This is a genomic window from Rhizobium sullae (genome assembly GCF_900169785.1).
Classification (GTDB): Bacteria; Pseudomonadota; Alphaproteobacteria; order Rhizobiales; family Rhizobiaceae; genus Rhizobium; species Rhizobium sullae.
This window is the reverse complement of sequence record NZ_FWER01000007.1, coordinates 1-55,829: the sequence shown is the minus strand read 5'-3', so window position 1 is coordinate 55,829 and position 55,829 is coordinate 1. Positions and strand designations below refer to the sequence as shown.

Genomic DNA, 55,829 nt, shown 5'->3' with positions numbered 1-55,829 from the left:
TTTTCGATATTGCCTTGAACACCAATGGCGGAGATCATGCGGTCCGCCGTGATCTGCTGGACCTTGCCGTCGGCCGTCTCGACATGGGCCGTGATGCTGCCGGCGCCCTTCTCGACCTTCGTCACCTTGGCGCTCGTGAAGATCTTCATGCCGCGCTTTTCCAGCTGCTTGCGGGCGATGGCGGTCACTTCCGCATCCTCGATCGGCATGATCGTCGGAAGGACTTCGACCACCGTCACGTCGACGCCCATCGAGCGGTAGAAGCTTGCGAATTCGATGCCGATCGCACCCGAGCCCATGACGATCAGCGATTTCGGCAGGGCATCCGGCTTCAGCGCTTCGAAATAGGTCCAGATCAGCTTGCCGTCCGGTTCGATGCCCGGCAGCGCGCGCGGGCGGGCACCAGTTGCGATGATGATGTGCTTGGCGGTGTAAGTGCCTTCTCCCTTGACGCCCTTCGGCACAGGATGCTGTGGTTCGACTGCCGGCTTGGCGGACTTGCCGACGATGATCTCGCCGGGTTTGGTGATCTTGGCTTCACCCCAGATCACGTCGATCTTGTTCTTCTTCATCAGGAAACCGACGCCAGCGTTCAGGCGGCCGGAAACCGCGCGTGAGCGGGCAACGACGGCCTTGGTATCCGGCTTGACGCTGCCTTCAAGAACAAGACCGTAATCCTTCAGATGATTGGAATGGTCGAGAATCTCGGCCGAACGCAGCAGCGCCTTGGTCGGGATGCAGCCCCAATTCAGGCAGATGCCGCCCAGGTGCTCGCGTTCGACGATCGCGGTCTTCAGACCGAGTTGGCCGGCACGTACGGCCGCGACATAGCCGCCTGGACCGGAGCCGATGATGATGACGTCGTAATTCTCAGCCATGTTTTCCTGCCTTTTTCATCCGGCGAGGCGGGTCAAAAGTACCCACTCGTGTTTCCTGCTGTTTTCGAAAAGCGGCACGGCCTCAGCGCGGGCGGCTTGCGAAAATCCATTCTTCTCATACAGCGCGAGCGCTGCCTCGTTATCACTTGCGGTGATCAGGCTGACGGCCCGCCCGTCCGCTTTCTCGATCTGGTCGACCAGCAGCCGCTTTCCGATGCCGATGCCGCGCAGATGGCGGTAGACGGCCAGCGTGCCGATGAACCAGTTTCCGGCCGCCTGCTTCTGCAGCGCGATCACCGGCCCCAGGGCAGGGCGATCCGCCGCGACCGCTCCGATCTCCCCGCCGAGCGTATAGCCCACCGCTGTTCCGGCGATCTCGCCATAGGCGTCGGCAATCACCGCACTCTGCCAGTTCCCCCAGGCGCCATCGCGGCTCATCTTCATCCGGCCCCGCTCCAGCGGCGTATCGGCGCTGCCGCCCGCCACCTCCGCGAACCAAAGCCAAGAAGCAAAGCCATGCGAGCCGATGTCCACGAGGATGGCCAGCTCCGCAGCATCCCGCCGTTCTGCCGGCCGCAGCGCGGCGAAAGAGGCCATGGTCAAAGCCCCAGCATCATCCGCACAGTCGATTCCAGCCCGCGCCCGAGGGCGCGGGTATTTTCCGCATCGAGATGGATGCCGTCGATCGGCGTCGTCTTCGCGACGGAATTGCCGTCGAAGAAGCCGCAACCGAGTTCGTCGGCAAGGTCACGGTAAAGCGTAGCGAGTTTTGCCGATTCCTCGATGCCGCCCGGGAACGAAGCGGCAAAGGGCGCATTCCCTGTGGCGCAGATCGCCGGCGGCGCGATGATCAGGATGTCCGGCCCATCGAATTCGAAGGGCCAGGCATGATTGCGGATAAGGCGCACCAAACGGGCGATGCCCTGGCAGGCGGCAAAAGCAGATCCCGCCACGACCGACTTCATGTCGTTGGTACCGAGCAATATGATGACGAGGTCGAGCGGCGCATGCGTCTGCAGGATCGTCGGCAAGACGCGCGCACCGTTGCGATCGCAATCGGCGAGATGGTCGTCGAAAGCGGTCGTCCGGCCGTTCAAGCCTTCCGGAATGACATGCGCCGCACCGCCGAGCGCTGCCTGCAAAACGCTCGGCCAGCGGTCCTCATAGGCATGCCGTGCCAGCGACATCGGATCGTAGCCCCAGGTCAGCGAGTCGCCATAGCAAAGAACGGTCTTCGTCATTTCCGTCTCCGCTCAACGATCAGACGAGCATGCCCATTGGGGTTTCGATGTAGCCCTTGAAAGCCTGCAGCAGCTCGGCGCCGAGCGCGCCGTCGACGCAGCGGTGATCGGTCGAAAGCGTGACGCTCATCACGGTCGCGATCGCCATTTCGCCCTTCTTGACGATAACGCGCTGCTCGCCTGCTCCGACCGCAAGGATCGTCGCATGCGGCGGATTGACGACGGCTGCAAAGTCCTTCACGCCCATCATGCCCATGTTCGAGACCGACGTCGTGCCGCCCTGGTATTCCTCGGGCTTCAGCTTGCGGTCCTTGGCGCGCTTGCCGAGATCCTTCATCTCGTTGGAGATGACGGAGAGCGTCTTTTCCTCAGCCTTGCGAATGATCGGGGTGATCAGCCCGCCCGGAATGGAGACAGCAACGCCGACATCGGCATGCTTGTGCTTGACCATGTTGTTTTCGGTCCAGGACACATTCGCGTCCGGAACGTCGCGCAGCGCGAGCGCCATGGCCTTGATGACCATGTCGTTGACGGAGAGCTTGTAAGCCGGGGCGCCATCCTTGCGCGGGGCAGCATCGTTGAGCTGGGCGCGAAGCGCCAAAAGCGCATCCAGCTCGCAGTCGACGGTGACGTAGAAGTGCGGGATGGTCTGCTTGGACTCCACCAGGCGGCGGGCGATCGTCTTGCGCATGCCGTCATGTGGCACCAGCTCGTAGGAGCCCGGTTCGAAGAGCTTGAGGACAGCCTCTTCCGTTGGGCCCTTGGCTGCAGCCGGAGCGGCCTGCGGCGCGACAGCGGGAGCCGCTTTGGCGCCAGCACCGGCGACAGCAGCCTCGACGTCGCTCTTGACCACACGGCCGTGCGGGCCGGAACCGGCGATTGCGTAAAGGTCGATGCCGGCTTCCCTGGCCAGACGCCGCGCGAGCGGCGAGGAGAAGGTGCGTGTGCCGCCCTCGCCCTTCGAGACCGCCTGCGGCACCTCGCTGTGAGGGCTCACATTGGCATTTGCAGCGAGTGGGGCGGCTGGCGCCGTGCCTTTTCCTGTCTCATCTTGAGGAGGTGGAGGCGCGGAAGCGCTCTCCGCTTTCGCCTCGGGGGACGCCGCAGCCGCCGCAACGTCCTCGCCTTCGCCGGCAAGAACCGCAATCAGCGCATTGACTTTGACGCCTTCCGTACCGGCCGGAATGACGATCTTGGCGACAGTGCCTTCATCGACGGCTTCGACTTCCATCGTGGCCTTGTCGGTCTCAATCTCGGCGATCACATCGCCGGACTTGACGGTGTCGCCTTCCTTGACGAGCCACTTGGCCAGATTGCCTTCTTCCATCGTCGGAGAAAGGGCTGGCATCGTGATGTTGATAGGCATCGAAATACCCTCCCCTTATTTGTAGCAGACAGTCTTCACCGCATCGACGACTTCGCCGACGTTCGGCAGAGCCAGCTTCTCAAGATTGGCGGCATAGGGCATCGGAACGTCCTTGCCGGCAATCGTCAGGATCGGCGCGTCGAGATAATCGAAGGCCTGCTGCATGACGCGGGTTGCGATTTCGGTGCCGACGGAGGACTGCGGATAGCCTTCCTCGACGGTGACCAGGCGGCCGGTCTTCTTGACCGATTCGACGACGGCCGGCAGGTCCATCGGACGGATGGTGCGCAGGTCTATCAGCTCGACGTCGATGCCGAGCTTTTCGAGTTCGGCGGCAGCCTTCGTGGCATAGGTCATGCCGATACCCCACGAAACAACGGTCGCATCCTTGCCCGGACGGTGGATACGGGCCTTACCGATCGGCAGGACGAAGTTATCGAGCTTCGGCACGTCGAAGTGCTGGCCGTAGAGAATTTCGTTTTCGAGGAAGATCACCGGGTTCGGGTCGCGGATGGCGGCCTTGAGCAGGCCCTTGGCGTCGGATGCCGTATAGGGCATGACGACCTTGAGGCCCGGGATCTGGCTGTACCAGGCAGCATAGTCCTGGCTGTGCTGGGCGGCCACGCGGGCAGCCGCGCCGTTCGGGCCGCGGAAAACCATCGGAGCACCCATCTGGCCGCCGGACATGTAGAGCGTCTTGGCGGCGGAGTTGATGATCTGGTCGATCGCCTGCATGGCGAAGTTGAAGGTCATGAACTCGACGATCGGCCGCAGGCCTGCCATCGCAGCGCCGACGCCGACGCCGGCAAAGCCGTGCTCGGTGATCGGGGTATCGACCACGCGGAGCGGGCCGAATTCCTGCAGAAGCCCCTGGGTCACCTTGTAAGCGCCCTGGTATTCGGCGACTTCCTCACCCATGACGAAGACGCTCTCGTCGGCGCGCATTTCCTCGGCCATGGCGTCGCGGAGCGCTTCGCGGACGGTCATCGACACCATTTCGGTGCCGGCCGGGATTTCCGGATCATTCGGTACGAAAGCCTTAGGTTCAGCCGGAACGGGCGCAGCGGCAGGCTTTTCTTCTGCCTGTTGGACAGGAGCAGCCGGCGCGGGCTGTGCGGCAGGCGCAGCGGACATGTCGGATTCCGACTCGCCGTCCTGCAGTAGCACCGCGATCTTGGCATTCACCTTGACGTTCTCGGTGCCGGCTGGGACCAGCAGCTTGCCGATCGTGCCTTCGTCGACGGCTTCGACTTCCATGGTCGCCTTGTCGGTTTCGATTTCGGCAATCACGTCACCGGAAGTGACCTTGTCGCCTTCCTTCTTGAGCCATTTGGACAGCGTGCCTTCTTCCATCGTCGGAGAAAGGGCGGGCATGAGGATATCAATAGGCATGGGTTCCCTCCCCGATTAGAGCAGAATGTCGGTATAGAGCTCGGATACATCCGGCTCCGGATCGGCCTGGGCGAAATCGGCGCTGTCAGCAACGATATCGCGCACGTCCTTGTCGATGGACTTCAGATCGTCTTCCGACGCCCAGCCCTTCTCGATGAGGCGCAGGCGCACCTGCTCGATCGGATCGGATTCGGAGCGCATCTTCTGCACTTCGTCCTTCGAACGATACTTCGCCGGGTCGGACATCGAATGGCCGCGATAGCGATAGGTCAGCATTTCGAGGATCATCGGACCCTTGCCGGAACGGCAGTATTCAATCGCCTCGTCGGCAGCAGCCTTGACGGCGCGCACGTCCATGCCGTCCACCTGGATGCCCGGAATGCCGAAGGACGCGCCGCGCTTGGAGAAGTCGGCCTGCGCGGTAGCGCGGGCGGTCGAAGTGCCCATGGCGTAACGGTTGTTCTCGATTACGTAGATGACGGGCAGCTTCCAGAGCTGCGCCATGTTGAAGCTTTCGTAGACCTGACCCTGGTTGGCCGCGCCGTCGCCGAAATAGGCGACGCTGACATTGTCGTTGCCGCGATACTTGTTGGCAAATGCCAGGCCGGTGCCGAGCGAAACCTGGGCGCCGACGATGCCGTGGCCGCCGTAGAAATGCTTTTCCTTGGAGAACATGTGCATGGAGCCGCCCTTCCCCTTGGAATAGCCGCCCCTGCGCCCTGTCAGTTCCGCCATCACGCCGCGGGCGTTCATGCCGGTCGCCAGCATATGGCCATGATCGCGGTAGCCAGTGATCACCTGGTCGCCTTCCTTGAGGGCGAACTGCATGCCGACGACGACCGCTTCCTGGCCGATATAAAGGTGACAGAAACCGCCTATGAAGCCCATGCCGTAAAGCTGGCCTGCCTTTTCCTCGAAACGGCGGATGAGCAGCATTTCGCGATAGGCCTTGAGCTCGGTATCGCGATCGAAATCGGCGATAGCCCCGCCATTCGATTGCTTGCTGTGAGGTTTTGCGCTGGTCTTGCGGCTGGAAACGGTCGCGGTCTTTCGCGGCGCCATTCAACCCTCCCTATGGGTTTGTCGTTTCTTGGGTGGCGCGTACCATAGGGAAGAAATTTGGCCACAGCAATGCCATAAATGCATGGCACGTATTCTGCTTTAAGCCATTGATAAACCAATAGAATTGCAGATTAACCTATTTCCGGTTAATTTGCATAAGAATTGAATATGACGATTTCGTCGCCCCGCGACATGTTCAGTTGATAGCGGGCTTTTTCGTCCAGCATGTCCTTGTCGAGCGAACCATCGCTCAACAGCGCGACCTGCTGTTCCAGATGTTCGCGTTTCACTTTCAAGACCGCAAGCTCGCGCTCGCGCGCAATCCGGCGCTTCTCAAAGCCTTCCGTGGCCCGAAGACCATAGTCGCCGTGAATGCAGTGATAACCGAAATAGGAGAGAAAAGCGACCGTCATGGCCGGAATGACGAACCGCCCAATCTTTCTCTTCTTATGATGTTTTGTCCACATACGCACACATGCTCTGAAACGCATTACCGATTGCAGCGAGCTTACGCCTGAGAGATTAACCGTCCGTTGACTATGAATTTCGCGCAATAAAAAACCCGCGCCGGTGAAGCGCGGGTTTCAAACAACTGATTCTTAAAGACTATCAGCCGCGGATGATCGAGCGGCCGGCGTAGCGGGCCTGCGGGCCGAGACCCTCTTCGATGCGGATCAGCTGGTTGTACTTTGCCAGACGGTCCGAGCGCGACAGCGAGCCCGTCTTGATCTGACCGCAATTGGTGGCGACCGCCAGATCGGCGATCGTGGAGTCTTCCGTTTCGCCGGAGCGGTGCGACATGACGGCGGTGTAGGCTGCCTTGTGCGCGGTGTTGACGGCGTCGAGCGTTTCCGTCAGCGAGCCGATCTGGTTGACCTTCACGAGGATCGAGTTGGCGACGCCCATGCGGATGCCGTCGCGCAGGCGCTCCGAGTTGGTGACGAAAAGGTCGTCGCCGACCAGCTGCACTTTCTTGCCGGCGAGGTCCGTCAGAGCCTTCCAGCCGTCCCAATCGTCTTCAGCCATGCCGTCTTCGATCGAGATGATCGGGTACTTGCCGGCGAGATCGGCGAGATATTCGGCCATGGCGCCCGATTCCAGCGTGCGGCCCTCTCCTTCGAGAACGTACTTGCCGTCCTTGAAGAATTCCGTCGAGGCGCAGTCGAGACCGAGGCAGATGTCGTCACCCGGCTTGTAGCCGGCTTTCTCGATCGACTTCATGATGAAGTCGAGCGCTTCCGGCGCGCTCTTCAGGCCCGGCGCGAAACCGCCCTCGTCGCCAACATTGGTGTTATGACCTTGGGCCGACAGTTCCTTCTTGAGGACGTGGAAGACTTCCGAGCCCACGCGAACCGCTTCGCGGATCGAATCGGCGCCAACCGGCAGGATCATGAACTCTTGGAAGTCGATCGGGTTGTCGGCATGCGCGCCGCCGTTGATGATGTTCATCATCGGAACCGGCAGGAGATGGGCACTCGCACCGCCGACATAGCGGTAGAGCGGCAAGCCGGATGCCTGGGCGGCCGCCTTGGCAACGGCGAGCGACACGCCGAGGATGGCATTGGCGCCGAGGCGCGACTTGTTCGGTGTGCCGTCCAGTTCGATCATGATGTTGTCGATCTGGATCTGGTTCTCGGCATCGATGCCGCCGATCGCGTCGAAGATTTCCGTGTTGGCAGCCTCGACGGCCTTTTCGACACCCTTGCCAAGATAGCGCTTGCCGCCATCGCGAACTTCGACGGCCTCATGCGCACCGGTCGAGGCGCCTGACGGCACGGCCGCACGGCCCATGCTGCCATCTTCGAGATAGACATCGACTTCAACGGTCGGATTGCCTCGGCTGTCGAGAATCTCGCGGGCGATAATGTCGGTAATTGCGGTCATGATCTCTTCCTGCTCGGTGGGTGATAAATCGTTCGAAGCTGTTTAATCGAAGGCACGCAAATTACAATGCCACACCGACGACACACACGGCTGGCACGGGCCTATAGCGCGAATATGTCAGGCTTTTGAAGAGACCGCTTGCCACGTCATCAATCCGCTGCCAGCGAGCTCGTTCCGGCACTTCGAAACCTCAGGTTTTGAAAACAACCTCCATCACTTTCGATCTGGTTGTAAATTTATCGGTCAGTAACCAATCAATATTATAATTAATACTCACTGAGGAAATACTGCCCCGCTCTCCGGCAAGTAGTATTGCATGATGCACTTCCTCGTGCGGTCCAAACCCGCCTGATTATGCGGACCTTCACGATTTCAGGTTCCCACGGAAATTCCAAATAATTTCAACGAACAGCATCTGTTCGCTATTCAATTCATGGGGCGCAGGATGAAACTCAATATTGCACGCAGTCTTGCAATCTTCGCGGTGGTCGTCACGGCTGGATTGATCGCTTCGATCGGCATACAGAATTACGCCTTCAACAAGCTGCGGGTGAACGGCGAGATGTACAGGCAGATCATCTACGGCAAGGACCTCGTCGCCGATATTCTGCCGCCGCCCCTCTACCTCGTCGAATCCTACATGCTTGCGCTCGAAGCGGTGCAGCGCCCCGACGTTGCGAAGAAAAACATCGACCGCATCGAAAACATCCTGAAACCCGCTTATGAGGATCGCCGCAAATATTGGCTGACGACGGCGCTCAGCGCTGACCTCAAGCAAAAGCTCCTGCACGATGTGCTCGCCAAAGGCGACGTGTTTTGGAAGGTGATGTTGGAGGAACTCGCGCCGGCCATTCTCAAGAATGACTCCGCAGTCATCCCGGCGTCCTTCGAAAAACTTGCGACGAATTTCCATATTCATGAAAGCGCCGTCAACGAGCTCGTCGATATGGCGAATGCCTTCCTGGCGGATGCCGAAAAGGAAGCCGCAGAACAGACACGCATCCTCTCGACCATCACGCTTGCAGCTGCCGCAGTCTCGCTTTGCTTGCTTCTCGGCGGCCTGTACGTCTTCCGACGCCGCGCCATCGTGCCGCTCTCGGCGATGCGCGACTATATGGCGATCCTTGCCGGCGGCGACTATTCGAAGGAAGTGCCCTTCAGCCGCCGCGGCGATGAGATCGGTGAGATGGCGCGCGCCGTTACCGTCTTCCGCGAAGCCGCCGAAGAGCGGAACAATATCCGCGAGCGCCAGGATGCCGAACGTCAGGCCCAAACGCAGCGTGATGCGGCGCTTGCCGCCACCAAGGCAGGTGAGGAAGCCGTCCGCGAGCGCGTCATCGCGAGCCTGAGCCGCGGCCTGGAACGCCTTTCCGGCGGCGACCTCACCGTCCAGCTAAGTGAGCCCTTCGAAGCGGCTTATGAAAATTTGCGCGAACAGTTCAATTCGAGCATCCACACGCTTTCCGGCGCGATGACGGAAATCGCGGCCGTCACGAATACGGTTCGGACCGGTTCCGGCGAAATCGCGTCGAGCACGGACGACCTGGCCCGGCGCACCGAGCATCAGGCCGCTTCGCTGGAGCAAGCAGCCTCGGCGCTCGACCAGATCACGGTCACCGTCAAGAACTCGTCGGAACGAGCCAATGAAGCGAACGCGATGATGATGGCGACCAAGGAAAGTGCCAGCTATTCGGCAACCGTCGTGCATGAGGCGGTCGCTGCGATGGAGAAGATCGAGGCATCATCTGTGCAGATCGGCGAGATCATCAACGTCATCGATGAAATCGCCTTCCAGACCAACCTCCTCGCGCTCAATGCCGGCGTGGAAGCCGCCCGCGCCGGTGAAGCCGGAAAGGGTTTTGCAGTCGTTGCGCAGGAAGTGCGCGACCTTGCCGGCCGCTCTGCCAATCTAGCGAAGGAAATCAAGCAGTTGATCGAGACGTCTTCCAATCAGGTGTCAGCCGGCGTTGCACTGGTCAACCGCACCGGTGAGGCGCTCAGCAATATCGATCAGCAGGTTTTCAGGGTCACGGCGCTGATCGAGGCGATCGTGCGTTCCTCTTCCGAACAAACGACCGCTCTCCTGGAAGTCAACGCCGCCGTCAACACAATGGACAGCGTCACGCAGAAGAACGCGGCGATGGTTGAGCAGACGAGTGCAGCTTGCCGCGAACTTGGTGAAGAGGCGATACACCTCAATCACCTGCTGTCCCGTTTCCGTCTCGACGACCTGACGGCCCCTACCGCAACGCGGTCGCACTCAAGCCAAAGGATGGCGCTTGCAGGCTGACGGCAGGCACCTCATGTCCGTTCAAGCCGCCTTGGCGATCGCGTCGAAGGCCAGCAGCTTTTCGAGCAGCCGGGGCATGTCCTTCAGATGGACCATGTTCGGGCCGTCGGACGGTGCGTGATCGGGATCCTCATGCGTCTCGATGAAGACGCCTGCCACGCCGACGGCGACGGCTGCGCGTGCCAGCGTCTCGACGAACTCCCTCTGCCCGCCGGTCGAGCCGCCCTGCCCGCCGGGTTGCTGCACCGAATGGGTGGCATCGAAAACGACGGGGGCGCCCATGGCCGCCATGATCGGCAACGAGCGCATGTCCGAGACCAGCGTGTTATAGCCGAAGGAGGCCCCGCGCTCGCAAAGCATGATGTTCGGATTGCCGGTGGCATTCAGCTTGCCGAGGACGTTCTTCATATCCCAGGGTGCCAGGAACTGGCCCTTCTTCACATTGATCGCCCGGCCCGTCTTGGCGGCGGCAACGAGGAGGTCCGTCTGGCGGCTGAGGAAGGCCGGGATCTGCAGGATGTCGACGACCGGCGCGACGGCAGCGCACTGCTCTTCCGTATGAATGTCCGTCAGCACCGGAAAACCGAATTCCTTCTTGAGGTCGGCAAAGACTTCTAGCGCCTTTTCAAGGCCGATGCCGCGCTGAGCGGACAGCGAGGTCCGGTTCGCCTTGTCGAAGGACGACTTGTAAACCAGGCCGATGCCGAGCATTTTGCACAGCTCGCTCAAAACGCCGGCCACCATGAACGCATGCTCGCGGCTCTCCATCTGGCAGGGCCCGGCAATCAGTGACACCCTGCCGCTGTTGGAAAAGACGACGCGGCCGGCACCTTCGCCGACTGCGACTTCGGAATTCGTATTGCTCATTGGGTCTCCTCGAAGGCGAAGATCGCACCCTGGCCGGGCGCCGGCTTCACCAGGACTCTGTTGTTCTTGCGTGTATAGGTCATCCCGTTATCAGCCAAAAGCGCTTCTGTCACGGCAAGATCGGTGGAGCGGAATACGATAGCGCTGCCTCTCAGCCCCTTATCTGCGGTTAACGGCAGCGAATCGAAATAAGCCTCCATCCCTTCCGGCGACAGCAGGCTAATCCTGGTATTCGCTGACGCGATCGCCACGCCGAACGGCGTCCGCTCGATTCCCGTCGTAGACACGGCCAACTGAAGAAACGAGCCGAAAGCTTCAGGCTCTGGCGCGCTTAGCACGATCTCCGAGATACCGGTCGCGCCATTCGCATGCTTTTCCAGCGCGCTGCGATCGGCCGGAAAGGCGTTGATACGCTGGCAGGCGAAGAGGAAGAAATCCGGCACCCGAAGATCGGCGGCAAAGGCAAGCTTGAAAGTCCCCGTCGATTGCGACCCGTCCGGCATCTTGATCAGGCGCGAAAACTCCAGCATGCCGCCGCCGCTCTTTCTCGCCCGCACGAAGTGCGCATGATCGGCGTCCGCGTCTTCCGTGGCGAACACGGCCGCAGAGAATCCGTCATTGCCGCAGCGGAAGCGAAAGGCTTGGTCGCGTGCCACAAAGACGTTTCCGTGCCGCACTGCCTCTTCACATTCCTTCGCGCTCGCAACGCCAAGCGGCTCGAGATAGGTCTTGTCGGAGAAGAAAACGCAGGCATTCACCGTGCCGAAAGGATGACGGCCCTCAGCGGCAACCGTGAACCCCAATCGTCCCAGCCGCTCCCGCGCGAGATCGATGTTGGTGACAGGCAGAACAAGATGATCCAGCGGATGCGGCATGGCGTCACGTCTCCGTTTCCTGTGCCGAAAGATGTGTGCCGGGTATCTCGGCATTGCAAGCCGGGCGCCCTATCCGGCAAACAAAAAGTTTCGAAAACGAACACAGTTGAGGGGAAATTTTACGAAAATTTAGGTACTTGCGGAACACATATGGAACATATAGTGTCTGTTCTGGCTTTGTTTCACGAAACTGGGGTTAAACTTCGATGCTGACGCGCAAACAACAGGAGCTTCTCCTCTTCATACATGAGCGCATGAAAGAATCCGGCGTGCCGCCGTCCTTTGACGAAATGAAGGATGCGCTGGATCTCGCGTCCAAATCCGGTATCCATCGGCTGATCACCGCACTGGAAGAGCGCGGTTTCATTCGCCGCCTACCGAATCGGGCTCGCGCGCTTGAGGTGATCCGGCTTCCGGAAGCCTATAGCCCGAGCATTCAGCCCCGCCGCGGCTTTTCGCCGAGCGTCATCGAGGGCAGCCTCGGCAAGCTGCAGCCTACGGCCGTCCCGCCGAAGCCGGCGAACGAAGGAAATAACAGCTCCGTTTCGGTTCCCGTCATGGGCCGGATCGCGGCAGGCGTTCCAATCTCGGCGATCCAGAACAACACACACGACATCAACGTTCCAGCCGACATGCTCGGCTCCGGCGAGCACTACGCGCTCGAGGTCAAGGGCGATTCGATGATCGAGGCTGGTATCTTCGACGGCGACACGGTCATCATCCGCAACAGCAGTACCGCAAACCCCGGCGATATCGTCGTGGCCCTGGTCGACGACGAGGAAGCGACGCTGAAACGGTTCCGTCGCAAGGGTGCTTCGATTGCGCTCGAGGCCGCAAACCCTGCCTACGAAACCCGCATCTTCGGACCAGATCGCGTCAAGGTTCAGGGCAAACTCGTCGGCCTCATCCGCCGTTATCACTGACCGGCGGCGCATCGCCGGCAAAGTACCGCTGCGCCAATCATAGGCGCGGTGGCGGCTCCAGGGACGATCGAGTTTCTCGAAGGCGGTTGTGATTTGTGCTGCTCCGCTTCCAAAGCGCAATTCAATAGCGCCGGCTTTCCGAAAGGTTTCGCCCGTGAAGGGCATCGCGCCGGATCGGCAGAGCGCAGCCTGACCGGCGCAACGACGATGTCCGCGGTATGGCAAGCAGGACCAAGACAGGACGCATTGTCAAGCACCGTCAGCACGGGCGACCAAAAGCGTCGAGACTGACACGATCGTGGTGCCAATATGCCGGAGCTTCGTGCGCAGCGGAGTAAGCAGCGGGAAGCCGGTGACTGCTACCGGAAGTACCAGCCCGGCAGCCTGCCACGCCGATGTCGCCACCCATGAGGATACCGTCCTTGCGGTCGCGATCCAGATCGAGCCCGAAACCGACCACCCTCCATTGCAGCGCGTCGAGCCCGAAGGGCATCAGTAGCATGGCAATTAAACCCGCAGGCATGATGCGGAAATGCGCAGCGTGCTCGTTTTCAACTCCGGCCTGCACCCAGCCCGGCGGCACCTCTTAATACAACCCCGAATGCAGCCAACGGGCGTTTCAGCAACAATAATCGATTGAAAAAAGCCAAAAAAATTGGATTGCCAAAAGCCGAATTAAATCATTGGCTTCCGTTATGCGCCTCCGGCATCGCAGGAGTGTCTAAAAGTTGATACTGCGATGCACAAAATGGCGCCACGGTAACTTGGCATTGGCGCCGTGATCATATAGCTATCGGAGAGGACGCTTAACCCTATGGCGCTTTTATGGCGCCGCCGCCAGTTTGGAGGATCAGCATGACGGATCAAAGCGCAACAATCAAAGTCGGCGACAAAACCGCCAATCTTTCCGTGAAAAGCGGAACGATCGGTCCGGATGTCATCGACATTGGTGCACTGTACAAAAACACCGGTTCCTTCACCTACGATCCTGGTTTCACCTCGACCGCTTCCTGTGAATCGAAGATCACATACATCGACGGCGATGAAGGCGTTCTGCTGCATCGCGGCTACCCGATCGAACAGCTTGCCGAGCACGGCGACTTCCTGGAAGTCTGCTATCTGCTGCTTTACGGTGAACTGCCGACGGCCGCGCAGAAGAAGGACTTTGACTTCCGCGTCACGCATCACACCATGGTGCACGAGCAAATGTCGCGCTTCTTCACCGGCTTCCGCCGCGACGCGCATCCGATGGCCGTCATGTGCGGCTGCGTCGGCGCTCTGTCTGCCTTCTACCACGACTCGACGGACATCACCGATCCACATCAGCGCATGGTTGCAAGCCTGCGCATGATCGCCAAGATGCCGACGATCGCGGCCATGGCCTACAAGTACTATATCGGCCAGCCCTTCGTTTACCCGAAGAACGATCTCGACTACGCCTCGAACTTTTTGCGCATGTGCTTCGCGGTTCCTTGCGAAGAATATGTCGTGAACCCGGTCCTTTCACGCGCCATGGACCGTATCTTCATCCTGCATGCCGACCACGAGCAGAACGCATCGACCTCGACGGTCCGTCTCGCCGGCTCCTCGGGCGCCAATCCGTTCGCCTGCATCGCAGCCGGCATTGCGTGCCTCTGGGGTCCGGCTCATGGCGGTGCAAACGAGGCGGCCCTCAACATGCTTTCGGAAATCGGCACGGTCGACCGCATTCCGGAATATATCGCCCGCGCCAAGGACAAGAACGATCCGTTCCGCCTGATGGGCTTCGGTCACCGCGTCTATAAGAACTACGATCCGCGCGCCAAGATCATGCAGAAGACGACGCATGAGGTTCTCGCCGAACTCGGTCACAGGGACGACCCGCTTCTCGAAGTCGCGATGGAACTGGAACGCATCGCGCTGACCGACGAATACTTCATCGAAAAGAAGCTCTATCCGAACATCGACTTCTATTCCGGCATCACGCTGAAGGCACTCGGCTTCCCCACGACGATGTTCACCGTACTCTTCGCGCTGGCACGCACCGTCGGCTGGATCGCCCAGTGGAACGAGATGATCGAAGATCCGCAGCAGCGCATCGGCCGTCCGCGCCAGCTCTATGTCGGCGAGCCGCAGCGCGACTACGTTCCGGTTTCGAAGCGTTAGGCCGCTTCCTCCCGAAACAAAACCCGGTCAGGGATCCAGTTCTTGACCAGAGTGCGGAATATCAACAGCCGCAAAAGCCGGTCGAGAACGCCGGCTTTTGCGGCTATTTTTTTGTTCAGAATTCCCCTGAGTTTTCAGGTGATCTGACTTTGTCGCGAGCCTTAAGGATCCTTGCAGCAACCCCATTTCTGCGATGGGTGGAAAGCGCCAGCCGGCTAGGGAACCCGCTTGGACGCGCGCCGATCGATAAAAGCCGCGAAAAGTGCCGCCAGTAACGCGAGCGATGCCGACATTAGCAACATGCCGAGCAGCGCATGGACCGCGCCTGGTTCCTTGAGAAACAGACCGGCGATGGAGGCTATGAGCGCTCCGCCGGCGATTGACATCGCGGCGGCCAACCCTGCGGCAGTGCCCGCGAGATCGGCACGGACGGACATCACGCCCAAGTTCGCAGCGGGCATCGTCAACCCATTGCCGATGCCGATAAACATACAAGGTCCGAAGAACGCCAGAACGTGGGTGATGCCCGACATCGACAGGCTCAGGCCGACCAGCAGCCCCATGCAAGTCAAGAGACGTGCAACAACAATGGTGGCGTTTCGTGGGTTTCGGGACCCGTAGCGGCCAGCCAAATAGCTGCCCAGGATGAAGCCAGCCGGAACCATTCCCATGTAGAATCCCAGCTTCGCGCTTGATCCGTCAATGGCCAACGGCGCGCCTCCCAGGAAGATATAAAGCGTCCCCATGGAGCAGGCCATGCACAGGGTGTAGGCCCAGAAACCGGCCGCGCCCAAGAGATGCATATATGAAGCAAGGTAGTTCCTCGTCGATTTCGCCGAGGGTGTGGCGGTTTCTCTCAACTCCCGCATGGACGGGGCCAGGATCGCCGCACCGAACATCGCAAGAACGGCGAAGATCGCCCGCCATCCGAACAGTTCGTCCAACACCCCGCCAAACGTAGGGCCGAGCATGGGCGCAATTGCCCATCCCATGGCGGCGTAACCAATTCTGCTTGCGGCCTCGCGTTCGCCCGATGTTTCCTTGATAACGACGAGAACGACGGAAAAGCAGGCAGAGATAGACGCTTGCATCGCTCGAAACAGAAGGAAAACGCCAATATTGGGCGCAAGGGCACAGCCAACGGACGCGACGACGAAGATGGAAATTGCCATCAATGCAACGGGCCTGCGTCCATAGCGATCCGACATTGCGCCTGCGATGAGGTTCGTCAGGGCGCTGACAATCGCATAACCGGCAACCGAAAGGTTGACGAGCGTGAAATCAGCTTGGAACGTGGCGGCAATGTTCGGAAGCGACGGCAAGATCATATTCACCGGCAACGCCGAAAGTGCCGTAAGTAGGATAAGAATTGTGCGCCGGGGCGTAGCCGCAGCCGAAGTCACGACCGGGTTTCCGGCGCTCTGTTTGCTGGGAACCTGAATGGGATTGTCGCTCATCATTGTTTGTCCATCTTGCCAGTGGGGATTATGGAAATCTGACGAGGCGCGGCCCCAATTTCGGGCATAAAAAAAGGCCCCGTCAGGAGCCTGCTTACCGCGCATGGGTGCTTTCGCCGGGTGGTTATACCATCCTGCCCATGCGCTCCATCACCACTACGAGAACCATTGTGATATTCATTCCATCGTAGCTAGACGCAAAGTTGCATGTCGTCAATGACTGCTCTGCTACATGTCTGTGAGCGGCCGATGCCACAATGCAGTTGGGCACCCGGTCAGAAATGGCCGTTTTTTTTCTTGTTCAGAAGGTCGAGAACGACGTCAGCCGCCCGTTCCCCCGGCGGCTTTTCCGTCTGCATGCGTTGCCAGACAAAGTCGAAACCTTCAATCATTGCGCGCCGCTGGAGTGTGTCGCTGGAAAGCCTCTCCATCCAGCGTGCCAGGCTGGCGCCGCGAACGACCTCGTTGATATATTCCGGCACGACGGCGTAGTCAGCGATCAGATTCGGGATTGCGCCAGTCCACGTTTTGATACGCCGCGTCATCATCGTGATGATCCAGTCTGTCTTGTAGACCGAGACTGTCGGCACGCCTGTAAGTGCAAGCTCAAGGATGACGGTCCCTGACGCAGCCATTGCCGCATCAGCCTCCGCGAAAGCCTGCCATTTCTGTTCATTACCAGTCAGGATCTCAGGTTTCGTTTCCCAGTCCTTCACAATGTCGCGAACCATCGATTCTCTGCGGCTGACCGTCGGCATCAGGAAACGCACGTCGCCGTTGCGCGCCACCAGTTCATTCACGGCCTCGCGAAAATAGGGAAGCAGCTTCGTGATTTCCGACGAGCGCGATCCGGGCAGCAGCATGATCGTCTTCCGGCCTTCGGCGTCAGTCTGGAGCTTTTCTGCCCGGCGACGCCGAGCGCCAATTAAATCCGCATCCGCCGTCAGCCGGTGGCCGACGTAGGTCGTTAGCGGTCCGCCAAGTTGCTCCATAACTGCGGGCTCGAACGGCAGAACGGCCAGCACATGGTCGACGTAACCCAGCATCTGCTGCGCACGATATTCCTTCCACGCCCATACGCTGGGACAGACATAATTGACGACCGGTAGCTCCGGCAGGGCTTCGCGGACACGTCTGGCAACGCGATGGGTGAAATCCGGGCTGTCGATGATGACCAGGATATCGGGCTTTGCCGCAATGATCGCGGCCGCCGTCTGCCTGATGCGGGCGACAAGCTTCGGCAATTTTCCGAGCACCTGGGTGATGCCCATGATCGAAAGCTCGGAGAAATCGAAGAGCGATTTCAGCCCCTGCGCCTCCAGCGCATCGCCGCCGACGCCGACCAGTTCGACCCCGGCATGTCTGCGCTTCAGTGCCGTCACGAGATCGGCGCCGAGAAGATCACCGGAAACCTCGCCTGCCACGATCGCGATCTTCATGAGAGCCCCCATGACGGCAGGCCGCGATCGAGGCCGCAGACGAAAAGTCCGGCCTCGTCGGCGGCCGTGATCACTGCTTTGCGGTCGAGTATGAGCGCACGCCCCGCCTCGACGGCAATGCCCGCCAAGCCCGCCGCCTTGACATTCATCACCGTGGAGACGCCGATCGACGGCAGGTCGGCGCGGACATCCTGCTGCGGCTTGCAGAGCTTGACCAGCACGCCGCGCCGGCGCGGCGATATCCGCCCGGCGGCACGCAGCGATGCGACGCGCTCAAGCATGCCGTCCGTCCCTTCCACACCTTCGAGCGCCACGATGCGTCCGCCGACAGAGACTGCGCCCTGCCCGACGTCGAGCGCGCCAAGCGCTTCGGCGGCGGCTGCCGCCTTCAGAATATCGGTCTTGTCGTCATTTCTCGGCTGCATGGCGCCGATCGGTCCGACAGCCGCCAGCAGGTCAGGGGCGATTTCCTGCGCGCCGATGACGCGGCGGCCGTCATCCTCAATGAGCTTGATGACCATCTGCAACACCGTATCGTCGCCGCCCGAGAGCAGCGTGCGCACTACGCCCGGCATCTTTGCGATCGTCCGCCAGGTCGGCCGTACTTCCCGCCATTCGGGGCGCCTGCGAACGCCGCCCGACATGACGACGCGGGTGATGTTGTTGCGCTTGAAAAGTCCGTAGAGCGCCGCGAAATCGCCAACGCCGATGACCGCGTGGTCGTAGCCCTCCCATGACCGGTCGAGCTCGCCCTTCAGCGAAATCACGAATGGCTCCTCGCCGGCCGCCCGCGCCGCCTCTGCGACATAGGACGGAAGAAGGCCGTTTCCCGCAATGATCGCCAGACGGCCTTTGTCGGTATCACTGGCGGGAGACAAGGTCAGCCTTTCTGCCCTCGCGTCGGCGATGACAGCGCTCGATCGCTTTCCGCGGCAATGAAATCGAGGATCTGCATCACCGGCTCGCAATCGGCATATTCGTCGCGGATGGCTGCGGCGTTGTCGCGGATCGATCCCGATCCCTCGAAAATCGCCTTGTAGGCGCGCCGCACCTTATGAATGACAGCGCGATCGATCCCTGCTCGTGTCATGCCGACGACGTTGAGGCCGCCGAGCAAACCCGGGTTTCCGTTGAGCATGCCATAGGGAATAACATCGTAGCTGACGGCCGAAAGGCCCCCGACGAAAGCCTGACGGCCGACGCGGGTGAACTGATGCACCGCCGATCCGCCGCCCAGAATGACCCGGTCCTCGATCGTCACATGCCCGGCAAGCATGACATTGTTGGACATGATGACATGGTTGCCGACACGGCAGTCATGGGCGACGTGCGAATTGGCGAGAAACAGGTTGTTGTCGCCGACGATCGTCTTGCCGCCGGCATCGGCGGTACCGGTGTTCATCGTCACGCCTTCGCGGATGATGCAATTCTCGCCCACCGTCAGCGTCGTCTCCTCACCGCCGTGGTGCACACTCTGAGGATCGCCGCCAATAACCGCCATCGGGAAAATCCGGGAGCCCTTGCCGATCTCGGTCCTGCCGGTCACCACGGCATGTGCCAGCAGTTCGACATTGTCGTGCAGAACAACCTTCTGACCGACATGGCAGAACGGACCAACGGTCACGCCTTCGCCGATGACCGCGCCATCCTCGACAACGGCCATGGCATGAATGCGGGCGCTTGCGGCAATCGTGCTCATGCCTCATCCTTACGAAGGATCATTGCACCGATATCGGCTTCCGCGGCCAATGCGCCGTCGACCTTGGCGTCGCAATGGAACTTCCAGATATTACCGCGCTGCTTCTGCTTCTTGACATGAAATTCAACCCGGTCACCCGGGATGACCGGCTTGCGGAAACGCGCATTGTCGATGGTCATGAAATAGACGAGGTTGCCGCTCGTTCCATCCTTGCGCGCACAGATCGCGCCCGCAGTTTGCGCCATGCCTTCGATCAGCAGAACGCCCGGCATGATGGGCGACTCGGGAAAGTGGCCGGTGAAATGAGGCTCGTTGGCAGTCACGTTCTTGATGCCGATCGCGGAATCGTCGCCATCGATCTCGATGATCCGGTCTACGAGCAAAAACGGATAGCGATGCGGCAGAAGCTTCATGATCTCCATGATGTCCGCCGAAGAGAGCGTCTCTTTGACCCCTTCAGTCATTCTTGGTCTCCCGTTTTATGAGCCCGGGCGCTCGCGCGCGCCATTATCTCTGCCGACTCTCGAAGAAAGTCCTTTAAAGGGCGCGCGGGAATACCGCCATAACGCTCGCCCGCGGGAATGCTGTGGATGACGCCGCTTTTTGCCGCGATCTGTACGCCATCGCCAATCGTAATATGGCCATTAATACCTGTCTGGCCACCGATCTGCACACCGTTTCCGATCACCGCACTGCCGGCAATGCCGACCTGCGAAACAATCGCGCAATGACGTCCGATCCTGACGTTGTGGCCGATCTGCACCTGGTTGTCGATCTTCGTTCCTTCGCCGACAACCGTATCGTCCATCGTGCCGCGATCGATCGTCGTGTTCGCGCCAATCTCGACATTATCCTGGATGATGACGCGGCCGATCTGAACGATCTTGATCATCCCCTGGGGCCCCGGCGCATAGCCGAAGCCGTCCTGGCCGATGCGTACACCGTTGTGCACGATCACGCAGTTGCCGAGCAGCGCGCACACGACGCTGGCGCCGCCAGCGATCGTGCAATTGCGGCCGATCTTGACACCGGGACCGATAAGCGCGCCCGCGCCGATCCTCGTTCCCTGACCGATTTCCGCATTCGCGCCGATGACAGCCAAAGGCTCGACGATCACGCCCGGCTCCAGCCGCGCCGTCGGATCGACAACCGCAGTCGCCGCGATCTCTATCGTCGAAGACATTGTCGCCAGCGGCTGAAGAGCCGCCGGATGGAGATACCCGCCCGCCACCGCAAAAGCCGCATGCGGATTCTTCGACAGGAGAACCGGAATATGGGGAGGTACTGCCGATCTTATCGCAGGCTCACAAAGGACGGCCGACGCCTGACAGGTCTCGAGTTCGCCACGGCTTCTGCGTGAGATGATATAGCAAAGATCGCCAGCCTTTGCGCGGCTGACCGGCGCCACGGAGCGGACGAGTATGTCGCCGCTTTCAAGATTGGCAAGTTCCGCCCCAAGATAATGCGCCAACTCCGAAAGTTTGACGCCGTCTTGGGGCGGAAAGAAATTGTTCTGCTCCACCGGCAAAAGCTCCAGTTTACGATTCTGGACTGCCGATATCAGAATTGGTTGTTGATGCCAAACTTGAAGTACTGGGTCTTGTCGAAATCTTCCTTCGCGACCGGGATCGCGTAATCGACGCGGAGAGCCCCGAACGGCGACTGCCAAACGAGACCAACACCGACGGATGCACGCAGGTCCGCACTATCGCCTTCCAGAGAATCGCCGGCACCGAGTTGGACCTCGTTGCCGAAAAGCGTACCGGCGTCGGCGAACACCGCACCGCGCAGACCAAAGTCACGCGGGAAGCCAGGCATCGGGAAGCTCGCTTCCGCTGACACGGTAAAATACGTCGTGCCGCCGAGTGGGTCGTCGTTGGCGCCGGCAATTCGCGGACCCATACCCTTGTTCTCGAAGCCGCGGATATCGTTGTTCCCAAGCGAAAACTGGTCGAAGACATTCAGCTCGTTGCCGAAACCGACAACATACCCCGCTCCAGCGGCAAGAGATCCAATAATATCGGCGTCATCGGCCAGCAGATGATAGTAACGCGCCTTGCCGTAAATCTTGTAGTACTGCGAGTCGCCGCCCAGACCTGCGATTTCCTGCGTCAGGGTCGCATACACGCCCTCACGCGGGAGGGTCATATCATCGAGTGTGTTGTACGTCAGCGTATTGGAAATGGATGAACGAATCCACGGGCCGTTATTGACCAAGTCCTGATAAGTAGCAGACAAGTCACTCAGATCATTACCGTCGGCATCGTAATCCATCCGCTTGAAGTTGTAACGGAACGTCGTCGCCAGATCTTCGGTGATCGGCGCCGTTGCACGGAGAACGGCGCTATCTTCGGTATAATCGTAGTTGTCGTTGCTCGAGGTTTCGCTGTGATTGAGGTCGAAGCCAGTCGCAAGGCGATAACCGAGGAAATAGGGCTCGGTGAAGCTCAAGCCGTAACTCTGCGAGCCTTCGAGACCGCCACCGGCCGATACACGGATATACTGGCCGCGGCCGAGGAAGTTCTTTTCTTCGACCGAAGCCTCCAGGATCAGACCGTCGCCGCCTGCGGCATAACCGGCGCCGATGCCGAACGAACCCGTCGACTGATCCTGAACATCGACGATGACGACGACGCGGTCAGGCGAGCTGCCCGGTGCGGTCGAGATATTCACCGACGAGAAGAAACCGAGCGCTTCGAGGCGGCGCTTCGCCTTGGTGATCATCTGCTGATTGAAGGCGTCGCCTTCGCTCATGTCGAATTCGCGGCGGATGACGTAGTCGCGCGTGCGGCTGTTGCCGCGGATTTCGATGCGCTCGACGTAGGCGCGGTCGCCCTGGTCGACGAGATACTCGACGCCGATCGTGTTGTTGCCGAGGTCGCGATTGCCGCGGGGCGTCACGCGGGCGAACGGATAGCCTGCCGAGGCAACCTGATCCGAAATGGCTTCCATGGACATCTGGACGTCCTTGGCGCTGTAGACCTCGCCTTCATGCGTCCTCACCAAGCCCTGAAGCTGCTCGCCGGTCACGCCCTCAACCGTCGACTGCACGGTTACGGGACCGAAGTTATAGCGGGGACCTTCCTCGATATTGAAGGTCAGCGTGTACTTGTTCGTCGCTTCGTCAAAAGCAGCGTCCGAAGAGATGATCTTGAAGTCCGCATAGCCGCGGTTGAAATAGAACTGGCGCAGCGCCTCTTCGTCGGCATGCAGGCGATCTTCGCTGTAGACGTCCTTGCGGGTCAGGAACGACAGGAAGTTCGAACGCTTGGTACTGATCACGGCGGCAAGGCGGCTGGCGCTGTAGGCATTGTTGCCCACGAAATTGATCGAGGCGATCTTGGTGCGGTCGCCTTCATCGATGACGAAAGCAAGGTTCACGCGGCCTTCGCCGAGCGGAACGACCTGTGTCGTTACCTGAACTTCGCTGCGGCCCGTTGCTGCATATGCTTCCTTGATCGCCGCGATATCGGCCTGGATCAGCGCATCGTTGTAAGGGCCGGACGGACGCGTCTGGACGACCGATGCCAGCTTGTCGTCCTTGACTTTGCGGTTGCCGTTGAAGACGACCTGATTGACGAGTTGGGCTTCCTCGACGGTGACGACCAGCGTGCTGCCGGAAACCGAAATCTTGACGTCGGAGAAGTAGCCCGTGCCGTAGAGCTGCTTTACCGAGTCATCGATGTCGGTGTTCGAAAAGTTCCTGCCGGGGGCAATGGTGAGATTGGACCGGACCGCCTCGGCGCCGACACGGCTTGCTCCACGCACATCGATACGCTGGATAACCGCTGCTTCCGCAGCCGTCGCAGAAACGATTGTAATTGCACCAGCGCCCGAAGCAACAATACCTGCAGACAGCGCAACCGCCGATACTGCGTTCAAAAATCTTGAACCAGCCTTCATTTCACCCATTACCTTTTTTCTCGCCCCCGTCGCCGGGCGAACCCGATTCCGGCACGTGTGTCGTTTTACCCGCTTTTACCTTACAAGCAAGGCAGCAAGTTAATTTCTGTTTACTTCATTTCGAAGCGTGACCCATTCGCCACTACAGCTTTGAAACATCGTAAATAAACGGTAATTTTCCCTCACCGCGCGTCTTAACCTATCAACGCGCTGATGTCGTTCCAGGTAGCAAAAACCATTAGTGAAAGAACCATAGCCAGACCAATGCGAAATGCAATTTCCTGGGCCGATGCCCCCAAAGGTTTTCCCCTCACAGCTTCAATCGCATAGAACATCAAATGTCCGCCATCAAGTACCGGGACAGGCATCAAATTCAGTAATCCTATCGAAACGGACAATACCGCGGCAAGCTGAAGCAGAGCTGCAACACCAAGCGTCGCCATCTGGCCGGAGGCCTGGGCCACGCGGATCGGCCCGCCGAGCTGATCGGCTTTCATATACCCGGCGAAAAGATTGCCGATATACTTGAAGGTACCGGTGACGATATGCCAGGTCTGAACGGCGCCCTCCTCCAAGGCTGCAAGCGGCGTATAGGTCTGCACGCGGAAATGGCCGACCTCCTGGTTCGTCACAATGCCTATCAGGCCGATCTCCATCTTGTTGCCGAACTGGTCCGTCATGTCGGTGCGCTTCGGCACCATCGGCAAGTCCATCTTCTCGGCGTTCCGCTCGATCGTCACGACGATTCGCTGTTCCGGGCGAATGCTCACATAGCGCCGCACATCGTCGAACGTCTCGACCTTTCCGCCGTCGATTGCGATCAGCAGGTCGCCGGGCAGAATTCCAGCCTCGGCGGCGGCACTCTCCGGCTTCACTTCAGCGACGACCGGATCGGCGACCGAGCGACCGTAGATCGAGAAAAGCACAGCAAAGATAATGATCGCCAGCAGAAAGTTGGCGATGGGACCTGCGGCCACCGTCGCCGCCCGCTTCCAGAGCCTCGCGCCGGCAAACGAGCGCGCCCTGTCTTCTTCCGACATCGATTCGAGCTTGCTCATGTCCGGTTTGCTCGAAGCGTCCTCGTCGCCGAAGAAACGCACATAGCCGCCGAGCGGGATCGCCGCGATCCTCCAGCGCGTCCCGTGCCGGTCGGTGAAGCCCGCAAGCTCCGGTCCGAAGCCGACCGAAAAGGCGAGCACGCGGATCCCGCTCCAGCGGCCGACCAGATAGTGACCCATCTCGTGCACGAAAACGAGCAGCGAGAGGACGAGAATAAACGGAATGATATAGCCCGTCACAAAGCCGAATACACCGGTCATGCCTTCCATAAATCCTTCCGCTGCGCTCAGCGCAATATCAGAGTCCGAACAAGGCGGCGCCCAGCGGCGCCACGCCGTCACCCTTTATCAGGGAAAATAATGTCGCGAGCAAGAAAGCTGCAAAACAAGCGAATATCAACCCGTCGACGCGATCCATCACGCCACCGTGTCCCGGAATGAGATGGCTGGAATCCTTTACTCCGAATCGCCGTTTGATGAAGGACTCAAACAGATCGCCCGCCTGGCTGCAGACGGAGAGAATGAAAGCGACGGCGGCCGCCATCAGCCAGTCCGCCTCGGGAATGAAGATGTAGGCGATGAGACTGCCCGCAATGACAGCGGAGGCCGCGCCGCCCAAAGCGCCCGATTGCGTCTTTCCCGGCGATATTTTCGGCGCGAGCTTCGGTCCGCCGATCGCCCGGCCGACGAAATAGGCAAGAATATCGGTTGCCCAGACCACCGCGAAGACGAAGAGCATGGCATGCAGCCCTGCAGCGTCCCCACCCCGGATTTCGGCGAGCGCGATGCCGGTCAGTCCGGCGTAGACGATGCCTGCGGGGAACCAGCGGCTGGCGCTTTGCGCTGCCACGAAACCGACAGCAATCGCGAAGAAGAAGACGAGCAGGCTCAGCGCGAAATCGAATCGGCCGAGCAGGATCGCAGCCGTGATGGCCGCCTGTCCCACCCAGCCTGCCGCATTGGCGACCGGCTGTTCGCTTTGCAGCCGCGTGATCGTCGACCATTCATAATAGATAAGCAGCGCAATCAGCGCCGAGAGCAAGCGAAAGGCGAAGCCGCCGTACCAGGTCGCGGCGAGCACGACAATTGCCAGGATGATCCCTGAGATAATCCGGAGTTTCAGTTCCTGTTGCATCAATCAGGTGCCCACTGCCGCGGCCTGCGCCGACAGACCGCCGAAGCGGCGGTCGCGGGCCGCGAACTTCTCGAGCGCCGCATAGAGGAGGTCTCGGCCGAAATCCGGCCAATATTCCGGCACGAAGACGAACTCGGAATAGGCGGCCTGCCACAAAAGGAAGTTCGAAAGGCGCTCTTCGCCGCTGGTGCGAATGATAAGATCTGGATCAGGAATGCCAGCCGTATCCAGCCGGGCATTGACGAGCTCGGGTGTGATCTCCTCAGCCCGCAGCCGCCCGGCCTCGACGTCCTCGGCAAGGCTCACCACGGCTCTGGCAATCTCGTCGCGCGAGCCGTAGTTGAAGGCGATGACCAGCGTCAGCGCGGTATTGCCGCGAGTCGTCTCTTCCGCTTCGAGCAGAAGGTTGAGGATATCGCTGCGAAGGCTATGCCGGTCGCCGATGATCCTGATCCGCACATTTTGCGCGTGCAACTCAGCGAGGTCGCGCCGGATGAAGGCCTTGAGCAATCCCATGAGGTCGGAAACCTCCGCCTCCGGGCGGCGCCAGTTTTCCGATGAGAAGGCAAAGAGCGTCAGGTACTTGATGCCGGCATCGCCTGCGGCCCGCACGGTCTCGCGAACGGCTTCCACACCTTTGCGGTGACCCATTGCGCGCGGCAGCCCTCGCTGCTTTGCCCAACGGCCGTTGCCGTCCATGATGATGGCAACATGTTCTGGCATACTCAAGAATACTGGTTCCGACATTTCCCGTCCGGTCTCCAGGGGCGCAGGTGAAAGCCCTAGACCTGCATGATTTCCTTTTCCTTGTCGGCAAGCAAGCGATCGATTTCGGAAATCATCTCATCCGTCATTTTCTGCACACGATCTGATTGCGCCCGGCTTTCGTCCTGGCTTATGACACCGTCCTTTTCGGCTTTCTTAAGGCCGTCCATGCCGTCGCGGCGCACATGGCGGATCGCAACCTTGCTTTTCTCGGCGTAATCATGCGCGACCTTGACCAGCGACTTGCGGCGCTCTTCGTTGAGTTCCGGCAGCGGAATGCGCAGGTTCTGGCCGTCGACGATCGGGTTGAGGCCGAGATTCGACTCGCGGATCGCACGTTCCGTCGCGCTCACCATCGACTTGTCCCAGACGGATACCGAAAGCATGCGCGGCTCCGGCACGGTGATATTGGCAACCTGGTTCAGCGGCAAGCGCGAACCATAGGCTTCGACCGTCACCGGATCGAGAATGTTGGCCGAGGCGCGGCCGGTGCGCAGCGATGCGATATCGTGTTTGAATGCGGAAACCGCGCCGTCCATGCGGCGCTTCAGTTCCTTGATGTCTGTGGCTTCAGTCATGCTCAATACTCCTGTCAGTCGAAGACGCGCAGCCGTCGCGGCGCTGTCTCTCAATCAGTTGTCCGATACGATGGTCTTGAGGCCACCGCCCGTCAAGATTTCAGCAAAACCGCCTTTCTCATGGATCGAGAAGACGATGATCGGAATGGAATTTTCGCGTGCGAGGGCAACGGCGGCAACGTCCATGACGGCAAGGCCCTTGTCGAGCACTTCCTGGTGCGTCAGCCGGTCGAAGCGCGTCGCAAACGGGTCCTTCTTCGGGTCGGCGGAATAGATTCCGTCCACCTGGGTACCCTTGAAGATCGCCTCTGCGCCCATTTCGGCTGCCCGAAGGGCAGCGGCAGAATCGGTCGTAAAGAACGGATTGCCCGTGCCGCCTGCGAAGATGACCACACGGCCCATCGACAGATGGTAGAGCGTCGCGCGCTGCGAGAAGCTCTCGCAGAGCTCCGGCATGGAGATCGCCGAAAGCACGACCGTATCGATGTTCAGCTTGCGCAGCGACGTTGCGAGCGCCAGCGCGTTGATGACGGTACCGAGCATGCCCATGTGGTCGCCCGTCACGCGGTCGCCGCCCTTGGAGGCGACGGCGACGCCACGGAATATATTGCCGCCGCCGACGACGACACCGACTTCGACGCCCATCTGGCGGGCCTCGGCAATATCCGAGGCGATGCGGTCCGCTACCGCAACGTCGATACCGAATCCCTGGCTGCCCATGAGCGCTTCGCCGGAAGCCTTGAGTAGAACGCGTTTATAGACAGGCTCTGACGACATCTTGGCTCCTCGTATATTGGCATGATTGCCGGATACACGAAGGGCACCGCGTTGTCACGCGATGCCCTTCCGTTTTCACATTATATGAAGTTTTATCAGCCCTTGGCGGCGGCCGCGACTTCGGCTGCGAAGTCGGTCTCTTGCTTCTCGACGCCTTCGCCGAGCAGCAGGCGTGCCATGCCGGTGATCTCGATCGGCGCGCCGACGGTCTTTTCAGCGTCCTTGAGTGCGGCGCCGACCGTCAGGTCCGGATTGATGACGAAAGCTTGGGAAACCAGCGCCACTTCTTCGAAGAACTTGCGCATGCGGCCTTCGACCATCTTTTCGATGATGTTGTCCGGCTTGCCGGAGGCGCGCGACTGCTCGATGAAGACGTTGCGTTCGCGTTCGGCGACAGCGGCGTCGACTTCGTCCGGACGGATGGCGAGCGGCGAGGTCGCAGCGATGTGCATGGCAATCTGGCGGCCGATAGCGTTCAACGCTTCCTTGTTGCCGGTCGACTTCAGCGCGACCAGAACGCCGAGCTTGCCGAGGCCGTCGGAAACAGCGTTGTGGATATAGGTCGCAACGACGCCGTCCTCGACTGAGAGGGCAACCGAGCGGCGCAGGTTCATGTTTTCGCCGATGGTCGCAATCGCGTCCTTGATCGTGTCGGCAACGGACTTGCCGGAAGCCGGATAGGTCGCAGCAGCAACGGCATCGACAGAACCGTTCGTCGAAACGGCAACCTTTGCGATGCCGCGGACGAGATCCTGGAAGGCGTCGTTACGGGCAACGAAGTCGGTTTCGGAATTGACTTCGACCACAATAGCCTTGGTGCCTTCGCTGGCAACGCCGACGAGACCTTCGGCAGCGGTGCGGCCCGACTTCTTGTCGGCCTTGGCGATGCCCTTGGCGCGCAGCCAGTCGATCGCCGCTTCCATGTCGCCATTGGTTTCAGCAAGAGCCTTCTTGCAGTCCATCATGCCTGCGCCGGTCTTTTCGCGCAGTTCCTTCACCATTGCAGCCGTAATCTCGGTCATAAGCTTCCTCTTGTCGGTTATACGGTGGTCCGCAAAGTGCTCTGCGCCACCGGATTGAGGCACGAAATGTACCTTTATGTATGACAGCGTGATGAAGACGCGTCATACCAAAACTCGTTGGGCGGACGGGCCTGAACCTGCCGCCTAAAAAGGTCAAGGCCGCCGGAGCTTCGCAAAGTCTCGCGCGGCCTTTCCCAATCCAGTCAAGCTGGACGGACCGGAAGGCCCGTCCGCCTGTTTATCAGGCTTGAGCCTCGTCGAGCGTCGGCTCGATCGGAGCTTCAACCGAAGCGCCGAGGTCACGGCCCGATGCGCTCTGCTGACGGGCGATACCGTCGATAGCGGCGCGGGAGATCAGGTCGCAGTAAAGAGCGATGGCGCGCGAAGCGTCGTCGTTGCCCGGAATCGGGTAATCGATCAGGTCCGGATCGCAGTTCGAATCGATGATTGCGACAACCGGGATGCCGAGGCGCTTGGCTTCGTCGATCGCGATCTTTTCCTTGTTGGTGTCGATGATGACCATCAGGTCCGGGGTGCCGCCCATATCGCGGATACCGCCGAGAGCCTTGTCGAGCTTTTCGCGCTCGCGCTCAAGGTTCAGACGCTCCTTCTTGGTGAAACCCTGGGCTTCGCTGGAAAGGATTTCGTCGAGCTTGCGAAGGCGCTGGATCGAGTTGGAGATCGTCTTCCAGTTGGTCATCATGCCGCCGAGCCAACGCGAGTTGACGTAGTACTGGGCGGAACGCTTGGCGGCGTCGGCGATGAGCTCCGAAGCCTGGCGCTTGGTGCCGACGAAGAGGACGCGGCCGCCACGGGCAACGGTGTCGCTGACAAGCTGCAGGGCGCGCGACAGCATCGGGACGGTCTGAGCCAGGTCGATGATGTGGATGTTGTTACGATCGCCGAAAATGTACGGCTTCATCTTCGGGTTCCAGCGATGTGTCTGGTGGCCGAAGTGAACACCAGCTTCCAGCAGCTGGCGCATAGAAAAATCAGGCAATGCCATGCCTTTGACTCCTTTTCCGGTTGAACCTCCGCAAAGCGAACAGCATCCTCTTCGAAGATGCCACCGGCGGAAAAATCCGGATTTCTCCCGGACAGTCCCATGCCTTACGTGTGGAATGCGGCTGCCCTTACCGTCGATCCGCCGAAAATGCAAGGCGTTCGCCGAAAAAACTGACGTCTGACTGCCCTTAGCCCTGCACTTGGATAAACTCGATCGGCCCGCCCGGCCGCGAATCGTCGAACACGGCGCAGGAAAGCGGACCGCCGAATACGCATCCGCTGTCGATGTTCGTCCGGTTGCCGACGGTCATCGGATTCGCCATCGATGGCGTATGCCCGTGGCACAGGTGCTTTCCCCAATAGTCCGTTGAATAGTCGTCTGGAACCCGAAGCCAGACCAGGTCTTGCGGGGATTGCATCTCCAGCGGCAAATCCGGAACGACGCCGGCATGCACAAAGATGCGGTTGTTGTCGATATGCATCAACGGCAGCTGGCTGGCCCACAGCAGATGGTTCACGGCCACTTTGCCACCATAGGAAAGCTCCGTTTCAAGCCCGCCGTTTTCGAGCCACCAGATACGTTCACCGTCATTGGCATGGGCGCGCAGCATCATGTCCTCATGGTTGCCCTTCAGGCATATCCATCGCCAGGATTGGCTGCCCGATCCGTTCATCAGGAGATCGATCACTCCCTTGCTGTCGGGACCGCGGTCGATGTAGTCGCCAATGAAAACCACCGTGCCCGCGCGCGCATATGCCCGGATGCGGTCCAGCATCTCTCTCAACGGCTCCAGGCACCCATGGATGTCGCCAACGGCAAATGTGAAATTCATCCCTGCGCCTCCCGCGGGACATTGGTTTCATTGCTGTCGCTTTGCGCACCCGCTCAGTCAGTTGCGCAGGGCCAGTCCTTCGGCATCGTAAGGCCGGAAGGAAGCTTGGTCGACGCGTCGCCGCAGGCCAGCTCGATCTGCGACTGCTGAAGCCCTGTTGCAGCGGAGAGATCGAGCCCCTCTATCCTCGTCAGGAACATGAAGGCGCGATCGAAATCGACCGGACCTCCGAAGCTCGCGCCGCTCAGGTCGACGCGGGAGAGATTGGCAAGGGCAAACCTGGCGCCCGTCAATACGGCCTTTTCAAAAGTCGCACGCCCAAGCTCGGCCTTTTCGAAGTTGGCGCCGGAAAGCTGCGCGCGGGTGAAATCCGCGCGCTGCAGTTCAGCGCTGACAAAGGACGAATTCTGCGCCGAAGCATCCTGAAACACAGCGCGGTAAGCCTCGATCTTGTCGAACGTGGCATCGTCGGCCTTTGCACCTTCGAGCCAGGCCCGTATGAGGGTGGCTTTCTCGAGGTTTGCCGCAGCCAGATTCGCATTCTTGAGGCTGGTCTGCGACAGATCGGCACCGGCGAGATTTGCTTTTTCGAAGTCGCTGCCTTCGAGCATCAGGTTCTTCTTGGTGCATTCGCTCCAGTCGACGCCTGCACTGGGCGTGTCGTGGCAATCGGCCGCCATCACATGACCGCCGGACACCGCCGCCGCCACAGCAACGAGCGTCACCGCAAGCCTTGAGCGTGCAATCCGCGACACGTTCTTCATATCCCACCCCCTATCGGCTCCGCCCCATCAACGGCGACTGGCCCGGGCAGGACATGTCCGTCCTGCACTACTATTATGCACCCGAAAAAGAAAAATAAGGCATAACACCTTGTTGAAGGCGCGCCTAAATGCCGGCCTGCGGTTTACTTGCAGGTGTCGGCCTTCTTATCCAGCATCTCCAGCTTCGCGAGTTTACCGGTCAAAACGAAATCGCCATAATCCATGGTGAGATCGCGCGTAATGCCGTTCTCGTAAAGCTTAAACGACATGCGGTAGACCGGCAGCGCATCGGATTTCGTATTCTCGTTGAAATAGGAGATCGTCACCGGCCAGAAGGCTTCCTTGGAGAAGGCGCCGGCATTGCCCGCATCCGCTTCCTCACCGGCAACCGGCGTAATGTGCTTGCCAACCACCGTCGTCGTTACCAGGGGCTTGTCCCCATCGTCCGAACCATCGAAGACGCGAGCTTCAAAGAAACGCTTGCCCGCCTTGGCATTCTCGATCACATCGAGCATGTGTTCGGTCGGGAAGCGGCTTTCGGCAAGCTGCAACTCCTTGTTCTGCGGGCGCGTGAGATCGACTGTCACGCCGTCCGGCTTGTCGTTCGCCTCGCCGTTGACTTCCTTGTCGAGCTGATCGTCCGTGAAAGACTTCGTTTCGAAGGTGAACCTGCGGTCCTTCACGTTTTCGAAGGTCTTCGTCTGCTGATCGCTGACCCGGGTGCTGTCGCCGGTGTTGATCTGCGTCACGAAGCGGAAATTGGTGGTGAAACCCTCGCAATAATTGCCGTTGAACTCGTAGACCATGCGGCCGTGCATGCCGGCGATGCCAGAGCGCTCGGTCGCGTCCTTCAGTTCGAGATCGTAGATCGCGCGGTGGGCGACAAGACCGGAGGCGATCGCAGCGCCGGAGGCAGGCGCAGCCGCCCAGGCACTCGTTGCGACGCCTGCAAGAAGAAGGGCGGCAAGACTCGGTCGGAACATCCATTATCTCCTGTTGGACTCGGCCGCGATGTTATAAGAACGCTTTCGGCCAAATCGAGGCTCGAAACCGTCATACGCAAGATTCTAGTCCCGATGCATACTTTTTTGAAGAACTGAAACAAAAAGCGGAGACGAAAATGTCGAATGAAATCGCGACCCGCCTGACGGAAATGGGGATAACTCTTCCGGAAGCCGCCGCACCCGCTGCCAATTATGTGCCTTATGTGATCAGCGGCAATCTCCTTTATATCTCCGGCCAGCTTCCGCTCGAAGGCGGCAAGGTCGCCGTCTCCGGCCATCTCGGACGAGACGTCGTTGTTCCCGCCGGCCAGCGCGCCGCCGAGCTTTGCGCCATCAACATTCTCGCCCAGGCTAAGGCGGCACTCGGAGGCGATCTCGGCCGCATCAAGCGCGTCATCAAGCTCAACGGCTTCGTCGCCTCCACCCCGGAATTCGTCGAACAGCATCTTGTCATCAACGGTGCCTCGAACCTGATCGCCGGCGTCCTCGGCGAGGCCGGAAAGCATGCCCGTGCCGCCGTTGGCATGGCGGCGCTGCCGCTCAACGCCGCCGTCGAAATCGATGCCATCATGGAAATCGCGTCATGACCTCCGCCGCCTGGATCAAGGAACTGCCGGTCGCCCATCGCGGCTATCACGACACCAACAAGCTCATCTGGGAAAACACGCTCTCTGCCTTCGCCCGTGCCGTCGAAGCCGGCTTTGCGATCGAATGCGACCTCCATTATGCTTCCGATGGCGTTCCGGTCGTCTTTCATGACGAGAATCTCGAACGTCTCTGCAACATGAAGGGTGATATCCGCGAGCGCACCTCCAGGGAGCTCGGCCTGCTGTCCGTCGGTGGCACGGCCGACAAGATTCCGACGCTCAAGCAATTGCTCGATCTCGTGAAAGGCAAGGTTCCGCTCGTCCTCGAACTCAAGGGCCGCGAAGCGGATGACGAGGGGTTTGCCGAAGCCGTGCTCGAAGTGCTGGAAGGCTATGAGGGCAAGGTCGCGCTCATGAGCTTCGACCGTTGGCTGCTGCGCGACCTCAAAGCCTTGAATGCGCCCTACCCGCTCGGTCTCACCGCTGGCGGCAACAAGCCGGAAGAACTCGCAAACCACGAACGAGCGATGGAAATCGGCCTCGATTTCATCTCCTATTTCTTCGCCGATCTGCCGAACCCCTTCATCACCGGCCAGCGCGCCAAGGGCATCCCGGTCATCACCTGGACGGTCCGCGACGAGAAGGCGCGCCAACACACCGTCGAGAATGCCGATCAGATGACGTTCGAAGGTTTCGATCCCCGCGTTTCGGTTTGACGCTCGCTTTTTCGACAAGATCGTGCGCAGACTGAAGGAGAGCCAATATCCTCCTCCCAAGGACCTCGAATTTGCTCCATGACAGACGAACTATCGATCCGCGTTGAGCGGTCCTTCACCGCGATTTCCCAGGAGAGTTGGTCTCGGCTTTCCGGTACTACGTCCAAGGAAGGCACGACGCTCGCCTATAATCCCTTCCTGTCGCATGCCTACCTCTCGTCCCTCGAAGAGTCGGGTTCGGCCACGGCGCAAACCGGCTGGCTCGGCCATCATCTGCTACTGGAAACGGATAAGGGCGAGTTGATCGGCGCCCTACCCGGCTATCTGAAGAATCACAGCCAGGGCGAATACGTCTTCGACCACGGCTGGGCGGATGCTTTCGAGCGCGCCGGCGGGCGTTATTACCCGAAGCTGCAATGCTCGATCCCCTTCACGCCTGCGACCGGTCCGCGCCTGCTCGTTGCCGTGGGCCTTGAACGGCGGCAGATCCAGAACGCCATTGCCGAGAGCCTGAAGGAAGTCGTCCGCCGCCTCGGCGTTTCATCCGCGCACATCACCTTCGTGCCGGAAGACGAGATCGGCGTCTTCGAAACCGACGGCTATCTGCACCGGACAGACCAGCAGTTCCATTTCATCAACGAGGGCTATGCCAATCACGAGGAATTCCTCGAAACGCTGACGTCGCGCAAGCGCAAGGCGCTGCGCAAGGAGCGGCGCACGGCACTCGAAAACGGCATCAGCATCGACTGGCTGACCGCCAGCGATCTTACCGAAGACATCTGGGACCAGTTCTTCGCCTTCTACATGGATACCGGCGGCCGCAAATGGGGACGGCCGTACCTGACCCGCAAGTTCTATTCGCTGATCGGCGAGCGCATGCCGGAGGACATCCTGCTGGTGATGGCCAAGCGCAACGGCCGCTATGTCGCAGGCGCCATCAACTTCATCGGCGGCGATACGCTCTACGGCCGCCATTGGGGCTGCGTCGAAGACCACCCATACCTGCATTTCGAGGTCTGCTATCATCAGGCGATCGACTTCGCGCTCGCCAAGGGCCTGAAACGCGTTGAAGCGGGTGCGCAGGGCGAGCACAAGCTCGCGCGCGGTTACCTGCCGGTGACAACGCATTCGGCGCACTATGTTGCCCATGCCGGTCTCAGGCGCGCGATCGCCGATTACCTGGAACGCGAACGCGAGGACGTCGAGCACATGAACGAGGTTCTCGCCGAACACAGCCCGTTCCGCAAAGGCGAGCGGCAACAGGAGGATTGACGCTCGCGCCCTTGCTGCGCTACCCGATCACCGAAAAACGAGGAGATTTCGAGATGACCAGCGCCGCTTACGACGACAGCAATATCTTCGCCAAGATCCTGCGCGGCGAGATCCCGTCGTACCGCATCTACGAGGACGAGCATACGGTGGCCTTCATGGATGTCATGCCGCAAGCGCCCGGCCATGTCCTGGTCGTGCCGAGGGCACCGTCGCGCAATATTTTCGATGCCGACCCCACGGTCCTCGCGCAGGCAATTCCCGTCGTCCAGAAAATCGCCAAGGCCGTGAAAGAGGCTTTCGATGCCGATGGCGTCCTGGTCTGCCAGTTCAACGAACCGGCCGCCGGCCAGAGCGTCTTCCACCTGCATTTCCACGTCATCCCGCGCCACGAGGGCGTTACCCTCAAACCGCATTCCGGCAAAATGGAGGATGGCGACGTGCTTGCAGCCCATGCCGAGAAGATCAAGGGTGAACTGGGGAACTAGTCTTCTGGAACCGTAATTCGTATCATTGATACGAGCGGTTGTGGAGGTTTTGCGATGGCCGGTCGGGTGGGCGGATACAGTTGTGTTGAACGCTGAGGAGCGTAGCTTTCTCGAAGCGCAGGTTCGGCGGCATAAGGCGGCGCGGTCGCTATCGGAGCGTTGCCGAATGGTCCTGCTTTGTGGCGAAGGTCTTCAGAGCACCGATGGCGCCGAGCAACTGGGAGGTGCATGAGCACACTGTCGGAAAGTGGCGCAGGCGTTTTGCGAAGGATCGGGTCGAAGGGCTCACCTGCCACCACCGCCGGGATCAAGGATAACTTCTTCCAGTATCTCGACGCGGCCCCTGCAATTCGTCCCTGAGACGCCAAGGGTCAAGGCTGTTCACGCGAAACTTGCGAAAATTGGCATTGGTCGCGGAAAGCCTTCGCGTTCAAGGATCTGTCGCTCGAACATGCAGCCTTGCGCGCACACGAAAACCCAGAAAAATCGAAGGCCGCATCGCTGCGGCCTTCTTCAATTCACTTCCCGGTAACAGACTATCTCCTGCGCGGCACCTTCGGCACCGCACTCGCCTTCTTCGGTGCATCCCCGACTTCGGCCTTCGCCTTCTTTACCGCGGTCTTCTTGGCTTTTGCCTTCGTCTTCAGCTCGCCGTCGTCCTCGCCATCGGCTTCAGGATGAACGGTTTCGGCTTCCGGCTTCGGCTTGATCGGCGCCGATTCGGGGATCGCTTCGAGGATGATGCCGGGCTTGCCGTCTTCCTTCGGGCCGACGGTGACGTTGACGACGCCACCTTTCTTCAGCTTACCAAAGAGAATCTCGTTCGCCAGCGGCTTCTTGATCACATCCTGGATGACGCGGGCAAGCGGGCGGGCGCCCATCTTCTCGTCGTAACCCTTTTCTGCCAGCCAGTCGATCGCTTCCTCCTGCAGGTCGAAGGTGACGTTGCGTTCGGAAAGCTGGGCCTCCAGCTGCATGATGAACTTCTGCACGACCTTGTGGATAACGGCCGTCGGCAGCGATGCGAAGGGAATGATCGCATCGAGACGGTTGCGGAATTCCGGCGTGAACAGGCGGGTCAGCGCCTCCTCATCCTCGCCGGTGCGCTTGGACGAACCGAAGCCAATTGCGGCCTTGGCCATTTCCGACGCGCCCGCATTGGTCGTCATGATCAGGATAACGTTGCGGAAGTCGATCTTCTTGCCGTTATGGTCGGTCAGCGCGCCGTGGTCCATGACCTGCAGCAGGATATTGTAGATATCCGGATGCGCCTTCTCGATCTCGTCGAGCAGGACTACGCAATGCGGATGCTGGTCGACGCCATCGGTCAAGAGACCGCCCTGGTCGAAGCCAACATAGCCGGGAGGTGCGCCAAGCAGGCGGGAGACGGTGTGCCGCTCCATATATTCCGACATGTCGAAGCGCAGCATCTCGACGCCGAGCGACGCTGCGAGCTGCTTGGCCACTTCCGTCTTGCCGACGCCGGTCGGGCCGGAGAAGACGTAGGCGCCGATCGGCTTGTTCGGCTCGCGGAGCCCGGCACGCGCCAGCTTGATCGCTGTCGAAAGGGCTTCGATCGCCGTATCCTGGCCGTAGACCACCGAGCGCAGTTCCTGCTCCAGATTGGCGAGAACGGCTTCGTCGTCCTTCGAGACGCTTTTCGGAGGAATGCGGGCCATCGTCGCGACCGTCGCTTCGATTTCCTTTTCGGTAATCAGCTTGCGGCGCCTGGATGGCGGCAGCAGCATCTGAGCGGCGCCCGTTTCATCGATGACGTCGATCGCCTTGTCGGGCAGCTTGCGGTCAGAGATATAACGAGCCGACAGCTCGACCGCCGACTTAATGGCGTCGTTCGAGTAGCGCAGGTGGTGATATTCTTCGAAATAGGGCTTCAGGCCCTTCATGATTTCGATCGCGTCGTCGATTGACGGCTCGTTGACGTCGATCTTCTGGAAGCGGCGAACGAGAGCCCGGTCCTTCTCGAAGAACTGCCGGTATTCCTTGTAGGTCGTCGAGCCGATGCAACGGATCGCACCGGACGAAAGCGCCGGCTTCAGGAGGTTCGACGCATCCATCGCGCCGCCCGAGGTGGCGCCGGCACCGATCACGGTGTGGATTTCGTCGATGAACAGCACCGCACCCGGATATTCTTCGAGCTCCTTGACGACCTGTTTCAGGCGCTCTTCGAAATCGCCGCGGTAACGCGTGCCCGCAAGCAGCGTGCCCATGTCGAGCGAGAAGATCGTCGCATCAGCGAGCGCTTCTGGCACCTTGCCTTCGACGATCCGCTTGGCGAGGCCTTCGGCGATCGCCGTCTTGCCGACGCCCGGGTCGCCCACATAGAGCGGGTTATTCTTGGAGCGGCGGCACAGCACCTGGATCGTACGGCTGACTTCCGAGTTGCGGCCGATCAGCGGATCGATCTTGCCGCTCTTGGCCTTCTCGTTGAGATTGACGCAATAGGCCTTCAGCGCATCCTGCTGCTTCTTGGCGCCGCCCTCGTCCTCGCCGCCGCGCGATGCGCTCGGCTTGCTCTCGGCTTCCTCGTCGGCGCCGCGCGGCGTGCGGACTTCCGAAGAGCCTGGTCGCTTTCCGATGCCGTGGGAGATGTAGTTGACCGCGTCGTAGCGCGTCATTTCCTGCTCCTGCAGGAAATAGGCGGCATGGCTTTCGCGCTCGGCAAAGATTGCGACAAGGACATTCGCCCCGGTCACCTCTTCGCGGCCCGACGATTGCACGTGGATCACGGCACGTTGGATGACACGCTGGAAACCGGAGGTCGGCTTGGAGTCCTCGTCATAACCGGTGATCAGATTGGACAGTTCGTTGTCGACGTATTCGATCAGCGTCTTGCGCAACGCGTCGAGGTCGACATTGCATGCACCCATGACAGCTGCCGCATCGGCATCGTCGATTAGGGCGAGCAGCAGATGCTCGAGCGTCGCATATTCGTGATGCCGCTCGTTGGCAAAGGTCAGTGCCTGATGGAGCGCCTTCTCAAGACTAGGCGAAAATGTTGGCACGTTGAGATCCTCACTTCTTTTCCATGACGCATTGCAGCGGATGCTGGTGCTGACGGGCGAAGTCCATCACTTGGCTTACCTTGGTCTCCGCTACCTCGTATGTAAATATCCCGCATTCGCCGACGCCGTGGTTATGGACATGAAGCATGATGCGGGTGGCACTTTCACGATCCTTCTGAAAAAAACGCTCCAGGATGTGGATAACGAATTCCATGGGAGTGTAGTCGTCATTCAGGATTAGCACGCGGTAGAGATTGGGCTTCTTGGTTTTCGGCTTCGTGCGTGTGATGACCGAGGTTCCGCGATTTCCGTTGTCCCCGTTCCTTTCGCTGTCGTTCTGCATCCGGATCGGCTTTGCGATCATTGTCATTCATTCCTCGGTCTATCCGGTGGTGCATGGGAGGCTGCTTTACCCGCCGGATATCTGAAACACTAACTTAGTTCATAATGGAGCGATTTTAAGCCCCTTGTTTGCGACTGCAATCACAATTCCGCAGGACTTGACGCAAAGACTAAAAAAGTCCCGTGCGAATTCTTAAAGGGCTTCGGGAAACAAAAAAGACCGGCCGCAGATGCGTTGCCGGTCTTCGTTTTTCAAGGGGTGCGCTGTTCGCACCATCGCATTTTACGCAGCGGCGGGCGTTACCTGGGCAGCCTTGGGCGACTTTGCCGCCGGGGCCGATACCGGCGCTTCGTAAGGCTTATAGGCGCCCTTGGCGAGATCGGCGTACATTTCGCCCATCTTCGTCGCCTCGGAGATGAAATTCTCATAGGAAGACTTGATGAAGCCGGTCTGCAGTTCGAAGACCGTTTCGAAGCTGCGGGCGGCAGACAGCGTCTCAAAATGATTGACGGCGTCCTGGAAGGACTTTTTGGAATATTCCGCAGCTTCGGTCGCGATCGCCTGGACCCCCTTGGCCGTGTCGGAATAGCTCTTCAGCATCGTGTCCATGGCTTCCTTGCTCTTCCGGCTCGTGTCGTCAAAGTTAAACATTTAGTCTCCTCCTTTTGTGGTATTGGCTGCCACAAAAGGTAGCTGCGTCGCACAAATAGTCAAGCGATTTTGTGCGTTGCACAACCACCATGGATTGCATGACGCTACGCAAAAGCGCCTTTAAAAAAGAGCAACGTACATCGCCAATTGATTTTTAAAATATATATCAGAGGCCTACAACCTGAGGCTTCGCAAAAATTCTCGCGAAGCCTCAATCTTGGGATAACCGGAGGCCGTCTCAGTCCATCAGATCTGCGGGAACCTTGCCGCCGTTTTCGGACAGCTTCTTCATGAGCGCCTTGTGAAGAAACATGTTCATCTTGGCGGAATCGCCTGTGTCGCCTGTATAGCCAAGTTCCGCAGCAAGCTCCTTGCGCTCGGAGAGGCTCGCATCCATGCCGACCGCCTTCATCAGGTCCACGATCGAGCGCCGCCAATCTAGCTTCTGCCCGCTCTTCTTGACGGCAGCATCGAGAATCGGAGCGATATCGACGGCCGCAGGCGCCGCCGACGGTGCTGCCGACGGTGCTGCTGATGGCGCGGACGCCGTCTGCGCGGGCGCCATTTTCGGCGCATCCGCCGCCTCGATCACCGGTGCTGCCTGCGCTTCGCCGAAAATCGCGTTCTTGATTTTATCGAAAATACCCATGTCCTCGCCTCCAAATTTAGTTTGATCGCATTCGCAAAAACTAACATGGGGCGGAGGGCGAACTCATCCAGCGCAAGCGGCAAAATTGTTGCTGAGGCTTGGTAGGCAGGCTGCGGATAAAAGGTGCCGTTCGGCAAAGGCAAGCCGCTATGATGCGGCCCGCCAAGGGATCATTAGAGATCGACGTCGAGAATCGCCATCGAGAAGTTGTAGGAACGATCGCCATCTTCGTCGTCGATATAGACGACACCCAGGAATTCGTCGCCGAGATAAACTTCCGCGGAATCATCCTTGCGCGGGCGCGCCTTGACGACGATCTGCGGGTTGAGCGTCTTCTTGAAATAGGCGTCGAGCTTCTTGAGTTCTTCAGGCTTCACACTGGGTCTCCTAGCGGTCTTCGTTGGCCGCTTCTTGCACAGGAAAAGCGGCGCTGTAAAGGCTGCCGCAGCACATCCGCCCCGGCTTTCCCCTCAGCATTTCGCCAGCTTTTCCGTTCTAGCCGATATGACCGGATCAGATACCGGCGCCGATCACCTGGTCCATGATACGCGACGGTTCCGAACACCCGGCCTCTCCGACAACCTTCGCCGGCACGCCTGCGACCGTCGTTTTCGGCGGAACGGGCTGCAGAACGACCGAACCGGCCGCGACACGCGAGCAATAGCCGATCTGGATATTGCCGAGAATCTTCGCGCCCGCACCGATGAGTACCCCGCTGCCGATCTTCGGGTGACGGTCAGCGCCCTCCTTGCCCGTGCCGCCAAGCGTGACGCCATGCAGGATCGAGACGTTGTCGCCGATCACCGCCGTCTCGCCGACGACGAGGCCAGTCGCATGATCGAGGAAGATGCCCCGGCCGATGCGCGCTGCCGGATTGATATCGGTCTGAAAGACGCTGGATGACCGGCTTTGCAGATAGAGCGCCAGGTCCCGCCGCCCCTGATTGAGCAGCCAATGCGCCAGGCGATGCGTCTGCAGCGCATGAAATCCCTTGAAATACAGCACCGCTTCCATGAAGCGCAGGCATGCCGGGTCACGGTCGTAGACGGCCTGAATGTCGACGCGCAGGATATCGCTCCATTCCGGCCAATCTTCGACCATTTTGTCGAAGACCTGACGGAGCAACGTTGCCTGCATGTCGGGATGGTCAAGACGTTCGCAGATCCGATGAATGACGCATTCTTCCAGCGAACGGTGGTTGATCACCGTCGAATAAAGGAAAGCCGCCAGCACCGGATCCTTCTCGGCAGCCGCACGCGCTTCTTCGCGCAGGCTGTCCCAGATCGGATCCATGACCTTCAGCGGGTTTGATGCTTCAAAAGAACGAACGTCAGTCTTCGCGACCATTCCAGGTCTCCTCGTTTCCGTCGGAACGACATTATATAGGGCAAAACGCCCGGAACATAAATGGGTACCGGCCCTATGCTTTTTTAGCATATTTTTTCGGTAATCACGGCACCTTGAAGACGCCGATTACCGCCCGGCGACCTTCTCGTAGAACTCCAGAACCGCTTTCTTGAACACCTTGTCTCCAACCGCCAGCATATGGTCGCGACCCGGAATGTCCAGCGCCTCGGCATGCGGCATCAAAGCCGCCAGTTCGTGCGCCGAACCCGCAATGTCGTCCTTTGTTCCGACACCGATCAACGTCGGCGCCTCGATCTTGCCCATGTCGGCCCGCGCCACGAGATCGCGCGATCCCCGGATGCACATGGCGAGTGCCTGCCGGTCGCTTTTGGTCTGCTCGGCGAAGGCGCGGAACATGCGCCCGCGGATATGCGTGACGTCGTCCAGCGACGGCGCAAGCAGCGCATCGGCAATCGGATCCCAATCGCCGACGCCATCCGTCATCCCGATGCCGAGACCGCCAAGCACCAGCGAACGCACGCGATGCGGATGGGCAAGCGCCGTGAAGACCGAAATCCTCGCACCCATCGAATAGCCCATGACATTGGCTTCCGGGATGCCGAGATGGTCGAGCAGCGCCACCGCGTCTTCCGCCATGATCCACGGCCGATAGGCTTCGGCATCGTGGGGCTTATCACTTGCGCCGTGGCCGCGATTGTCCATCGCAATGACCCGATAGCCTGCATCGCCCAGCGTCTTCAGCCAGCCGGGATGCACCCAGTTGACGTTGGCGGTCGAGGCGAAGCCATGAATGAGCAGCACTGGCGGACCGTTCGGATCGCCTTTGTCGAAAAAAACGAGGTTCAGGCCGTCGTGGGGAAAGCTAGAAAATGCAGGCGTATTCAGATTCATAAAGTCCGTCCTTTTTGGCCGGACCATATTTTATCGGGCAGCGGAGGTGAACCCTCGCGACGTCAAAAAACCATGGGCCGTGCTGCGTTTCGGCTCTACACATTTCCGGCGAAGGACTATAATGTCCGCGCACATTTCAAAGCATTCGGAGACAGACATGGCCGGCCACAACATTCCCCACTTCCAGAACGACGGCGGACACCGCGTCATCGAAGTCGGCGTGAAGGAGTTCATGTGCACCGGCGCATCCGCGCCCTTCGATCATCCGCATATCTTCATCGATATGGGCGACGACAACGAGAAGGTCTGCTCCTACTGCTCGACGCTTTACCGCTTCAACAGCGCGCTGAAGGCGAGCCAGACGAACCCGGCCGGCTGCGTCTTCCACGTCAAGGCAGCGTAACGTCACTCACTAAAGATCGGACAGCAGATGCCGGTCGAACACGCCGCCATCATCGGCGCCGGAACTGCGGGCCTGACCGCTGCTCTGGCCCTCGCTAAACGCGGCATCAGTTCGGATATTTTCGAGCAGGCGGCCGCGCTTGCGGAGGTCGGCGCCGGCCTGCAGATCTCGCCGAATGCATCGCGCATCCTCGCAAAGCTCGGCATCCTGCACGACATCGAAAAAGTCTGGCTCGAACCGCAATTCATCCGCCTTTTCTCCGGCGACACGCTGCGCCCGCTTGCGGCCGTTCCGGCAGGCGATTTCGCGCGTACCCGTTGGGGTGGGCCCTACGGCGTCCTGCACCGCGCCACGCTGCAAAGAGCGCTGCTTGCGCAAGTCGAAGCGAGCTCTCTCTGTACCCTTCACTGCGGCAGCAGGATCGAGCCTGGCATCCTCCCGGCAACCACGCGCCAGGCGGATGTGATCATCGGTGCCGACGGCGTCTGGTCGAAGCTGCGGCAGGCAATCAAGGGCAGTCCCTCGCCGCGCTTTTCCGGTAATATAGCCTATCGCTTCACGATCGCCGGCAATTCCGCGCCGGCGTTCATCGACCGCGCAAGTGTTTCGGCGTTCCTTGGGCCGTCCGCCCATCTTATCTGCTATCCGCTGAAGGAGGCCGGCAGTTTCAATCTTGTCGCCATCACCGCCGGCAGTGCTGCGCGGCAGGACTGGCGCAACGAGCCGGCGGAGCAGCAATTGAAGCAGCTCACATCACGTTTTTCCGGATGGAGCGCCGATATCAAGTCGCTGTTCGGTGACGCCCGGATGACCTTCTGGCCGCTCTACGAGGCGACGGAGGGCACCTGGCAAAACGGAAGCGACACCGTCCTTATCGGCGATGCCGCTCACGCCATGACACCTTTTGCCGCCCAGGGCGCGGCGATGGCAATCGAAGATGGCTACGAGCTCGCGGCCCTGCTTGCGGCCCATTCTGTGAAGGAAGCCCTACCTCGTTTCGAACGGCAACGTGCGCCGCGCGTCGCGAAAATCCGCAAGCGCGGCGCATTCAACCGCTTTGCCTACCACGCCCGCGGCCCAGTCCGTCTCGGCCGCGATATTGTTCTTTCGCTGAAATCGCCGCAAAGCCTGGCAGCCGATCTGGACTGGATCTACGGCTACCGTCCGATCGATTGATCAAACGGCATTGGCAGCAGCAAGGCCGCGTTCGATGTCCGCCTTGATGTCGGCGACGTCTTCGAGACCGACCTGAAGCCGGATGACCGGCCCTTCCTGCGGCGCCTTGCGGATACGGCGGTCGTTGAGATTGACGTGCACTGCCAGGCTTTCGAAGCCGCCCCAGGAATATCCCAGGCCGAAGATCTGCAGTGCGTCGAGGAAGGCATGCGCCTTCGGCTTGAATTTTTCCGGGGCATCGGCCGCGAGCACGAAGGAGAAGATGCCGCTTGCGCCCTTGAAATCACGCTTCCAGAGTTCGTGCGACGGGAAGCTCGGCAGCGCCGGATGCAGGACGCTTGCGATCTCTTCCCTGCCCTCTAGCCATTTGGCGATCGTCAGCGCGCTTTCATAGTGCCGCTCAAGGCGCACACCCATGGTGCGCAGACCACGCAGGATCTGGTAGGCATCGTCCGGAGCCCCGCAAATGCCGAGCGTGATATTGGCTTCCTTCAACTGCTCCCAATACTTGGCATTCGCCGAGACCGTGCCCATCAGGATGTCGGAATGGCCGGAGGGATATTTCGTCGCGGCATGGATCGAAATATCGACGCCGAAGTCAAGGGGCCGGAAATAGACCGGCGTCGCCCAGGTATTGTCCATCGCAACGACCGCACCATGCTTGTGGGCGATTGCGGCAATGGCCGGAATATCCTGCATTTCGAATGTGTTCGAACCCGGCGCTTCAGTGTGCACCAACTTCGTGTTCGGCTTGAAAAGCTGCTCGATCTCCGCACCGATGGCCGGGTCGTAATATTCGACCTCGACGCCCAGACGCGTCAGCATCGTATCGCAGAAATGCCGCGTCGGCGTGTAGACCGAATCGACGATCAGAACGTGATCGCCGGAGGAGAGAAATGCGAGCAGCGGCACCGTAACGGCGGCAAGACCCGTTGGAACGAGGATCGTTCCGGCAGACCCCTCCAGTGCATTGATCGCCTCGCATAGCGCATCCGTCGTTGGCGTTCCGCGGGTGCCGTAGGTATATTTCTGCGACCGCGTCTCCATCGTCCTGGCGTTCGGGAAGAGCACCGTGGAGCCATGGACGACGGGAGGATTGACGAAACCGAAGTAGTCGACGGGATCGTTGCCAACATGGGTAAGGCGCGTGTTGATACCCGCGTTCTGCAGTAGACTGTCTCTGTCTTTCATAATCTGGAATGGCCTTTGGCGGAATGATGCAAAGCTGCACTTCTGGACCCGCCCCGCAAAACGGTCAACCCCGGGCTCGGAGAGGTAGATTACCCATTTCGTTACTTTGTCAGATATATCAGTGGATTACGCAACAATTTTCCGCAAAGGGCTGCCCATTTGCCGCTCAAATGCCTATCAGGACGGCGCATTTTGCCAAAATGCCAATTTCTGCCGCAATTGTGAACCGCGACACTTGACCGTGGTGATATTTGCGACTGTGATAGAACCGCTCGCGCCGGGAGGGTGTCGAGAATTGGGGGGCGAATGGTTTGCTTCAGCCGTCCCCTCCACAAAAACATAAGACAACAGATAAAGGTTGGGAAAAATGAAGATTAAGCTCCTGTCCGCCACCGTCGGCGCAGCAGTTTTCGCCCTTGGCGCCTCGGCTGCCTCGGCAGCCACTCTCGCAGACGTGAAGGCAAAGGGTTTCGTCCAGTGCGGCGTCAATAGCGGCCTCGTCGGCTTCGCTCAGCCTGACGCTTCCGGCAACTGGGCCGGCTTCGACGTCGATTTCTGCAAGGCGGTTGCTTCAGCCGTGTTCGGCGATCCGACTAAGGTCAAGTACACGCCTCTCTCCGCGAAAGACCGCTTCCCGGCGCTGCAATCCGGCGAAGTCGACGTCCTGTCGCGTAACACCACCTGGACGATCAACCGCGATACCGCTCTCGGCTTCAATTTCCGCGCGGTCACCTATTACGATGGTCAGGGCTTCATGGTTCGCAAGGGCCTGAACGTCAAGTCGGCTCTCGAGCTTTCCGGCGCCGCCGTCTGCGTTCAGGCCGGCACGACCACCGAACTCAACCTCGCCGACTATTTCAAGGCCAACAACCTTCAGTACAATCCGGTCGTTTTCGAAAAGCTCGAGGAAGTCAACGCTGCTTACGACTCCGGCCGTTGCGACGTTTACACGACCGACCAGTCCGGCCTTTATTCTCTGCGTCTGACGCTGAAGAACCCCGACGAGCACATAATCCTTCCGGAGATCATCTCAAAGGAACCGCTCGGCCCGGCCGTCCGCCAGGGTGACGACCAGTGGTTCGACGTCGTCTCCTGGACGGCCTTCGCTCTGGTCAATGCGGAAGACTTCGGCATTACCCAGGCCAACGTCGACGAGATGAAGAATTCGCCGAACCCGGATATCAAGCGCTTCCTCGGTTCGGAAACCGACACCAAGATCGGTACCGACCTCGGCCTCACCAACGATTGGGCCTATAATGTGATCAAAGGCGTCGGCAATTACGGCGAACTCTTCGAGCGCAACATCGGTCAGGGCAGCCCGCTCAAGATCGAGCGCGGCCTGAACGCTCTGTGGAGCAAGGGCGGTATCCAGTACGCACCGCCGGTCCGCTGATCGCCGGCCTGGAATGAAATACCGGAAAGGCGGGCAACCGCCTTTCCCTCGTCCAAGAAAAAAGCCCAAAACGGGCACATAGGGGAATTGGCTCGGCATGACGCAAGAGGCTCTGGGCACGACACCGTTGCCTAAAACCGGCTGGACCTTCCGGTCCGCCATGTATGACCCCAAATACCGGGGTATCTTCTATCAGGTTCTCACTGTCCTCGTCCTCGCCGGAGTGGTCTGGTGGATCGTGGACAACACGATCCAGAACCTCGCACGCAGCAATACGGCCTCCGGCTTCGCCTTCCTCAGGGGACGCGCCGGCTTCGAGGTCGGCCAGTCGCTGATTTCCTACTCCAGCGACTCGACCTATGGCCGCGCCCTCTTCGTTGGCTTCTTGAATACCCTGCTGGTCGCAGTTACGGGTATCATCACCGCAACGATCATCGGCTTTATCGTCGGCATCGGGCGACTGTCGCACAACTGGCTGATTGCCAAGCTGTGCACGGTCTATGTCGAAGTATTCCGCAACATCCCGCCGCTGCTCGTCATCTTCTTCTGGTATTCCGGCGTTCTCGCCGTTCTGCCGCAGCCGCGCGAATCCCTGCACCTGCCGTTCAGCATGTTCCTGAACAATCGTGGTCTCGCCTTCCCGAAGCCGATCTTCGAAGCGGGCATGTGGGCGGTTCTGATTGCCTTCATCGTCGGCATCGCCGGCGCCATCATCACCGCGCGCTGGGCGCACAAGCGCCAGGCCGCGACTGGCCAGCCGTTCCATACGATCTGGGCGTCGATCGCGCTGATCGCCGGCCTGCCGGTCCTCGCCTTCCTGGTAACCGGCCTGCCGATGTCCTTCGACCTTCCGGTCGCCGGCAAGTTCAACCTGACGGGCGGCTCGGTCGTTGGCCCGGAATTCATGTCGCTGTTTCTGGCGCTGTCGTTCTATACGGCAGCCTTTATTGCCGAGATCGTCCGCGCCGGCATTCGCGGCGTGGCCAAGGGGCAGTCTGAGGCGGCAGGCGCCCTTGGGCTGCATCCTTCCTCCATCACCCGCCTTGTCGTGGTACCGCAGGCCTTCCGCATCATCATTCCGCCGCTGACGAGCCAGTATCTAAACCTGACGAAGAACTCGTCGCTCGCCATTGCGATCGGCTTTGCGGACCTTGTCGCCGTCGGCGGAACGACCCTCAACCAGACAGGCCAGTCCATCGAAATCGTGCTGATCTGGATCGTCGTCTATCTCAGCCTCAGCATTCTCACGTCGCTGTTCATGAACTGGTTCAACGCCAAGATGGCACTGGTGGAGAGATAAGATGTCCGTTTCCAACACCTCCTTTGTCAGAACGGCGATACTCACGGCTGAACCGCCGCCGCCCGGCGAACGTGGCGCTCCCGCTTGGGTTAGGCGCAACCTGCTCGCAACGCCGCGGGACATCGTGTTGACGGTGCTCGCGATCGCCGCCCTCGCCTGGGTCCTGCCGCAGCTGATTGACTGGCTGTTCATCCAGGCCGTGTGGACGGGCACCGACCGCACCTTCTGTGCAACTGCCGTTCAAGGCGGCATCCAGCCCGATGGCTGGAGTGGCGCGTGCTGGGCCTTCGTCAATGCGAAATTCGATCAGTTCGTTTTCGGCCGCTATCCGCTCGACGAGCGCTGGCGTCCGACGATCGTCGGTATTCTCTTCGTGCTCCTGCTGGTGCCGATGCTGATCCCGTCGGTGCCGCGCAAGGGCCTGAACGCGATCCTGCTTTTCGGCGTGCTGCCGATCTTCTCGTTCTTCATGCTTTATGGCGGCTTCGGCCTTGAAGTCGTCGACACACCGCTCTGGGGCGGTCTGCTCGTGACGCTGGTCGTCTCCTTCGTCGGCATGGCGGTCTCGCTTCCGTTCGGCATCATGCTGGCGCTCGGCCGACGATCGAGACTGCCCGTCGTCAAGGTGGTCTGCGTCACCTTCATCGAAGTGATCCGCGGCATCCCGCTGATCACGGTCCTCTTCATGGCAAGCGTCATGCTGCCGCTCTTCCTGCCCACCGGTTGGAATGTCGACAAGCTGATGCGCGCCGTCATCGGCGTCTCGATCTTCGCCTCCGCCTACATGGCGGAAGTCATTCGCGGCGGCCTGCAGGCAATCCCGAAGGGCCAGTATGAGGGAGCCGATTCACTCGGGCTCGGCTACTGGCAGAAAATGCGGCTCATCGTGCTGCCGCAGGCGATCAAACTGGTCATCCCGGGCATCGTCAACACGTTCATCGGCATGTTCAAGGATACGTCGCTCGTTTCGATCATCAGCATGTTCGACCTGCTTGGCATCGTCCGCCTGAACTTCACCGACGCCAATTGGGCAAGCTCGGTCACGCCGCTGACAGGCCTCGTCTTCGCGGGCTTCGTCTTCTGGATCTTCTGCTTCGGCATGTCGCGCTATTCCGTGTTCATGGAACGCCACCTCGACACCGGCCACAAACGATAAGAATGAGGGAATAAACATGGCTGAACCCAAGAAAATGACCGTTTCCGCAACGGATGTGGCGGTCGAGATCATCAACATGAACAAGTGGTACGGCGATTTTCACGTGCTGCGCGACATCAACCTCAAGGTCATGCGCGGCGAGCGCATCGTTATCGCGGGCCCGTCGGGCTCCGGCAAGTCGACGATGATCCGCTGCATCAACCGCCTGGAAGAACATCAGAAGGGCCACATCCTCGTCGATGGCACGGAGCTCACCAACGATCTGAAGAAGATCGACGAAGTGCGCCGCGAAGTCGGCATGGTATTCCAGCACTTCAACCTCTTCCCGCATCTGACGATCCTGGAAAACTGTACGCTGGCGCCGATCTGGGTGCGCAAGATGCCGAAGAAGCAGGCGGAAGAGGTCGCCATGCACTTCCTGAAGCGCGTCAAGATCCCGGAACAGGCGCATAAGTATCCCGGCCAGCTTTCCGGCGGCCAGCAGCAGCGTGTGGCGATCGCCCGCTCGCTCTGCATGAACCCGAAGATCATGCTGTTCGACGAGCCGACCTCGGCGCTCGATCCGGAAATGATCAAGGAAGTGCTGGACACGATGGTGGGCCTTGCCGAAGAAGGCATGACAATGCTCTGCGTCACCCACGAAATGGGCTTTGCCCGTCAGGTGGCCAACCGCGTCATCTTCATGGACCAGGGCCAGATCGTCGAACAGAACTCGCCCGCCGAATTCTTCGACCATCCGCAGCACGAGCGCACCAAGCTCTTCCTCAGCCAGATCCTGCACTGAGCTGAAGAACCTTTTTTAAAGAAAAGCCGCCGGAAGAAACCTTCCGGCGGCTTCTTTCATTTATTGCCCCCGAAACCATCGCCTGCCCTCCGGAAGCAGGCAGCGTTCAGCCATAGAAAAGTGAAGGCGCATACCTATCTAAGATAGCATCGCCGACCCATGTCATGGAGCCCCCGATGAAAGCCGAATTCGCCGCAGTTCTTGTCATGGGCGCATTGATTGCAGGCTGCACGGCCGGCGGAGACATTTCCGGCCCAGGATTGGAGCCCATTCCCGGCAGCATCACCTATAGCGGCCAGCCCCGTACGAAGCTGACCAAATCGCCGATCGGCTCGTCGTTTCCTCACACATTTTACGATAACAGGGGCCGCGAGGTCGAAGAGACCTACATCATCCGCCCCGACCGCAGCCTGATGATCGCCAATCGCGTCTACCGTCCGTTTTTCGACTTTGATGACGACCGCTGAAAGTCGCGGCGGCGTTCCAACCCGCCAAAGCGCGGCTTGCCGAAATGGCGTCAAATGACGTCGTGCAACGGTCTGCTTTAACTCTTGATTAGGTATCCATTTGCTTCAGCGTGAAGTTATGCGATGCTCTCTGCTTAAAATCAGGCCCGAGATAGAATGAGGGCCGAAGGACGGGGGCAGAAAAATGATGGAAATTCACGGTTCTCAGCGCGCAAACGGCAGGTCGGAGCGCCCTCTGAACTGCCGGACAGAAGTCGAAGCTGCGATGTTCGACATGATCCAGCGCCTGCAACAGCATGGCTGGACGCCGGCCGAAGTGGCGCTCGCGCTCGCGGACGCCGCCGAGGATTACGTGATGCTGCTCGCCAGCAAGAAAGCCGGCAGCCACTGAGGGGCACGCCGGCTAGCCGCCCTGTAAGCTACAGCGTCTGCGTTCAGGGCGGAAACGCGGCCCGCATCATGCGATCACTCGGATGCCCAGAGATGGCGCAGCCGCGGATGCTGGCGAACGTCGGAAGCGGAAGCGAACGGATTTGCGTCCCAACCGGCCTGCCTCGCCACGGCCACGATTTCGGGCTGGTCGTCGAAAAATATCGGGCACTCGCCGGCGCCGATGCTCAATCGGGAATTTATCGCCTCGAAAAAGCGGATGTCCTTCTTCGGGTATCGAATTTCTGCACTGTAGAACATACCGTCGAACAGCTTCGAAAAGCCGAGCTCGTTCCAGAGAAATCGCGCCCGGTGATGCTCCTGGCCGGTTGCCACGTAGAGTTCGACAACGCTGCCGCTGCTCCTTATGCCCTCAATCAGATCAAAGACCTCACTGTTGAGATTCGAATCCTTTTCGAACCAATATCTCATGAAGTCCTTCGCATCGCCGTGATATCCAACCTCCGGCAGAACCTCGGCAAGCGCCTCCGCGAGATCGCGTTTGCCGGAGATACATTCAGCCATAAGCGCGTTCGAACGGCCGCCTGCGCGTCCAAAGAAGAGATTGCCGAATGCCGCCCGGTCAACACCGAGATCAGCCTCAATCGTCGCGTCCCAGGGTTTGCGGCGCAACGGATCGGCATGCCAGCCATCGATAAGCACACCATCAACATCAAAGAAGATTTTCGTCATCTCAAATCCTCCATCCCGGCACGGCACTTGTCTTGCGGGCATCCAGGGGCGCCTCGCGGCAATCTCCATCGAAATACCGGCCACCCTTGCGAGCCAGCTCTGCTTCGGTCAAACGTAGAAGTTCCCCAGGCCGCCCTTCAGCGGCATGCTTGAAACCTGCGTCGAACGCCTCGAACAACTCGTTGTCGAGCTGCTTCAGAAGGCGTGGAATCCATTTTCCTTTCCCGGACCAAGTGCCGCGTCCAAGAAGCATCAGATCGGCAAGCGGCTGATAAAGCTGGGACGCAATTGCACGGAGTTCAGCTCCGCTGCGTTCACCGCAAAGATCGTCCAGCAGATCGGTGATTTGATATTTGAGCGCATCAAGCTCCTGCCTGGCAAGCTCAGGTGGGCCGTCCTTCAGCAACTGGGCGGCATGGCTTTGCCACGTCCGGCCATTTTCCTGGCCAGGCCCGATAATCCGTCCGGACGCCACCATGTGAACGATGATCGGATGGCCGGATTTAAGGTCGCGTTCGAAGAACCAGTTGAGCGTCTCTGGATCATGAACGAATGCTTCGAAGGGAATGCCGTCTTCAACGAACGACTCCCGCCATGCCCGATCAAGCTTATCGAAGACGACGACCAGGTCGATGTCGGAGTTTTCCGTGCCCTCTCCGCGAATAATCGAGCCCGCAGCAAAGGCGAAAGAATAGACATCAAATCGCGCTGAGAGGACGCTACTGGTTATCCGCAAGGCTTCATCGATCTGCTTCGGCATCCTAACCCCATCATCGGAGATCATTCAGAGACCAGATTTGGCAACGCCTGTCTGTAGGCGTTGCGAATTTCACTTAAAATCAAGCATGTCCGACCCGCTCGACGTTCCAGGTCGGGTCCTTCAGCACCGCAATGCTTGAACAGACCACGTTCTATCATCAGCTCGAAGCGCAGCACCTCCCTGCATCACCGTAGAAGATGGGGCGAAAGCCGAATACCCGATCTCCGGGTCGGACACAGCAGATAAGTGGCAACCCCTGCAGGATTCGAAGCTGCGACCAGGTGCTTAGAAGGCAGGGAGCAAATCCAACGTTTTCAGGGCTTTTCGCTATTTCAAACTGTAGACGCGACCCGAATATGATTGAAATCTTGCCACGATGTAAACGGTTTCCGGCCTAGTACGGAAGGAGAGAAGAATAGACGGCGGATTCGTGATAGGCGGTCGCCAGAAATATAGGCGAGTGCCTGATCGCCAAGGATGGCTTCGCAGCCATTCACCTGCCCCTGAGATAAAGACGTGCCAAAGATACCAGACGTGCGAGAGCGCACGCTTGCGTAGAACGCTGCGCGATTCATTGGGAATTCCCTTAAGATTGGGCGCGAAGAAACGCCTGGTTACGGGGCGCGCCTCATTGCGGTTCTTTGGAGGCTAAGGCGCTACCAACTTTCGAGCTTCTTGGTGACCGGGAGACCACGGCGGCGAATGTTTCCGCCGAACAGATAATTCCAGCGTCGAAGCAGTACGCTTAAAGGCGATGCCCTGAACCGCAGCGGACGGCCAAGCAGGGACGCCAACGCACTCACATAGGCTTTGGCCTCGCAAGGCATCATATGAACACCGTCGTCGGAATAGATACGGCGCAGCGCCCCGCGACTGTCCGCATAGCGTGGTGGCATCGGGAGGAACAGCAGACCGGCCGCTTCGGCCAGTTCCTGCAGCGCTGCAGACAGGGCACGGTGTGCCGCTATGCGTTGGTCAAGCGTTCCACACGCCGGCAGTTCAGTGTTTGGACGGCGATCCGATGGAAACGGCGGCTGCGCAAGGACTATTTGCGTGCCGTCGAGATCGGCTTTCATGGCGGCCATCCTGGCCAGATATCGGGTGGCTAGATTGTGCGCCTCCGCCTGAATGCTACGTCCGGACTTTTCCGCAGCTGGGATCAAATGGCAGCGAACGTCGATTTCGCCGAACATCAGAACAACAGCGTCATGGCCGGAAAGGTCGGGAGTTATGGCGCGAACGAACGCTGGACCATCCCGCGCGATCCTGTGCATGGTCACCGGCCCTATCCAGTGGATCGAGGCATCCTCTACCGCGTCAAAGCAGTAGGCGGAATGACTATCGCCGAATATATGCAACCTCACCCTGAAATCCCCCGACACGTGAACCTATTTAGCATGGCATCAAGCCCGCCAGAAGAGTTCAGGTATCGGGAGCCGGCAATTCTTCGGCCCGAGCAGGCGAACGAGCTGTGAAAGCATGCCCTTCAGGACGCCCCACAGCTCATCGCCTGAGTTAAGCTCGCTCGCGGCGTCATGTTGCGCAACGGGCGGGAACCCAAATTCATGGCAGCGGCAACCGTTTCGGCCTCGGCATCGGTCATGCGCCGCCACGGTACCGATTTTCCCAAGATGTACGGGCGCGGCGGCGGCGCGTTAAATTCCCCCACCTCAAGATTCCACTTCTGTGTGGCATAGGTAGATGAACCGGAACCTCTACAGCCCTGCCGGTCGAGTTCTGCTGCCCCCGGTCGTTAAACCGCTGGTAAAGCCCATCCGAATCCAAGTGTGAAGCGGAGGCTCGCTGATGGACCAATCCGAATTCACCGCAACAATCGCGACACGAAAGAACGCCTTGAGGACGAAATTTTGTAACTGGTGGCAAAATACCGTAAACGGGGTCCAAAATGCGGCAGAATACGGCCTGCAAGTCATTGAAAAGATTGGCGACCCCTACAGGATTCGAACCTGTGACCACCTGCTTAGAAGGCAGGTGCGAGGCCCGACGGGGTTTCCCTTCGTTTCAGGGCGTTCCTAAGTATCTGATATAATTGACTTTTGTTCAGTGGCGGATCTATGATTCCGCCCACGGGCTCAGACGGTTGCGCCTTCGCGAAGCCAATGTTGACCAGTCTGCCGCCCAGAATCGAGCGGAGGAATCCATGGCCAGGAAACGCGCATTGGACGACAGGTACATCCAGGCCCTGCGGAGGAAGGGGCGCTATGAGGTTCCCGACCCCGGCTGCCCGCGCCTGTGGCTGCGGGTCGGCCCGAGACGGATCGTGTTCCTGCTGGTCGCCCGCCTGGGCGCGGCGCCCAACCCCACCCGCCTGACGCTCGGCGTCTATGACCCGACGACCCCGCCGGAGGTCAGGACGGCGGACGCATTGACCCTGGCGGAGGCCAGGACGAAGGCGGAACGCTGGAACGCCTGGATCGACCGCCACCTCGATCCGAGGGCGGAGGAGACGAGGCTGGCGGTGGAGCGCGCGCAGCGGCTGCGGGCCACGTTCGGGCTGGCGCTCGAGGACTATCTCGCCCACATACCCGGCCGAAAACACAACCGCCAAGCCGCGCGCGACCAGGGAGACATGCGGCGCGAGCTTCTCGACCCCGAGCGGAATCCGTGGATCGGCAAGCCTCTCGCGGAGGTCGACGACGTGGACGTTTCCACGCTGATCGCCGCGGTCCGGGACCGTCCCGCGCCAACCTCGGCGTACAACCTTTTTCGCAGGGTCAAGACGTTCTTCACCTGGGCGCACGCGCCCGAACGGCGCCGCGACTACTATCTCGGGCCGACCAGCCCGATCGCCAGCCTCGAGGCGATCAAGCTCGAGCTCGGCCCCAACACGCGGGACCGCGTTCTCGGCGCCGACGAGGTGGCGGCCTACCTGGCGGCGGCGGCGGCGACGCCCTACCCCTACGGTCCCTTCTACATGGCGATGATCCTGACGGGCCAGCGGGAGAACGAGGTGGCCGGCATGCGGCGCTCCGAGATCGACATGGCCGGGCGGCTGTGGACGATCCCTGCGGCGCGCTACAAGCCGGGGCGGGCCCACGCCGTGCCGCTGTCCGACCAGATGATGGAGCTGCTCCAGGCGCTGCTGCGCGTCCTTCCGGCCGGGCACGGCGACTGCCTGTTCAGCGTCGACAACGGCCGGAACCCGATCGCGGACTTCTCCCACCCCGTGCAGGCGTTCAAGAGGGCGGTTTTGTCCGCGCTGCGCGAGGCCAAGCCGGGCGCCGAAATGGCCCCCTGGGAGCTGGAGGACACCCGCCGCACGGTGCGCTCCGGCCTTTCGCGGCTGAAAGTGCCAAAAGAGGTTGCCAGAGCCGTCCTCGGACACGCGAAGCAGGGCCTGGACCGCGTCTACGACCTGTACGAATACCTGCCCGAGCGCGAAGAGGCGCTGGCGCGGTGGGGGGAGACGATCGCCGATACCGGGCGCAACGCGGGCGCCCCTCCTTCCCGCGCAGGGAAGCCGGCCCCGACTGAACGCGGCCGGGAGCGCCGCCGGTGACACGCGAGGAGCTCCACCGGCTGGTCTGGTCGGAGCCGGCGACGAGGGCCGCACGCCGGCTGTCGGTCTCGGACACCTACCTGCGCCGGGTCTGCAGGACCCTCGCGGTGCCCTCGCCGCCCCGCGGCTACTGGGCGAAGCGGGCCGCGGGCCTCGACCCGCCGGTCGTTCCGCTCCCCGCCGCGCCGCCTGGCACGCCACCCGGATGGT

At 60.1% G+C, this 55,829-nt stretch carries 55 protein-coding genes and 3 pseudogenes (1 of these 58 running past the window's edge); 19 read left to right on the top strand and 39 right to left on the bottom strand.

The genetic code is table 11. From position 1 onward, the window contains the following. The 8 genes from lpdA to eno form a co-directional block, all read right to left on the bottom strand. Positions 1-878 carry the 5' portion of a dihydrolipoyl dehydrogenase gene (gene lpdA / locus BN1800_RS08185; protein WP_086996361.1) on the bottom strand. Its footprint begins 568 nt before the window's first position, so the window shows 878 of its 1,446 coding nt (coding positions 1-878); it begins with the start codon at positions 876-878; its stop codon lies beyond the left edge, outside the window. Positions 879-893: 15 nt separating this feature from the next. Continuing rightward, on the bottom strand, positions 894-1,475 hold the full coding sequence (locus tag BN1800_RS08180) for a GNAT family N-acetyltransferase (RefSeq protein ID WP_086996358.1): 582 nt from the start codon (positions 1,473-1,475) through the stop codon (positions 894-896). Between the two features lie 2 nt (positions 1,476-1,477). Continuing rightward, on the bottom strand, positions 1,478-2,119 hold the full coding sequence (locus BN1800_RS08175; protein ID WP_027509426.1) for an SGNH/GDSL hydrolase family protein: 642 nt from the start codon (positions 2,117-2,119) through the stop codon (positions 1,478-1,480). A gap of 19 nt (positions 2,120-2,138) precedes the next feature. Beyond that, entirely contained in the window at positions 2,139-3,485 is a 1,347-nt protein-coding gene (locus BN1800_RS08170; RefSeq protein ID WP_086996355.1) for a pyruvate dehydrogenase complex dihydrolipoamide acetyltransferase, read from the bottom strand. Positions 3,486-3,500: 15 nt separating this feature from the next. Further along, entirely contained in the window at positions 3,501-4,877 is a 1,377-nt protein-coding gene (locus BN1800_RS08165; protein WP_086996353.1) for a pyruvate dehydrogenase complex E1 component subunit beta, read from the bottom strand. A 15-nt stretch (positions 4,878-4,892) separates the two neighbouring features. After that, positions 4,893-5,939, bottom strand: coding sequence for a pyruvate dehydrogenase (acetyl-transferring) E1 component subunit alpha (gene pdhA / locus BN1800_RS08160; protein ID WP_086996350.1), 1,047 nt, complete (start codon positions 5,937-5,939; stop codon positions 4,893-4,895). 146 nt (positions 5,940-6,085) lie between these two features. Then, on the bottom strand, positions 6,086-6,406 hold the full coding sequence (locus BN1800_RS08155; RefSeq protein WP_027509422.1) for an FtsB family cell division protein: 321 nt from the start codon (positions 6,404-6,406) through the stop codon (positions 6,086-6,088). 142 nt (positions 6,407-6,548) lie between these two features. After that, positions 6,549-7,823: a phosphopyruvate hydratase gene (gene eno / locus BN1800_RS08150; RefSeq protein ID WP_086996347.1), complete on the bottom strand. Its 1,275-nt coding sequence runs from the start codon at positions 7,821-7,823 to the stop codon at positions 6,549-6,551. A gap of 445 nt (positions 7,824-8,268) precedes the next feature. Here eno and BN1800_RS08145 point away from each other — a divergent pair, with 445 nt between their 5' ends. Continuing rightward, complete coding sequence (locus BN1800_RS08145; protein WP_086996344.1) at positions 8,269-10,113, top strand: methyl-accepting chemotaxis protein; 1,845 nt, start codon at positions 8,269-8,271, stop codon at positions 10,111-10,113. 21 nt (positions 10,114-10,134) lie between these two features. Here the strand turns inward: BN1800_RS08145 and kdsA are convergent, their stop codons facing one another. Both kdsA and BN1800_RS08135 read right to left on the bottom strand, forming a co-directional pair. Beyond that, a complete protein-coding gene (gene kdsA / locus BN1800_RS08140; RefSeq protein ID WP_086996342.1) occupies positions 10,135-10,980 on the bottom strand; it encodes a 3-deoxy-8-phosphooctulonate synthase in 846 nt (281 codons plus the stop codon). After that, the gene (locus tag BN1800_RS08135; RefSeq protein WP_086996339.1) at positions 10,977-11,855 is read right to left on the bottom strand and encodes a VOC family protein; all 879 of its coding nucleotides are present in this window, start codon (positions 11,853-11,855) and stop codon (positions 10,977-10,979) included. The genes kdsA and BN1800_RS08135 overlap by 4 nt, the downstream gene beginning before the upstream one ends. Before the next feature lie 206 nt (positions 11,856-12,061). On the opposite strand from BN1800_RS08135, the gene lexA reads away from it, so the two are divergent. Then, a complete protein-coding gene (gene lexA, locus BN1800_RS08130; protein ID WP_027509417.1) occupies positions 12,062-12,778 on the top strand; it encodes a transcriptional repressor LexA in 717 nt (238 codons plus the stop codon). Between the two features lie 21 nt (positions 12,779-12,799). On the opposite strand, the pseudogene BN1800_RS42270 reads toward lexA, so the two are convergent. Then, positions 12,800-13,310 (bottom strand): annotated as a pseudogene (locus tag BN1800_RS42270) (hypothetical protein); the annotation flags it as partial. 323 nt (positions 13,311-13,633) lie between these two features. Between BN1800_RS42270 and gltA the strand changes: the two are divergent. After that, positions 13,634-14,923 (top strand): citrate synthase, encoded by a 1,290-nt coding sequence (gene gltA, locus BN1800_RS08120; protein ID WP_027509415.1) that lies wholly within the window; start codon positions 13,634-13,636, stop codon positions 14,921-14,923. A gap of 215 nt (positions 14,924-15,138) precedes the next feature. On the opposite strand, the gene BN1800_RS08115 is transcribed toward gltA, so the two are convergent. From BN1800_RS08115 to BN1800_RS08035, 17 genes are all read right to left on the bottom strand, one after another. Continuing rightward, positions 15,139-16,383, bottom strand: a complete 1,245-nt coding sequence (locus tag BN1800_RS08115) for an MFS transporter (protein WP_244564469.1) — start codon at positions 16,381-16,383, stop codon at positions 15,139-15,141. Positions 16,384-16,655: 272 nt separating this feature from the next. Beyond that, complete coding sequence (gene lpxB, locus BN1800_RS08110; RefSeq protein ID WP_086996331.1) at positions 16,656-17,831, bottom strand: lipid-A-disaccharide synthase; 1,176 nt, start codon at positions 17,829-17,831, stop codon at positions 16,656-16,658. Then, positions 17,816-18,697 (bottom strand): LpxI family protein, encoded by an 882-nt coding sequence (locus tag BN1800_RS08105; protein WP_086996329.1) that lies wholly within the window; start codon positions 18,695-18,697, stop codon positions 17,816-17,818. Before BN1800_RS08105 ends, lpxB begins: the two co-directional genes overlap by 16 nt. A gap of 2 nt (positions 18,698-18,699) precedes the next feature. Further along, positions 18,700-19,518 carry an acyl-ACP--UDP-N-acetylglucosamine O-acyltransferase gene (lpxA, locus tag BN1800_RS08100; RefSeq protein WP_027509411.1) on the bottom strand — a complete coding sequence of 273 codons (819 nt, stop codon included), beginning with the start codon at positions 19,516-19,518 and terminating at the stop codon, positions 18,700-18,702. After that, positions 19,515-19,982, bottom strand: a complete 468-nt coding sequence (gene fabZ, locus BN1800_RS08095; protein ID WP_027509410.1) for a 3-hydroxyacyl-ACP dehydratase FabZ — start codon at positions 19,980-19,982, stop codon at positions 19,515-19,517. Before fabZ ends, lpxA begins: the two co-directional genes overlap by 4 nt. Beyond that, on the bottom strand, positions 19,979-21,040 hold the full coding sequence (gene lpxD / locus BN1800_RS08090) for a UDP-3-O-(3-hydroxymyristoyl)glucosamine N-acyltransferase (RefSeq protein ID WP_086996326.1): 1,062 nt from the start codon (positions 21,038-21,040) through the stop codon (positions 19,979-19,981). The genes fabZ and lpxD overlap by 4 nt, the downstream gene beginning before the upstream one ends. Before the next feature lie 38 nt (positions 21,041-21,078). Continuing rightward, complete coding sequence (bamA, locus tag BN1800_RS08085; protein ID WP_086996487.1) at positions 21,079-23,421, bottom strand: outer membrane protein assembly factor BamA; 2,343 nt, start codon at positions 23,419-23,421, stop codon at positions 21,079-21,081. 194 nt (positions 23,422-23,615) lie between these two features. Then, on the bottom strand, positions 23,616-24,749 hold the full coding sequence (gene rseP, locus BN1800_RS08080; protein ID WP_086996322.1) for an RIP metalloprotease RseP: 1,134 nt from the start codon (positions 24,747-24,749) through the stop codon (positions 23,616-23,618). A gap of 28 nt (positions 24,750-24,777) precedes the next feature. Then, positions 24,778-25,614, bottom strand: coding sequence for a phosphatidate cytidylyltransferase (locus BN1800_RS08075; RefSeq protein WP_027509406.1), 837 nt, complete (start codon positions 25,612-25,614; stop codon positions 24,778-24,780). Between the two features lie 3 nt (positions 25,615-25,617). After that, on the bottom strand, positions 25,618-26,361 hold the full coding sequence (locus BN1800_RS08070; RefSeq protein ID WP_027509405.1) for an isoprenyl transferase: 744 nt from the start codon (positions 26,359-26,361) through the stop codon (positions 25,618-25,620). A 35-nt stretch (positions 26,362-26,396) separates the two neighbouring features. After that, on the bottom strand, positions 26,397-26,957 hold the full coding sequence (gene frr, locus BN1800_RS08065; RefSeq protein ID WP_027509404.1) for a ribosome recycling factor: 561 nt from the start codon (positions 26,955-26,957) through the stop codon (positions 26,397-26,399). Positions 26,958-27,011: 54 nt separating this feature from the next. Next, positions 27,012-27,734 (bottom strand): UMP kinase, encoded by a 723-nt coding sequence (gene pyrH, locus BN1800_RS08060; RefSeq protein WP_027509403.1) that lies wholly within the window; start codon positions 27,732-27,734, stop codon positions 27,012-27,014. A 95-nt stretch (positions 27,735-27,829) separates the two neighbouring features. Next, positions 27,830-28,756: a translation elongation factor Ts gene (tsf, locus tag BN1800_RS08055; RefSeq protein WP_086996319.1), complete on the bottom strand. Its 927-nt coding sequence runs from the start codon at positions 28,754-28,756 to the stop codon at positions 27,830-27,832. A gap of 241 nt (positions 28,757-28,997) precedes the next feature. Next, a complete protein-coding gene (gene rpsB / locus BN1800_RS08050) occupies positions 28,998-29,762 on the bottom strand; it encodes a 30S ribosomal protein S2 (RefSeq protein WP_027509401.1) in 765 nt (254 codons plus the stop codon). Positions 29,763-29,949: 187 nt separating this feature from the next. Further along, positions 29,950-30,594 (bottom strand): metallophosphoesterase family protein, encoded by a 645-nt coding sequence (locus BN1800_RS08045; RefSeq protein ID WP_027509400.1) that lies wholly within the window; start codon positions 30,592-30,594, stop codon positions 29,950-29,952. Between the two features lie 53 nt (positions 30,595-30,647). Next, positions 30,648-31,358: a pentapeptide repeat-containing protein gene (locus BN1800_RS08040; RefSeq protein ID WP_086996317.1), complete on the bottom strand. Its 711-nt coding sequence runs from the start codon at positions 31,356-31,358 to the stop codon at positions 30,648-30,650. 143 nt (positions 31,359-31,501) lie between these two features. Further along, positions 31,502-32,341 carry a cell envelope integrity EipB family protein gene (locus tag BN1800_RS08035; protein WP_027509398.1) on the bottom strand — a complete coding sequence of 280 codons (840 nt, stop codon included), beginning with the start codon at positions 32,339-32,341 and terminating at the stop codon, positions 31,502-31,504. A gap of 137 nt (positions 32,342-32,478) precedes the next feature. Between BN1800_RS08035 and BN1800_RS08030 the strand changes: the two genes are divergently transcribed. The 6 genes and pseudogenes from BN1800_RS08030 to BN1800_RS40210 all read left to right on the top strand — a co-directional run. After that, positions 32,479-32,949 carry a RidA family protein gene (locus BN1800_RS08030; RefSeq protein ID WP_027509397.1) on the top strand — a complete coding sequence of 157 codons (471 nt, stop codon included), beginning with the start codon at positions 32,479-32,481 and terminating at the stop codon, positions 32,947-32,949. Continuing rightward, a complete protein-coding gene (locus BN1800_RS08025; protein ID WP_027509396.1) occupies positions 32,946-33,665 on the top strand; it encodes a glycerophosphodiester phosphodiesterase in 720 nt (239 codons plus the stop codon). The genes BN1800_RS08030 and BN1800_RS08025 overlap by 4 nt, the downstream gene beginning before the upstream one ends. Before the next feature lie 78 nt (positions 33,666-33,743). After that, the gene (locus BN1800_RS08020) at positions 33,744-34,937 is read left to right on the top strand and encodes a GNAT family N-acetyltransferase (protein ID WP_086996314.1); all 1,194 of its coding nucleotides are present in this window, start codon (positions 33,744-33,746) and stop codon (positions 34,935-34,937) included. A gap of 53 nt (positions 34,938-34,990) precedes the next feature. Next, positions 34,991-35,422: an HIT family protein gene (locus BN1800_RS08015; RefSeq protein WP_086996484.1), complete on the top strand. Its 432-nt coding sequence runs from the start codon at positions 34,991-34,993 to the stop codon at positions 35,420-35,422. Between the two features lie 40 nt (positions 35,423-35,462). After that, positions 35,463-35,709 (top strand): annotated as a pseudogene (locus BN1800_RS42265) (helix-turn-helix domain-containing protein); the annotation flags it as partial. Between the two features lies 1 nt (position 35,710). After that, positions 35,711-35,881, top strand: a pseudogene (locus tag BN1800_RS40210) (DUF1254 domain-containing protein); the annotation flags it as partial. Positions 35,882-35,958: 77 nt separating this feature from the next. Here BN1800_RS40210 and clpA read toward each other — a convergent pair. The 7 genes from clpA to BN1800_RS07975 all read right to left on the bottom strand — a co-directional run bounded on the left by clpA (position 35,959) and on the right by BN1800_RS07975 (position 42,347). Then, positions 35,959-38,445 (bottom strand): ATP-dependent Clp protease ATP-binding subunit ClpA, encoded by a 2,487-nt coding sequence (gene clpA, locus BN1800_RS08005; protein WP_027509392.1) that lies wholly within the window; start codon positions 38,443-38,445, stop codon positions 35,959-35,961. A 10-nt stretch (positions 38,446-38,455) separates the two neighbouring features. Next, the gene (clpS, locus tag BN1800_RS08000) at positions 38,456-38,809 is read right to left on the bottom strand and encodes an ATP-dependent Clp protease adapter ClpS (RefSeq protein ID WP_027509391.1); all 354 of its coding nucleotides are present in this window, start codon (positions 38,807-38,809) and stop codon (positions 38,456-38,458) included. A 261-nt stretch (positions 38,810-39,070) separates the two neighbouring features. Further along, entirely contained in the window at positions 39,071-39,439 is a 369-nt protein-coding gene (locus tag BN1800_RS07995) for a phasin family protein (RefSeq protein WP_027509390.1), read from the bottom strand. Between the two features lie 238 nt (positions 39,440-39,677). Beyond that, a complete protein-coding gene (locus tag BN1800_RS07990) occupies positions 39,678-40,088 on the bottom strand; it encodes a DUF3597 domain-containing protein (protein WP_086996311.1) in 411 nt (136 codons plus the stop codon). Positions 40,089-40,261: 173 nt separating this feature from the next. Beyond that, a complete protein-coding gene (locus BN1800_RS07985; RefSeq protein WP_027509388.1) occupies positions 40,262-40,465 on the bottom strand; it encodes a DUF3126 family protein in 204 nt (67 codons plus the stop codon). Between the two features lie 136 nt (positions 40,466-40,601). Next, on the bottom strand, positions 40,602-41,435 hold the full coding sequence (gene cysE, locus BN1800_RS07980; RefSeq protein WP_027509387.1) for a serine O-acetyltransferase: 834 nt from the start codon (positions 41,433-41,435) through the stop codon (positions 40,602-40,604). Positions 41,436-41,561: 126 nt separating this feature from the next. After that, the gene (locus BN1800_RS07975) at positions 41,562-42,347 is read right to left on the bottom strand and encodes an alpha/beta fold hydrolase (RefSeq protein ID WP_086996482.1); all 786 of its coding nucleotides are present in this window, start codon (positions 42,345-42,347) and stop codon (positions 41,562-41,564) included. Between the two features lie 157 nt (positions 42,348-42,504). Between BN1800_RS07975 and BN1800_RS07970 the strand changes: the two genes are divergently transcribed. After that, a complete protein-coding gene (locus BN1800_RS07970) occupies positions 42,505-42,750 on the top strand; it encodes a zinc-finger domain-containing protein (protein WP_027509385.1) in 246 nt (81 codons plus the stop codon). A 27-nt stretch (positions 42,751-42,777) separates the two neighbouring features. Further along, positions 42,778-43,926, top strand: coding sequence for an FAD-dependent monooxygenase (locus tag BN1800_RS07965; protein WP_086996308.1), 1,149 nt, complete (start codon positions 42,778-42,780; stop codon positions 43,924-43,926). Here BN1800_RS07965 and BN1800_RS07960 read toward each other — a convergent pair whose 3' ends face one another. Next, positions 43,927-45,117, bottom strand: a complete 1,191-nt coding sequence (locus BN1800_RS07960; protein ID WP_027509383.1) for a cystathionine beta-lyase — start codon at positions 45,115-45,117, stop codon at positions 43,927-43,929. A gap of 367 nt (positions 45,118-45,484) precedes the next feature. Between BN1800_RS07960 and BN1800_RS07955 the strand changes: the two genes are divergently transcribed. The 6 genes from BN1800_RS07955 to BN1800_RS43855 all read left to right on the top strand — a co-directional run bounded on the left by BN1800_RS07955 (position 45,485) and on the right by BN1800_RS43855 (position 50,608). Next, positions 45,485-46,510 carry an amino acid ABC transporter substrate-binding protein gene (locus BN1800_RS07955; RefSeq protein ID WP_027509382.1) on the top strand — a complete coding sequence of 342 codons (1,026 nt, stop codon included), beginning with the start codon at positions 45,485-45,487 and terminating at the stop codon, positions 46,508-46,510. Between the two features lie 97 nt (positions 46,511-46,607). Beyond that, complete coding sequence (locus BN1800_RS07950) at positions 46,608-47,810, top strand: amino acid ABC transporter permease (protein ID WP_086996305.1); 1,203 nt, start codon at positions 46,608-46,610, stop codon at positions 47,808-47,810. A gap of 1 nt (position 47,811) precedes the next feature. Further along, positions 47,812-48,966 carry an amino acid ABC transporter permease gene (locus BN1800_RS07945; RefSeq protein WP_027509380.1) on the top strand — a complete coding sequence of 385 codons (1,155 nt, stop codon included), beginning with the start codon at positions 47,812-47,814 and terminating at the stop codon, positions 48,964-48,966. A 16-nt stretch (positions 48,967-48,982) separates the two neighbouring features. Then, positions 48,983-49,750: an amino acid ABC transporter ATP-binding protein gene (locus tag BN1800_RS07940; protein ID WP_027509379.1), complete on the top strand. Its 768-nt coding sequence runs from the start codon at positions 48,983-48,985 to the stop codon at positions 49,748-49,750. A 176-nt stretch (positions 49,751-49,926) separates the two neighbouring features. Further along, a complete protein-coding gene (locus BN1800_RS07935) occupies positions 49,927-50,217 on the top strand; it encodes a hypothetical protein (RefSeq protein WP_027509378.1) in 291 nt (96 codons plus the stop codon). A 265-nt stretch (positions 50,218-50,482) separates the two neighbouring features. Beyond that, a complete protein-coding gene (locus BN1800_RS43855; protein ID WP_375714121.1) occupies positions 50,483-50,608 on the top strand; it encodes a hypothetical protein in 126 nt (41 codons plus the stop codon). 74 nt (positions 50,609-50,682) lie between these two features. Here BN1800_RS43855 and BN1800_RS07925 read toward each other — a convergent pair whose 3' ends face one another. From BN1800_RS07925 to BN1800_RS07915, 3 genes are all read right to left on the bottom strand, one after another. Next, positions 50,683-51,339, bottom strand: a complete 657-nt coding sequence (locus tag BN1800_RS07925) for an HAD family hydrolase (protein ID WP_027509377.1) — start codon at positions 51,337-51,339, stop codon at positions 50,683-50,685. 1 nt (position 51,340) lies between these two features. Next, the gene (locus BN1800_RS07920) at positions 51,341-52,099 is read right to left on the bottom strand and encodes a nucleotidyltransferase domain-containing protein (RefSeq protein ID WP_086996299.1); all 759 of its coding nucleotides are present in this window, start codon (positions 52,097-52,099) and stop codon (positions 51,341-51,343) included. A 656-nt stretch (positions 52,100-52,755) separates the two neighbouring features. Beyond that, entirely contained in the window at positions 52,756-53,175 is a 420-nt protein-coding gene (locus BN1800_RS07915; RefSeq protein ID WP_143533916.1) for a hypothetical protein, read from the bottom strand. 87 nt (positions 53,176-53,262) lie between these two features. Between BN1800_RS07915 and BN1800_RS40205 the strand changes: the two genes are divergently transcribed. Together BN1800_RS40205 and BN1800_RS07905 are read left to right on the top strand one after the other, a co-directional pair. Then, positions 53,263-53,574 carry a hypothetical protein gene (locus BN1800_RS40205; RefSeq protein ID WP_143533914.1) on the top strand — a complete coding sequence of 104 codons (312 nt, stop codon included), beginning with the start codon at positions 53,263-53,265 and terminating at the stop codon, positions 53,572-53,574. A 686-nt stretch (positions 53,575-54,260) separates the two neighbouring features. After that, positions 54,261-55,619, top strand: a complete 1,359-nt coding sequence (locus tag BN1800_RS07905; protein ID WP_086996296.1) for a tyrosine-type recombinase/integrase — start codon at positions 54,261-54,263, stop codon at positions 55,617-55,619. Positions 55,620-55,829 lie beyond the last annotated feature (210 nt).

Coding starts and splice junctions, on each gene's coding strand:
- BN1800_RS08030 (WP_027509397.1), top strand. CDS start 32,479: ATGTCGAATGAAATCGCGACCCGCCTGACGGAAATGGGGATAACTCTT.
- BN1800_RS07965 (WP_086996308.1), top strand. CDS start 42,778: ATGCCGGTCGAACACGCCGCCATCATCGGCGCCGGAACTGCGGGCCTG.
- BN1800_RS43855 (WP_375714121.1), top strand. CDS start 50,483: ATGTTCGACATGATCCAGCGCCTGCAACAGCATGGCTGGACGCCGGCC.
- BN1800_RS07970 (WP_027509385.1), top strand. CDS start 42,505: ATGGCCGGCCACAACATTCCCCACTTCCAGAACGACGGCGGACACCGC.
- BN1800_RS08180 (WP_086996358.1), bottom strand. CDS start 1,475: ATGGCCTCTTTCGCCGCGCTGCGGCCGGCAGAACGGCGGGATGCTGCG.
- frr (WP_027509404.1), bottom strand. CDS start 26,957: ATGACTGAAGCCACAGACATCAAGGAACTGAAGCGCCGCATGGACGGC.
- BN1800_RS07935 (WP_027509378.1), top strand. CDS start 49,927: ATGAAAGCCGAATTCGCCGCAGTTCTTGTCATGGGCGCATTGATTGCA.
- lexA (WP_027509417.1), top strand. CDS start 12,062: ATGCTGACGCGCAAACAACAGGAGCTTCTCCTCTTCATACATGAGCGC.
- BN1800_RS08035 (WP_027509398.1), bottom strand. CDS start 32,341: ATGTTCCGACCGAGTCTTGCCGCCCTTCTTCTTGCAGGCGTCGCAACG.
- BN1800_RS08070 (WP_027509405.1), bottom strand. CDS start 26,361: ATGTCGGAACCAGTATTCTTGAGTATGCCAGAACATGTTGCCATCATC.
- BN1800_RS08145 (WP_086996344.1), top strand. CDS start 8,269: ATGAAACTCAATATTGCACGCAGTCTTGCAATCTTCGCGGTGGTCGTC.
- bamA (WP_086996487.1), bottom strand. CDS start 23,421: ATGAAGGCTGGTTCAAGATTTTTGAACGCAGTATCGGCGGTTGCGCTG.
- BN1800_RS40205 (WP_143533914.1), top strand. CDS start 53,263: ATGGCAGCGAACGTCGATTTCGCCGAACATCAGAACAACAGCGTCATG.
- BN1800_RS07915 (WP_143533916.1), bottom strand. CDS start 53,175: ATGAAAGCCGATCTCGACGGCACGCAAATAGTCCTTGCGCAGCCGCCG.
- BN1800_RS07955 (WP_027509382.1), top strand. CDS start 45,485: ATGAAGATTAAGCTCCTGTCCGCCACCGTCGGCGCAGCAGTTTTCGCC.
- BN1800_RS07920 (WP_086996299.1), bottom strand. CDS start 52,099: ATGCCGAAGCAGATCGATGAAGCCTTGCGGATAACCAGTAGCGTCCTC.
- BN1800_RS07925 (WP_027509377.1), bottom strand. CDS start 51,339: ATGACGAAAATCTTCTTTGATGTTGATGGTGTGCTTATCGATGGCTGG.
- BN1800_RS07990 (WP_086996311.1), bottom strand. CDS start 40,088: ATGGGTATTTTCGATAAAATCAAGAACGCGATTTTCGGCGAAGCGCAG.
- gltA (WP_027509415.1), top strand. CDS start 13,634: ATGACGGATCAAAGCGCAACAATCAAAGTCGGCGACAAAACCGCCAAT.
- BN1800_RS07905 (WP_086996296.1), top strand. CDS start 54,261: ATGGCCAGGAAACGCGCATTGGACGACAGGTACATCCAGGCCCTGCGG.
- BN1800_RS08040 (WP_086996317.1), bottom strand. CDS start 31,358: ATGAAGAACGTGTCGCGGATTGCACGCTCAAGGCTTGCGGTGACGCTC.
- BN1800_RS08170 (WP_086996355.1), bottom strand. CDS start 3,485: ATGCCTATCAACATCACGATGCCAGCCCTTTCTCCGACGATGGAAGAA.
- BN1800_RS08075 (WP_027509406.1), bottom strand. CDS start 25,614: ATGCAACAGGAACTGAAACTCCGGATTATCTCAGGGATCATCCTGGCA.
- BN1800_RS07975 (WP_086996482.1), bottom strand. CDS start 42,347: ATGAATCTGAATACGCCTGCATTTTCTAGCTTTCCCCACGACGGCCTG.
- lpxB (WP_086996331.1), bottom strand. CDS start 17,831: ATGGGGGCTCTCATGAAGATCGCGATCGTGGCAGGCGAGGTTTCCGGT.
- fabZ (WP_027509410.1), bottom strand. CDS start 19,982: ATGACTGAAGGGGTCAAAGAGACGCTCTCTTCGGCGGACATCATGGAG.
- BN1800_RS07945 (WP_027509380.1), top strand. CDS start 47,812: ATGTCCGTTTCCAACACCTCCTTTGTCAGAACGGCGATACTCACGGCT.
- tsf (WP_086996319.1), bottom strand. CDS start 28,756: ATGACCGAGATTACGGCTGCAATGGTGAAGGAACTGCGCGAAAAGACC.
- BN1800_RS08045 (WP_027509400.1), bottom strand. CDS start 30,594: ATGAATTTCACATTTGCCGTTGGCGACATCCATGGGTGCCTGGAGCCG.
- BN1800_RS07995 (WP_027509390.1), bottom strand. CDS start 39,439: ATGTTTAACTTTGACGACACGAGCCGGAAGAGCAAGGAAGCCATGGAC.
- BN1800_RS08165 (WP_086996353.1), bottom strand. CDS start 4,877: ATGCCTATTGATATCCTCATGCCCGCCCTTTCTCCGACGATGGAAGAA.
- BN1800_RS08155 (WP_027509422.1), bottom strand. CDS start 6,406: ATGTGGACAAAACATCATAAGAAGAGAAAGATTGGGCGGTTCGTCATT.
- eno (WP_086996347.1), bottom strand. CDS start 7,823: ATGACCGCAATTACCGACATTATCGCCCGCGAGATTCTCGACAGCCGA.
- BN1800_RS08175 (WP_027509426.1), bottom strand. CDS start 2,119: ATGACGAAGACCGTTCTTTGCTATGGCGACTCGCTGACCTGGGGCTAC.
- clpS (WP_027509391.1), bottom strand. CDS start 38,809: ATGATCGCAAAGCCGATCCGGATGCAGAACGACAGCGAAAGGAACGGG.
- BN1800_RS07940 (WP_027509379.1), top strand. CDS start 48,983: ATGGCTGAACCCAAGAAAATGACCGTTTCCGCAACGGATGTGGCGGTC.
- rpsB (WP_027509401.1), bottom strand. CDS start 29,762: ATGGCATTGCCTGATTTTTCTATGCGCCAGCTGCTGGAAGCTGGTGTT.
- BN1800_RS08015 (WP_086996484.1), top strand. CDS start 34,991: ATGACCAGCGCCGCTTACGACGACAGCAATATCTTCGCCAAGATCCTG.
- rseP (WP_086996322.1), bottom strand. CDS start 24,749: ATGGAAGGCATGACCGGTGTATTCGGCTTTGTGACGGGCTATATCATT.
- kdsA (WP_086996342.1), bottom strand. CDS start 10,980: ATGAGCAATACGAATTCCGAAGTCGCAGTCGGCGAAGGTGCCGGCCGC.
- BN1800_RS07960 (WP_027509383.1), bottom strand. CDS start 45,117: ATGAAAGACAGAGACAGTCTACTGCAGAACGCGGGTATCAACACGCGC.
- pdhA (WP_086996350.1), bottom strand. CDS start 5,939: ATGGCGCCGCGAAAGACCGCGACCGTTTCCAGCCGCAAGACCAGCGCA.
- BN1800_RS07950 (WP_086996305.1), top strand. CDS start 46,608: ATGACGCAAGAGGCTCTGGGCACGACACCGTTGCCTAAAACCGGCTGG.
- lpxA (WP_027509411.1), bottom strand. CDS start 19,518: ATGAGCACGATTGCCGCAAGCGCCCGCATTCATGCCATGGCCGTTGTC.
- BN1800_RS08025 (WP_027509396.1), top strand. CDS start 32,946: ATGACCTCCGCCGCCTGGATCAAGGAACTGCCGGTCGCCCATCGCGGC.
- BN1800_RS08115 (WP_244564469.1), bottom strand. CDS start 16,383: ATGATGAGCGACAATCCCATTCAGGTTCCCAGCAAACAGAGCGCCGGA.
- cysE (WP_027509387.1), bottom strand. CDS start 41,435: ATGGTCGCGAAGACTGACGTTCGTTCTTTTGAAGCATCAAACCCGCTG.
- BN1800_RS08020 (WP_086996314.1), top strand. CDS start 33,744: ATGACAGACGAACTATCGATCCGCGTTGAGCGGTCCTTCACCGCGATT.
- pyrH (WP_027509403.1), bottom strand. CDS start 27,734: ATGTCGTCAGAGCCTGTCTATAAACGCGTTCTACTCAAGGCTTCCGGC.
- BN1800_RS08135 (WP_086996339.1), bottom strand. CDS start 11,855: ATGCCGCATCCGCTGGATCATCTTGTTCTGCCTGTCACCAACATCGAT.